The organism is Pseudomonas sp. IPO3749 (genome assembly GCF_013386605.1).
Classification (GTDB): Bacteria; Pseudomonadota; Gammaproteobacteria; order Pseudomonadales; family Pseudomonadaceae; genus Aquipseudomonas; species Aquipseudomonas azotoformans_A.
The window spans coordinates 55,386-113,056 of the sequence record NZ_JACARN010000043.1 but is presented as its reverse complement, the minus strand read 5'-3'; the positions used below and the strand labels follow the sequence as shown (position 1 = coordinate 113,056).

Genomic DNA, 57,671 nt, shown 5'->3' with positions numbered 1-57,671 from the left:
GGGCGTCGACGTCTACGAAGGCGACGTGCGCCCGCCCGAACGCTACATGATGGAGCGTTTCATCACTGCCCCAGTGTGGTTCGGCGGCACAGCCGACGCCAGCGACGTACTGTGCGACGCACAGATGAAACCCGCGCCCGACTACCGTCCGCCGCTGAAACTGGTGTCCCTCGACATCGAGACCACCGCCCAGGGCGATCTCTATTCCATCGCCCTCGAAGGCTGCGGCGAGCGCCAGGTGTACATGCTTGGCCCGCCGAACAAAACCGACGCCGTGGACTTCAAGCTCGACTATTGCGACACCCGTGCCCAACTACTCGAACGCCTCAACCAATGGCTGGCGCTGCACGACCCCGATGCGATCATCGGCTGGAACGTGGTGCAGTTCGACCTGCGCGTGCTGCACGAACATGCCCAGCGCCTCAATGTGCCGCTCATGCTCGGCCGGGGCGAAGAACCGATGGCCTGGCGCGAGCACGGTAGCCGCAATCATTACTTTGCCGCCGCAGCGGGGCGCTTGATCATCGATGGCATCGAAGCCCTGCGTTCGGCCACCTGGAGCTTTGAATCCTTCAGCCTGGAGAACGTCGCGCAAACGCTGCTGGGCGAAGGCAAGGACATCTCCACGCCGTACCAGCGCATGGACGAGATCAACCGCATGTTCGCCGAGGACAAGCCCGCCCTGGCGCGCTACAACCTCAAGGACTGCGAGCTGGTCACGCGGATTTTCGAGAAGACCGAACTGCTCAAGTTCCTGCTGGAGCGCGCCAGCGTCACCGGCTTGCCGGCCGACCGCAGCGGCGGCTCCGTCGCCGCGTTCACCCATTTGTACATGCCGTTGATGCATCGCCAGGGCTTCGTCGCGCCGAACCTGGGCGACAAACCGCCCCAGGCCAGCCCCGGCGGATTTGTCATGGACTCACGCCCTGGGCTTTACGAATCGGTGTTGGTGCTCGACTACAAAAGCCTCTACCCGTCGATCATCCGCAGTTTCCTGATCGACCCGGTGGGTCTCATCGAAGGCCTCAAGTACCCCGACGACAGTGACTCGGTAGAAGGCTTTCGCGGCGCACGGTTTTCCCGCACCCGGCATTGCTTGCCGTCCATCGTCGCGCGGGTTTCCGAAGGCCGCGAAGAGGCCAAGCGCGAACACAACGCGCCGCTGTCCCAGGCCTTGAAAATCATCATGAACGCCTTCTACGGCGTACTCGGCTCCAGCGGCTGCCGCTTCTTCGATACACGCCTGGCTTCGTCGATCACGATGCGTGGCCACCAGATCATGCGCCAGACCCGCGAACTGGTCGAAGCACAAGGCTATGAGGTGATCTACGGCGACACCGACTCCACCTTCGTGTGGCTCGGCAGCGCGCATTCCCAAAAGGATGCCAGCCGTATCGGCCAAGCCTTGGTACAGCACGTCAACGATTGGTGGCGCGAGCACCTGCTCACCGCGTTCGGCCTGCAAAGCGCTTTGGAGTTGCAGTACGAAACCCACTTCACGCGGTTCCTCATGCCGACCATCCGTGGTGCGGAGGAGGGCAGCAAGAAACGCTATGCCGGCCTGGTGGTGCGCAGCGATGGCAGCGAAGACATGGTCTATAAAGGCCTGGAAACCGTGCGCAGCGACTGGTCGCCCCTGGCCCGTCGCTTCCAGCAGGAACTCTACCAACGCATCTTCCATCGCCAGCCGCATCAGGACTACATCCGCGACTACGTGCGCCGTACCCTCAGCGGCGAATTCGATGAATTGCTGATCTACCGCAAACGCCTGCGCCGCCGGCTGGACGACTACGAGCGCAACGTGCCGCCCCATGTGCGCGCCGCGCGTCTGGCCGATGAGTACAACGACCGCCTGAACCGCCCGCGCCAGTACCAGCGCGGTGGCTGGATCAGCTACGTGATCAGCGTCAACGGCCCGGAACCGCTGGAAGTGCGGCAAGCGCCCATCGATTACGACCACTACGTCACCCGGCAATTACAACCGGTGGCGGATGCGATCCTGCCGTTCGTGAATGACGATTTCAGTACCCTGGTGGGCGGTCAGATGGGCCTGTTTTAAAACGCTTGATTCGTCAGGGTGGCAGCCTGCACTCTCTGTCTCTGATGACCACCCAGACGGCGCTGCCACCATGACCCTGATCACACTGACCGGCACCACGGTCGAACTCCTGCCCCTGCAAAGGGAACACAGGGCTGCCTTGCTCGACGCCGCCGCCGATGGCGAATTGTGGAACCTGAAGGTCACTAACGTACCGGGCCCGGACACGGTTGATAAATACATCGACACCGCCCTGGCGGGGCGTGACGCCGGTAGCGTGATCCCGTTCACCCTGGTGCGTCGTGAAGACGGCCAAGTGGTCGGCAGTACGCGGTTCTGGAAGGTCGACCGGGTCAATCGCAAGTTGGAAATCGGCCATACCTGGCTGGCGCTGTCCACGCAGAAAAGCGCGATCAACACCGAAGCCAAGCTGCTGTTGCTGACCTACGCGTTCGAAGTGCTCGACTGCGTGCGCGTGCAATTCACCACCGATGAGCTCAACGAAAAGTCCCGCGCCGCGATCCTGCGCCTCGGCGCTGTGCAGGAAGGTATCGTGCGCCACGAGCGCATCATGCCCGACGGGCGCAAGCGCAACTCGGTGCGCTTCAGCATCATCGATTCGGAATGGCCGCAGGTGAAGGCGAACTTGCAGGCCAAACTGCACCGTTAGGAGGAAAAGCCCATGTACACGCTGTATGGCATCGACGAATCCGGCTCTTGCATGATCGAAATCGCCCTGCAACGCTGTGCAGTGCCGTGGCGACGGGTGGACGCGGCCTCCTGGGCGGAGGGTGAGGGCAGTGATGAGCTGGCCCGGATCAACCCGCTCAAACAGGTGCCCACCCTGGTCACCGCCGATGGCCAAGTGTTGACCGAAAGTGCCGCGATCCTGATCCACCTGGGCCTGGAATATCCCGCCTCGGACTTGCTGGCCGGTAACCGTGCGCAGATCATCCGCGGTCTGGTGTACATCGCGGCCAATTGCTACTCGGCCATCGGCATCATCGACTACCCGCAACGCTGGCTCGGCAACGTCAACGAAACCGTGCAGGCGCAATTGGTGGCGGGCACCCGGCGTTACCTGCATCAGGCCTGGGTGATGTTCGCCGATCAGTTCGACGAGCAACTGTTTGCGCCCAACGGCGTGCCGAATGCGTTGGGCCTCATGGCGGCAGCGGTGTCGCGCTGGGATGAAGCGCGAGAGGCATTGAACGGCCTGGCGCCGGGCTTTGCCCAGAGCCTGGCGCAGGTGGATGCCGACCCCATCGTCGCCCCCGTATTTGCTCGGCATTGGCCCGAGTGGAAGGTCTCATGATGTTTCCGAAATCAGTGGAAACAATGACACTTGAGCCTACCAAACCCTTGCGTAGCGGGCGTCCTGTCCTACGCTTTCTTAAAGTGGTGTAGGAATCATCCTTGAATTTGACTGTCGCAGACATGAAACTCAAGAACCCTGCATGGAATACAAAGGAGGTGCGCATGCTCATCCGGTCGCTGACCCTGGCTACCTTGATGGCTTTTACGGGGCCGCTGTTGGCTGCTGATGATATCAACCCGCTCAAGCAAGACTTGGGCAAGGCCCGGCCGCTGGTGGTGGTAGAGCTTGATTCCGGCAACAACACCTTGGCGACCCTCAAGAAACAGTTGGACGAGCCTGCGACCAAGCAGTCTTTCGAAGAACGCAACATGGTGTTCTACACCGTGAAGTTCGGCAGCATCGGCGCCGAAGGCGAGAAGTTCGCCAAGGACCCCAAGGACAATAAAAAGCTCACGCCGCCGGAAACCAACGCACTGATCCGTGCCCTCAAACTGGGTGCCGGCAGTGGCACCAAAGTGATCCTGGTGGGCAAGGACGGCGAGAAGAAAGTCGAGAAGACCGTGCCACCGGATACCCTCGACCTGAAGGATTTCTTCAGCGCCATTGACCAGATGCCGATGGCCGAGAAAGAAACCGCCGCTCCCGCCGAGCCTGAACCGGCTGCCGCTGCTCCGGCGGCGAAACCCGGTGCCAAGGCCGGCAAACCCGCCAAGCACGCAGCCCCGCAACCACTGGACGATTGACCCCCGCCAGGAGCCGGCCAGCCGGCTCCTGCAGCAGAAACTTGCAGCATCGACGCAACGAAGAATATGATAACCGTTATCATTTACGCCTCATTCTTCGCGCGCGCCTTCCATGTCTTCGACTCCTGCGGTAAGCCCCACTGATCTGGCCACCCTGTACCGCCAACAACATCGCTGGTTGCAGCAATGGCTGTGGCGTCGCTTGAACTGCCCGCAGAGTGCCGCCGATCTGGCTCAGGACACCTTTCTGCGGCTGCTGGCAAAAAACCAGCCGGTTGAAATTCTGGCGCCGCGCAGTTTCCTGGCGAAGGTGGCGCAGAGTGTGCTGTCCAATCATTTCCGTCGGCAAAAGCTGGAAAAAGCCTACCTGCAAGCCCTGGCCCTGTTGCCGGAAGAGTCTGCGCCCAGCGCCGAAACCCAGTGGATTCTGCTGGAAACCCTGATGGCCCTCGATGAAGTGCTCAGCCGCCTGGCCTTGCCGGTGCGCCAGGCATTCCTGTGGTCGCAGCTTGATGGTCTCAGCCACGGCGAGATTGCCGAGCGCCTCGGCGCCAGCATTACCACGGTCAAGCGCTACATCGTCAAGGCGGGTGCGCAGTGCATCCTGCTGGACAGCCAACGTTGATGAATCCATCGCCGTTATCCCTCGAAGCCGCCGAGCAGGCGATGCACTGGCAACTGGAATTACAGGCGCCGGACGTCACTGAACAGACCCGCGCCGACTGGCAGCGCTGGCGCGAGCAGGACCCGGCCCATGAACTGGCCTGGCAGCATTCCCAGCGGTTTCTCCAACGCATGCAAGACGTGCGCGCGCCGGCTCATCAGGCCTTGGCTCGCGCAACGTTGCTGCCGGCAATGTCCCGTCGTCGAGTGATCAAACACCTTGCCGTGCTGCTGGCGGCGGGCACTACTGCCTGGAGCGTCAAGGACACGGCGTTGGTGCAGCACTGGACCAGCGACTACAGCACCACCGTCGGCGAGCAGTGGCGCATCGGCCTGGCGGATAACACCCAGGTGCAGCTCAACACCGACACCGCCATTGATGTGAAATACACTGCGCACGCACGGAAAATCCAGGTGCTGCGCGGTGAAATCCTGGTGGACCCCAACCTCACCGACGCCCGTCCGCTGTGGGTGCAGACCGCCGAGGGCCTGACCCGTGCCGTCAGCAGTCGCTTCAGCGTGCGCCAGCGTGATGGCTTTACCCAGTTGGGGGCCGACCAGGGCGCACTGTCGGTGCAGATCCCGTCACGCAGCCTGGTGCTGCAAGCGAATGAGCTGGTCAGCTTTGATGCCCACACCTTGCTCGCCCGTCGTCCGCAACGGGATGGCGAGCTGGCCTGGAGCCGGGGCATGATCGTTGCCGAAGGCATGCGGTTGGAGGACTTCCTCGACGAGTTGAGCCGCTACCGGCGCGGGCGCCTGACCTGTGACCCGGCAGTGCGAGACTTGCGTGTGTCCGGCACTTATCCGCTGTCCGACACCGACCGCATCCTTGCCGCGTTGGGGCAGACCTTGAAGCTGGAAGTGCAGCATTTCACACGTTTTTGGGTCACCCTCAACCCCCGCCAGAACCGGGTTTGAATTTAGTTCGCGCCAGGGTGGTCCGTTTGCGTTTCTCACGAGACTTATATCCCCAGACACTACCTTCACTGGGGAATTGGGCATGCAGCCACGCACACCACATCGCAGAACGTTGAACACCTCTCTGGCTCTGGCCGTCATGCAAGGCATCGCCAGCGTGACAGTCGCCACGCCATTGTTGCTGACGTCGGCCTGGGTTCAAGCGGCACCGGACCTGGATTTCGATATTGCGGCCGGCTCATTGGCCGGGGCGCTCAATCAGTTCGGTCAGGCCAGTCAGATCCTGTTGTCGTACCCGGCGACGCTCACGGATGGCAAGACCAGCCCCGGCCTGCACGGCCGGCATGACCTGGACACTGGCCTGGCGATCCTGCTCAGCACCAGCGATCTGCAAGCGGTGCATGGCAGCGGTAACACCTATTCACTGGAGCCACGCCCGGCGGGTGGCGCGCTGCAACTGGGCACCGTATCGATCTCGGGCAAGGCACCGGGCTCGACCACCGAAGGCACCGGTTCCTATACCACGCAGTCGTCCAGCAGCTCGACGCGCCTGAATCTGACGCCTCGGGAAACCCCGCAGTCGCTCACCGTAATGACCCGCCAGCGCCTGGATGATCAGCGCCTCACCAACCTCAGTGACACCCTCGATGCCACTCCCGGCATCATTGTGTTGCGCGATGGCCTGGGCTCGGAGAGTGACGGTTATTTCTCGCGTGGCTTCCAGATCCAGAACTTCGAAATCGATGGTGTGCCCACCGCCACGCGCATGGACAACTACACCCAAAGCATGGCCATGTACGACCGTGTCGAGATCGTGCGCGGCGCCACTGGCCTGATCAGCGGCATGGGCAATCCGGCGGCCACCATCAACCTGATCCGCAAACGCCCGACGGCCGAGGCTCGCGCCAGCGTCACGGCTGAAGGGGGCACCTGGGACCGTTATGGCACGGGCCTGGACGTCTCCGGCCCGCTGACCGAAACCGGCAATGTGCGCGGCCGGCTGGTCGCGGACTACAAGACTGAACACGCCTGGATCGACCGCTACAAGCAGGAAACCCAACTGCTCTATGGCATCACCGAATTCGACCTGAGCGAAGCCACGCTGCTGACCCTGGGCTTCAGCTATCTGCGCACCGACGTCGATTCGCCAGCGCGTTCCGGTTTACCCACACGGTTTACCGACGGTTCGCGCACTAACCTTAACCGTTCGCTGAACACCGCTCCGGCCTGGTCCTACAACGATCATGAACAGACCAGCTTCTTCACGGCGATCGAACATAAGTTCGACAGCGGCTGGAGCGCCAAGGCCGAATTCACCCACACCGAAAACCAGTTCGACGAAGTCTTCAACTACGTCAACGGATCCCTCAACACGGATGGCAGCGGCACCACCCAATTGCCGGTGCGTTTCTCCGGTACACCGCGCCAGGACAACCTCGATCTTTACGCCACCGGCCCCTTCGACCTGCTCGGCCGTGAGCACGAGCTGATCGCGGGTATCACCTTGTCAAAATATAAGGAAAGCGTACCGAGTTACGGCGGATGGCATTACGACTATTCCAGCTCGCCTGCCGGTGCCATCGACAACCTGCTCAACTGGGACGGCCAGTCAGCCAAGCCCGTGTTCAATGTCACCGGTAAATCCTCGGTGGATGAGAGCCAGTACGCCGCTTACCTGAGCACGCGGCTGCGGGTCACCGATGACCTGAGCGTGATCCTCGGCAGCCGCGTGATCGACTGGAAGCGCGAAACCGAAGACCGCCCTTACGGCGGCACGGCGACACGCTCCGATGAATCGGAAACCGGCGTCTATATTCCTTACGCTGGCGTGGTGTATGACCTCACCGACAATTGGTCGGCCTATGCCAGCTACACCAAAATCTTCAACCCTCAGGCCAGTTGGGTACGCGACATCAATAACAAGGCGCTGCCGCCCATGGAGGGCAAAGGGTATGAAGTCGGCCTCAAAGGCAGCTTCTTCGACGAGAAGCTGAACACCAGCCTGGCGTTGTTCAAGCTGGAGCAGGACAACCTGGCCATCTGGATCGACACTCCGGGCGGCAACACCTATCGCAACGAGCAGGGCACCACCACCGAAGGCGTGGAGCTGGAACTCAACGGCGAACTCGCTGACGGCTGGCAGGCCTCCGCTGGCTATGCCTATGCGGTCAGCACCGATGCCGACGACAAACGCATCGTTACCACTTTGCCGCGCCAGAGCCTGAAAACCTTTACCTCCTACCGTTTGCCTGGCGCGTTCAACAAACTGACCGTGGGCGGCGGGGTGAACTGGCAGAGCAAGGTCGGGGAAGACCTGCACACCTTCAGCCAGGGCAGCTACGCCATCACTCACCTGCTGGTGCGCTACGACGTGACACCCAAACTGAGCGCCTCGCTGAACCTCAACAACCTGTTCGACCGTGAATACCTGAGCTACGCCGGCAACCACGGCATGTACGGGCCGCCGCGTAACCTGATGACCAGCGTCAAATACGACTTCTGACGTAGCGATTGAACGGTGCCCTCAAGGCGCCGTTTTTGCGACAGGCGCCTTGCGCACCGGAAACGGAAAGTAGAAAAACCGCAAAAACGCCACCCGCTTGATCACTTCCCCGATCAACAAAGGCACCACCACAGCCACCACGAAACCCACGCAGGCCGCGACAAGCGCGTGCAGCCCCAGGCGCTCCAGCAGGTCCACGGTCTTGTGCTGGATCTCGCCGTGGAAGATCAGCAGGATCAAGGTGTTCTGGCCAATGTAGGTCATCGCCCGTGTGATGACGGTCGATACCATCAGCACCCGCGCCAGCGACCAGCACGCGTACACGCCGAGCACCGCGAGCAGGCTGGTCCACAGCCAGTGGTCGTAGCGGCGCTGCGCCAGGTCCATGGTGGCGTGGCTGTAGAGGAACACGGCGGCGAACAACGCCACCGACATCAGCAGCCCCAGCCACGATCCCTCATGTCGACGCAGCCAGTCGCGCAGCAGGTAACCGCAGATGAAGTACGTGCTGCTGATCAGGGTGATTTCCAGGCCGAAGGGCAGGCCGGGCAACGTCCAGGTCTGCCCGCCGACGCTCACCGGTATTTGCCAGAACCACGGCAGAACCCAGATGCCGATCAACAGTTGTACCGCCATCAGCAGGCAGCTCACCGGCAGTGACAGCTTAAGGCGCTGGATCAGGCGCAGCATCACCCAACTGAACAGGATCGCCACCCAGAAGTGCGGCAGAAACCACAGCGCCTGCCAGGGAATGGTATCCACCGAGGCATACAGCACGCCGCCGATGTCCGGCAGCAGGGGTTGGCCGCGCAGCACGTCGCGGACGATCACATACACCAGCATGGTGAAGAAAAACGGCTTGAGCAGGCCATCGGCCTTGCGCACGGCCATCTCCACAAACGGCTGCTCTGGCTTGAAAAAAACGCCGGAGAGGAAAAAGAACAACGGCAAGATGAACGAGGCGATGATCGGGTACTGCAGCTCCAGCGAGTTCGCCACGAACCAACTGTGACCGTACACGATCATCAGGATGCCGATGCCCTTGGCAATGTCCATTTGAATCCAACGATGTTTCATCCACCTATCCCCGATCGATCATTCATGCCTTGCGCCACGGCTTGAGCCACAGCCCCATGCCCAGCAACACCACGGCGCCGGCCAGGGTACTCAGCCCCAGTTGCAGCCACACGCCTTCAATCCGAAACAGCGCCAACGCCGCGACGCCCATCAGCACGGCACTGAGCAGCCAGCTCCGCGCCCAAGGCAGGGCGCCGAGCAAGGCCTGGCGTTGCATCAGCAGCAGCGCGGTGCAGATCACCCCGGCCAATGCCGCCAACGGAATCCCCGCCAAGCCGAACACAAACGGCAGTACACCGAGCAGCAGCACGTTGACCAGGCTGCCGAGCAATTCGCAGCGCAGTGGCTGGCGCGTGTCCCCGGCCGCGTAGGCATACCGCGCGAGCAAAGCGTTCCAGGCGCCGAATACCAACGGCACGGCAAACCAGGCCAGCAGCAGCGGCAACGGCGAGTCCAGCGATTGCTTGGGCAGCAGCAACGCCACCAGGCTCGGGGCCGCCGCCACCAGGCCGACACCGGCGGGCAGGGTCAGTACGCTGGCGGTTTCCAGGCCGCGCTTGAGCAGGGCCAGGCGTTCATCGCCCTGGCGGCGGCTCATCATGCCCAGCAGCACTTGGTTGAGGCTCATCAGTGCAATCAGCGGCAGGTTCATCAGCTTGCGCGCCAGGTTGACCCAGGTCACCGCGCCTTCACCCAGCAGCGACGCCACCAGCCGTTCAATCAGGGCCAAGCCTTGGCTGGCGCCGTTGCTCAGCAACAATGGACCGATGCGCTGGCCCAACTCCCGCAGCGGCGCCAGCGACCATTGGCAGCGCCACGGCCGCCAGCCCTGGCGCCACATCGATGGCAGCAGCGCCAACGGCATCAACAGGCTACCGGCCAGGCAGGCCAGGGCCAGCGAATGAGGTTGGGTGGCGGCGCCGGCCAGGGCGAGGTAGGTCACCGGCGGCAGGTTGAACAACAACGAACCCAGACCGGCCAGCACAAACCGTTCGCTGGCCTGCAACGGGATGCTGAACAGCGCGTGCAACATCAGCCCTGGCACGCACCAGGCCACGATCTGCAAGTTGCTGCTGGCGAGCGCCGTGGCACTCGCCGCCAAGCCCGGGCCGAGCAGTTGCACCAGCCACGGCGCCAACAGCGTCAGCAACAGGCTGGTGACCAGCGCGATCAGCAGCAGCGCCGGGAACAACACGGCCAGCCAGCCCAGGCGTTCGTCGTCCTTGCGCGCCAGGTACAGCGGCAGCGCCGCGGCACTCAGCACGCCGCCGGCCAGTGACATGCGCAGCGCTTCCGGTAAAAACAGCGCGATCAGGAATGCGTCACTGCGCTCGCCCGCGCCCCAGGCCGCCACCAGCAACCATTCGCGGGCAAAGCCCAGGCACAGGCCCAGCAGTGTCGCCAGCGTCAGCCAGACGGCGGAGCCCAGCATCAGGGCTTGGCGCCATCAAGCACGGGTTTGCGATAGACCACCGGTTTCACCTGCGGTAGGCGTGCCGGAAACAGCCGGCGTGCCTCCAACACGTTGATGCCGACCATCAGCCAGAACAGCGCGACCATCACCACCGCAAAGCTGAAATAGTGGTCGAACAGGCCGCTGACCAGCGCTGAGAGAATCCCCGCCGTGGTGCCCAGCCACAGCGCATTGTCTTTGGTCAGGCGGATCGGGCCGCGTTCCGGGCGCGCTTCACGCCACCAGCGCACGGTCACCGCGATGAAGAACAGCATGCCAACGATGCCGGTCTTGTAGATGTAGTTCAGCCACAGGTTGGAGATGCCCAGCAAGTGCGTGTCTGGCACCGGTGGATCGACCTTGAAGCCGATGCCGAACGGGTACGACGCCACTGCCTGCGGGAACATGCGGTACTCGTCGAAACGCACTTCGGTACTGGCGTTGCTCGAAGAAAAGATCGTCGCCAGGCGTTCCTGCAATGGCGGATACGCCATCACCAGTACGACAGTCAGCACCGCGCCGATCATCAGCAGACGCCCGGTGTAGGGCACCCGGCGCGTGGCCATCCACAGCAGCACCAACGCCAGGCTGACCATCGCGCCACGGCTACTCGCCAGCAGCAAGGCCGCCGCGCCCAGGCACGCCACGCCCAGGCCCAATGCACGTTTCCAGCCTTGTTCGGTCATGCCGAAACAGAAGGCCAGGGGCAGCAGCAGCGCCATGATCCCGCCGATGGCATTCGGGTGCATCCACGGCGAGCCCATGCGCGAAGCCATGGCTTCCAGGCCGAATTTCAGCATGTCGAAGTTGCCGTAGTTGAACAGCGCCAGCACTGGCGCGATGCCGGCCCCGGAGCGCGTGCGCACGAACACCGCAATCGACAGCACCAGCATGGCCAGGCTGCCCAGCAACAGGGCGATCACCAGGGACTCGCGGTGCTTGTGGTCCACCAGCAACTTGGCGCAGAGGAACACCCCCGACAAGTTCAGCAACCAACGCAACCAGTTGGCCACGCCGCTGCTGTCGGCGTGGATGGTGACCTGGCCGACAATAAAGGGAAACACACTGAACAGCATCAGCCACAACAGCATCTGGTCGGTCGGGCGCCGGGTGAGGCTCGGCGTATCCGGCAGGCGTACCAGGAAGCTGTTCCACAGCACGGCGCCCCAGGTCATCGCCAAAATGGCTTCGCTGACGGTACTGCGAATGCCCAGGTTGATCGTGGAATACGGCATGAACGTCGCCACCAGGGCAAAGAGCAGGAGGCCCCAGAATGGAAAGCGCAGGATGGTCACCGCCCCGGCCAGGCCGATCACGGCGAGGAACGCCTTGGCCGGCGACAACAACAGGGCAACGGCGCCAAACAACAGGCCGAAGAGGATGGCGACGAGGCTGGGCAGGGTCATTCTCACTTCAGTTCCTCGATCAATTCGGCCAGGCGTCGGCGATAGGCGTGATGGTTGAAGCGTTGCGCCCATTGCCGGTGTTGCTCGGGGGATTCTTCTTCAGTGCGTTCGCCGAGGCTGAGCATCAGTTGCGTCAACGCCGGGCCGTCGGTGGGCGAAAAACGCGGCGCCGAGGGCGGGGTGATTTCATCCAGCGAGGTACCGCTGGCCACCGCTACCGGGGTGCCGACGCTCAAGGCTTCGATCACCGGCAGGCCGAAACCTTCGGCATAGGAAGGCTGCCACAGGCGCGAGGCCTGGCGGTACAGCGCATGCAATTCGGCGTCCGACACGCCACTGAGTGCGCGTATCCCCGGCAGGGTACGCTGGGCCTCGGGCAAATGCTCAAGACTGCCCACCAGCACCAACTCCGGCACGGCGGGGGATTGCTGCCGCGCCCTCTGCCAGGCGTCGACCAGGAACGGCACGTTCTTGCGCAGCTCACGCGTTCCCACCAGCAACCAAAAGTGCTCGGGCAATTGGCGTGCGCTGAGGTCCGCCGCCAGGTCGGCAAAGCCATCGACCTGGTTGGGCAATACGCGAATCTTACCGGCCGCCTTGGGAAACAACCGCGCGGTTTCATCGGCGCTGTATTGCGACGGCGTCCACACCCGGTCGGCGCTGTGCACCGCGTAGGCAATCGACAGGCGATCGCAGGTCTTGTAGATCAGCGCCTTCAGGCGGTTGGCGTGGTAGTTGTTCAGCGTGATCTGAAACAGGTCATGCAACAGCACCACCGTGCGCAGCCCCTTCGGCTTGGGCGGCAAAGGCAGGCCCATGTTGAAGGTGCTGATGTACAAATCGATCTGCTGTTCACGCAACGCACGCGGCAGAAAACCAGCCTCGAACCGCAGGCGATTCTGCGGCTGGTGCATCGCGGTCTTGGCGCAGCCCCAGGCCGGGCAATGAGCCTGCAAACGGGTTTCATCGCCCAGGGGCGCCACGGTAAACCGCTCAAGCTCGATGCCTGGCAGACCGTGCAGGGCGCTTTCCAGCGCGTACACCTGGCGGCTGATGCCCGATTGCGGCGAGGTGCCGACGGTGCGGTAATCCAGGCCTACACGCATGCGGGCTCCTTGTGAGTCAGGGGCGAAAGGCTGGCGTACACCTTTTCCAACTGGCTGGCGGCGACGCTCCAGTCATGGGCGCGGCGCACATAGGCACGGCCGGCTTCGCCCATGGGCGCGGCGGCGTCGGGAAATTGCAGCAGGCGCACCACGGCGTCGGCCAGGCTTGCGGCGGTCTGCCCGCCGAGGTAGTCCAGGCCTTCGACCAGGTCCAACCCCGACACGCCTTGTTCGGTACTCGCCAACGGCAAGCCAGCGGCCAGGGCTTCCAGCACCTTGAGCTTGGAACCGCCGCCATGGCGCAGCGGTGCCAGAAACACCGAACAGCTCGACTGCAATTTCAGCAGGTTGGGCACAAAACCCTGCCATTCAATGCGCGGATCCGGCCAGCGTTCACGCCAACTGTCCGGCATGCCGAAGCCGCACACACTCATGCGCGCATCCGGGCAACGCGCCCAGACCTTGGGCAGGATTTCATCCAGGGCCCACTCGATGGCGTCCACGTTGGGCGCGTATTCGTAGTTGCCAAGGAACAGCACGCGGCGGGTCGACGGGTCGGGACGCGCGGCTGCGAAGTGATCGCAATCCACGCCATTGACCACCACGGACACCGGTTTGCCGGCGATTTTTTCCAGGGTCTGGGCGTCGCTGTCGGTCACCGCCACCACCTGCGTGGCCTGACGCATCACCCGGCGTTCCCAGCGGGTGTAGCGCCATTGATCGTAGCGAATGAACGGCAGCGACCAGCCTGGCAGGCGGTCATACGTGGCCGCGCCGAGCGCGGATTCGACATTGTGTTCGGTCAGCACGAACGGCTGGGATTTACGCGCCAGCGCATCTTCATACGGTTGAAAGGTGTACGTGTGCTCGATCTGCACCACATCCCAGTGTTCGTTGAGCAATTGGTTGAAGCGGTCCTGCAACGCGCCCGACAAGCCATTCACGCTGGCCAGCAGCGGGTAGGGCGCGAACAGCCCGGCGATCAGCGTCTTCACGCTGCGCAACGGGCGACGTGGCAGGATGATCAGTTGCTCGAGAAACGCCTCCAGCACCTGGCGGTCGGTGAGCGATACCGGGTGTTTGTCATGCAGCAGCAAGGTGATCCGATGCCCACGCGCGGCCAGGCTGCGCAGCAGGTGGAACTGGCGCGTCTTGCCACCGCTGGTGGCGGGCCAGGGCGAGTAGGGCAGGATCCATAAAATGCGCATGGCAGGCCTCACTCCCATAACAGAATTTGCAGGTTCGACTTGACCGGAACGGTCAGGCCGTTGGTGCCGCTCACCGGGGTTTGTGTGCCGCGCAGCGGGTCGTACAGGGTGGCGCTGGCCAAGCCCGGCAGGTGCGCGTTGCCGCCCTGGGCCGACCAGAAGAACCACAGCTTGCGGCCGTCGGTGCGGGTCCAGCCGATGCTGAACAGGCCGTCGGGCAATGCGTCGGCAGCCGGCGGATCGCCCGGCGTGAGCTTCGGCCCGCTGACATCGAGGAAGTTCTTCAGCGCGGTGTAGACCGGCTTGGGGTTGGTGTCGATGTCCAGCAAGCCATAGGAGCGGTCACGCACACTGGCGCGCTGGTCGAGGTCGCTCAAGGTGAACAGGAAAATCTTGTCGTAATCCATCGCGCTCATCAGCGCCAGGCGGCGCACCACGTAGTCGGCCTGTGCCTGAGGCGTGATGATGTCCTGAGCGTCTTTGGGCCCCTTATAGGTCGACCAGCCCCACTCGGTGCTCCACAAGGTTTGCACACCGCCGTTGCGCAGGGCCTGGTTCAGCTGGGTGGTCTTGGCGATGAAGTCCAGGTTGGCCGAGTCGTTGCCTTCGGGCAATTGGGTGTAGGGGTGGTAGGAGATGATCGTGTTCAGACTGACCACGCCCAGCGCGCCCAAGGTATCGAACATGGTCTGGCCGTTGGGCATTTCACTGAAGAACGCCATGCCGGCGGCGACCACCGGTTTGGTCGGGTTCACCGCGCGCAACGCGTGGGTGGTGACGGTCAACAGGTTCGCGTAGCCGGCAGGATCCGCCACCGGGCGCCAGAAGCCGATCAGGTTCGGCTCGTTCCAGACTTGCCAGGCCTCGACGCTGGGGTAGCGCTGGGAAAGCAACGCCATGCGGTTGGCGAACACATTGGGGTCTTTTGGCGGGTACTGGTCCGGGTACAGCGACAGCGGTGGCGCACTGGTGATAAAGCGTGCCGAACCCACCAGGTAAAACACCGACTTGATCTGGTTCTGTTGCAGCTTGCCCACCAGTTCATCGAGGGTGGCGAGCTTGTATTGGTTCTGCGCGGTTTCCAGTTGATCCCAGTGCAAATCCAGGCGCACCCATTCCAGGCCCAGGGCCTTGAGGCGGTCGATCTGCTTCTGGTAACGCTCGGGGCTGAACCACAGGAACTGCGCATTCACCCCCAGGAAATCCTTCCACACCACCTCCTTGCTGCCCTTGAGCACATGGCTTTCGGCGTCCGCTTGGCGTCCCCATAAAAATGCGGTCAGGCCCAGGGCGGCAACCAGCGCAAAGGTGGCGAGGTAGGTGCGTTTACGCGCCATAAGGGGCTCCGCTGATGGCCTGCTCGAAGAGTTGTTTGAATTTCTGCGCGGTCAACGGCCACAGGCGTTCGCGACCGATTTCCCCGGCACGCTCGGCCCAATCCCGCGCCAGCAATGGCGTGCGCGCCAGGCGCAAAAGCTGTTCGCCCAGTGCGGCCACATCGCCTTCGGGGTAGATCGCGCCGTTGCCGCTGGCGACTTCCTCGGCAAACGCGCGCGCGTCGGAGGTGATCGCGCCGCGCCCGCAAGCGGTGGCCCAGGACAACGCGCCACTGGTGCCGCGCTGGCGCCCGAGCAGGCCGAGTTTTTTCGATTCGCGGTAGGGCAGCACCATTACATGGTGGGCCTGGATGGTCTGGGCGATTTCATCGGCGGGCAGATTCAGGCGCCAGTCGATGGCGTCGGTCAGGCCCTGTGCCGCGATCTGTGCGTTCAACTGTTCCAGGTAGTTGCCGCCCGTGCCAAACGCCATTTCGGCGGCCGTGCCGCCGGCCAGGGTCAGGCGCACGCGGTCGCGCAATTCGGGGGCTTGCTTGAACACATCCGCCAAGGCTTGCACCAGGTCCTCGATGCCTTTGCCACGGTAGATAAAGCCGAAATACAGCAGCCGCAGGGTGTCCAGTGACGGTAGCGGCGCCGGTGCAATCGCCAGGTTGGCATGGTTGATCACCGCGACTTTGCCGGCCGGCAGTTGCATGCGCTGGGTCAAGCAGTCGGCACCCAGGCGGGTGAGGGTCACCAGCCGGGTCAGCCCCTTGGCGACCTGGCGTTCTTCGCGCAGGGTCAACGGGTCGGCCAGCACCACTGCTGCCTGGGGCAACGGGCTCGGCAAACGTTCCATCAGGTTCAAGGGGAAGGGCAGGTGTTCACGTCGCCACACGATTCGCTCCGGGTCATGCACGGTGGCGGTCAACGCCAGCTGCGGGTAGGCCTTGCGCAGTTCACGCAAGGCCAGGAATTCCCCCAGCCGCCCGCCGCCCAACTCGGCGTGCACCAGGTCGACGGACTGCCAGTCGAACGCCGCGATGGCGTGCCGGATCGCCTCGGAATTGCCCGCCACCCCGGCCAACGGTGTCAGCACCGTCACGCCGAGTTGTTCCAGTGCCGTGCGGAAATGGTTCGCGTAGTCGGCGATCCCGTTCTTTTCCGGCGGCAAGGGCGCGAGCAGGGCGATACGCATCAGAACGCTCCCCGGTATTTGCCGATGGTGTGCAGCACTTTGCCCGGCACTTCGAACTTGCGACGGTTGATGATGATGCCGTCCACCTTGCCAAACGCGGTGTTGAGGATCGACAGCGCATGTTCCACCACTGGTACGGTACTTTTGCGCGCTTCCACCACCAGGCCGATCAGGTCGGCGCGGCGCAGGTTGACGAACGCCTCGCGGTTGTCCAGCAGGGCCGAGGCGTCGAGCAGCACCACTTCACCCGGCGCTGCGGCTTCCAGCCCGCCGACCCGCACATTGACAACGTTTTCATGCAGCAACTGGCGCAGTTGCTCCACCACAAAGGTCACCCCTTCGCCGTGGCGCGCCGAGGTCAGGCCCAGGGTCAGGCCTTGCTCGGCAATGCGGTCGGGCTGCAGCAGGCTGTACAAGCGGTAGATGCTCGCATTGAACGCGTTGGTACTTTGCGCGGTGGAGGTGTCCAGCTCCGGCAGGGTGGTCCACAGGGGCAGGCCGAATTTGCGTTCCACCAGGCCACCGTCGTGAATGCGCTGGTCGAGCAGGTAGCACAGGTAGATCACCAGCAGGCCGACCACGATGGCAAACGGGATCGCCAACACCAGCATCACCAAGGTTTTCGGGAAGATGCGACCCGGGTTCAGGGTGGCTTCTTCGATCACCGCGATGTTGCTGATCTGGCTGTTGTCCAGCTCGCGGTCGATGCGCGATTTTTCCAGGTTATCCACGTACAGCGCGTAGTTGCGCTCGGTGGTGTTCAGCTCGCGGGAGAGGCGGGCCAGCTCCGGTTCAATCTCCAGGGCCTCTTTGCGTTGCGCTTCCAGGTTCACCAGTTGTTTCTGCTGTTGAACCAGTTGGGTGCGCAGCGCCAGGTTGTTGCTGGTTTCATCCAGCAACACGCGCTGCAAGTGGATTTCCAGGGTGTTCGGCGCACGGTTCTCCGAGGCTTGCACGGTGCTGGCCTCGCTGTTGACCTGCACCTGCATCGCCCGAATCGACGCGTCCAGGGCTTTGACCGGCGGCGCGTTGTCGGTGTAGGTGCGCATCATGTCGGCCTTTTCCAGCAGCTTCTGGTTGAGCAGGCGACGCAAATCCTGCTGCTGCGGGTTCAGGGCGATCTGGCGCACCGTGGTGACTTCCTTGGGCTGGCCCTTGAGCTGGGTGCGCGTGCTCGCAATGGCGCTATCGGAGGACGCGATCAGCCGCGTGGTGTTGAAGGTCTCGCCGCGCAGCACGTTGATGCGCTCGGACAAGTCTTCCAGGCGGTCGGTGATGCTCGCCGCGCCGATCTCGTTCAAGTGGGTGAGGATCTGTTCCTTGTAGCTCTTGATCTCGGTCGCGCTGTTGGCCACCTGGCCTTCATAAAAGGCATACAGGCTCTTGCGGCCCAAGGCCTCGGTGCGCTCGTTGATGTAGGTCTCGACCCAATCCTTGACCACCGCCTGGGCGATTTCCGGGTCGCTCCACTTGAACGTGATGTCCATCACCGTGGAACCGGCGGCGTGGCTCACTTCGAAGTTCTTCTCCAGGCCGGCGGCCAGGCGTTCGACCGGGGTGGTTTTCTCAACGATACCCACGGTTTCCATGACCACGCGCACGCCGTCGAACACTGCCCCCACGCCGCTCTTGACGTAGTACTTGGTGCGCTTCCAGAAGCCCTCCGGCGGCGGCGCGTTTTCGATCACTTCCAGGTAATGCTCGGCCACCGCACGCACGATGGGCCGGCCGGTGAGCAGGCGCTCCTCGTCGACAATCGGGTCGCGCTGGGTGCTGGGCATCACCAGCGCCTGGCGGTTGCTGATCTCGATGGGCAAGGTCGAATCACGCCCCGGTTTCACCAACAGCCGCGCGGTGGATTCATACTTGGCCGGTAGCAGGAACGCCCCCAGCAGGATGATCACCAGCGCGGCAATCGCCGCGAGTTTGAACTCGTGCCGGAAGATGAAGAACAAGCGCAGAAGATCACGAAAAGAACGGATCTCGATCATGGGATGTCGCTCCTTTAGTTATTGCCGCCGCTGGTTCGGGTGTAGTTGTAGCCCACCCCAATGGACTTGGTGAACGGGATCAGTTGGTTCATGTAGGTATCCACCCCTTGGATGCGCTCGCCCACGTTGGATTTGGGCACGAACACCACATCGCCGCGTTGCAGGCGCACGGGTTTGCGGCCGTTGGGGCCGGTCTTGAGCAGTTGGCTGAAGTCCAGGAAGTACGCGCGATACGCGCCCTGGGCGTCTTCGCGCAGCAGGGCGACCATGCTCGCGTTGCCCGCCGCGCTGACCCCGCCGGCACCGAGGATGGCCTGCTCCAGGGTGTTGGCCGTGCCGATCTGCACCGCCGTCGGGTTGTTCACCGCGCCGCCGACGATGATCGAGCTGCCCGGCGCCTGGTTGATGTTCACCGTCACGCGTGGTTCGCGGTAGATGGGTGCGAGTTTGCCGGTCAACTCCGTGGCCAGTTCCGAAGGCTGGCGACCGGCGACCTGCACCGGCCCCAGGAACGGATAGTTGATCTTGCCGTCGGTCTGCACCGTGTACAGCGTCAGCTCATAAATGGTGCTGACGTTGAACGCCGACAGCGTCGGCATTTCGCCGGCATCGCGCACGATGCGCAACTGGTCGCCGATGCGGATGCGTTCCACCGCCGGTGGCAGTTGGGCAAGCTGCTCGAGGGCGCGTTTGCCTTCCTCGACGGTCTTGCCATCGGGCGGGACGATGCGTGCCGGCGTATTGCAGGCGGCCAGGGCCATCATGGCCACGACGAGCAGGGTTCGTTTCATCAAGGGGGACTTCCTGTAGGTCATGATGCTCACCTCCAATAACCGGGAAACATGCTGATGCGCCGCTTGAGGGCGAGGGGGAGGCGACGCTCCAGATGGCCCAGCCGGTAGCCGAGCAGTTTGAATGCACTGCGCACCAGCACTTCGGGGACGCGGTGCAAGGCCCCGGCTTTGCGCAAGGCCGCGAGTTCGGCCAGCACATAGCGCTTGCCTTCGCCCCCCGCGTCGCCAAAGGCCTGTTTGATCCACGGTTCGCGGCCGTAGAACACGCCGATATCGAAGTAACGGTGAAACTCATCCATGAGTTTGTAATCGTGGGAGTGATGCACCAGCGCCGTGGCGGCGTAGCGCACCTTGTAGCCTTCAAGCAGCATGCGCGCAGCGACAAAGGCGTCTTCGCTACCGATCACATCCGCTGGAAAACCGCCCACTGCTTCCAGCACGCTGCGCCGGTACACGGAAAACGAGTCGGAACTGAAGCAGGTCTTGATGCCCAACTCCGGCGCATCGGCCAGGCTTTTGCTGCGGCTCTGCTCGGGGTAATTGAAGTGCCGCGATTGCGCACCCAGCACACCGGCATCGGGGTGGGGCAGCTGGCGACCGTAGGCCACGCCGTTGAGCGGGTCCTGCTGCAATTCGGCGAGCAGGTTGGCGAAGGTCTCGGGGGTGGCGGGAATCGCGTCCTGGGTCATGACGATCAGCGCATCGCCGCCCACCTGCTGGCTGGCCCAGCGCCGGGTGCCGCCATGGTTGAAATCACGCGCGTCGATCACCTCGACCCGTGCGCCGAACTCGCGAAAGCGCGCCACGGTGTCATCGCTGGAGGCGCTGTCCACCACCAGCATCTCGTCAGGTTGCAGGGTTTGCATGCGCAGCGCCGGCAGCAGGCGTGCCAGGTGGCTGGAGGCGTTACGGGTCGGGATGATCAGAGACGTACGCATATCATTTTTTCACTTCAGCCGGGGCGCGCCCGTAGATGTCGTCGAAGCGCACGATGTCGTCCTCGCCCAGGTATTCGCCGCTCTGCACCTCGATCATCACCAGGTCGATGATGCCGGGGTTGGTCAGGCGGTGTTTGTGCCCGGCGGGGATGTAGGTGGACTCGTTGGCGTTGATCAGGAATTCGCGCTCGCCGTTGGTGATCTGCGCCGCACCGCTGACCACCACCCAGTGCTCGCTGCGGTGATGGTGCATCTGCAACGACAGCGACGCCTGGGGCTTGACCACGATGCGCTTGATCTTGAAGCGGCTGCTTTCTTCCAGCACGGTGTAGGTGCCCCAAGGCCGGGTGACCGTGCGGTGCAGGCTGTACGCCGGATGGTTCTGGCGCTTGAGCTCGGCGACGATGTAGCGCACATCCTGGCTGCGGTGGGCGTCGGCGATCAGCAGGGCGTCCGGGGTGTCGACGATGATCAGGTCGCGCACGCCCACGGCACCGAGTACGCGCTTGGGCGAGTCGATGTAGCAGTTGTGCACGTCATGCAGAATCGCTTCGCCATTGACCTGGTTGCCATGGGCGTCGCTGGGGGTGAGCTGGCGCAGGGCTTCCCAGGAACCGATGTCGCTCCAGCCGATGTCGCAGGGCACCACGGCGACTTGCTTGGACTTCTCCATCAGTGCCACGTCGATGGAAATATCCGGTGCGCTGCCAAAGGCCTCCGAGTCCAGTTCGCGCTGGCGGGAGGTCTTGTTCTGCAGGCTCTGGCTGTGGTCCAGCGCGGCGCGGGCGGCCTCCAGCACGTCGGGCGCATGGGCGGCGAGTTCGTCCACCAGAGTGCTGGCCTTGAAGCAGAACATGCCGGCGTTCCACAGGTGTTTGCCACCGTCGAGGTAGGCCTGGGCGGTGGCCAGATCGGGTTTTTCGACAAAGCGTTTGACCCGATTGCCCGTGCTCAACGGCTCGCCTTGCTCGATGTAGCCAAAGCCGGTTTCCGGATGATCCGGCTGGATGCCGAAGGTCACCAGGTAGCCGGCTTCGGCCAGGTCGCGGGCCTGGGTCACGGCTTCGGCGAACGCCACCTCGTTGAGGATCAAATGATCGGCGGGCATCACCAGCAACTGCGCGTCACCGCCGAAGTGTTCCTGCACGTGCAACGCAGCCACGGCGATCGCCGCCGCCGTGTTGCGGCCGAACGGCTCCAGCAGCAGATCCAGGGGCAGGTGGGCCTTGTTGACCAGGCGGTAGTCATCCAGGGTGCGGAACAGCAGGTCGCGGTTGGTCACCGTCAACACGCTTTCCACGCCGGGCAATTTGGCCGCGCGCTGGAAGGTTTTTTGCAGCAGGCTCTGGCCGTCGCGCATGCGCATGAACGGCTTGGGCATGTTCTGCCGGGACACCGGCCACAGCCGCGTGCCCGAACCACCGGAAATGATGCAGGGAATTAATCCGTTGAGGGTATTCATCAATAGACTTCCTTGGTGGAAAGGACGGCCGGGACCGTCATGAAGACGATGTACAAGTCAAACCACACCGACCATTTGGAGATGTACTCCAGGTCGTACTCGACACGTTTCTGGATCTTGAACAGGGTGTCGGTCTCGCCCCGGTAACCATTGATCTGTGCCCAGCCGGTGATCCCTGGCTTGACCCGGTGCCGTGAGCTGTACTCGCTGACCGCCACTTCAAAGGGAACGCCTGCCGCCTTGGTCGCCGTGGCATGTGGGCGCGGGCCGACCATGGACATGTTGCCCAGCAGCACGTTGAACAGTTGCGGCAGCTCGTCGATGCTGGTCTTGCGGATGATGCGGCCCACGCGGGTGATGCGCGGGTCTGCGCGGGTGGTCTGGCGTTCGGCGGTGAAGTCGCTCTGGTCGGTGTACATCGAGCGGAACTTGAACACGCGGATTTCATTGTCGTTGTAGCCATAGCGATTCTGGCGAAACAGCACCGGGCCCTTGGAGTCGAGCTTGATCGCAATCGCTGTCGCCAGCATCACCGGCGACAGAGCGACCAAGGCCAGGCTGGCGAGCAGCAAGTCCTCACAGCGTTTGATCACCGGCGACCAGCCGCGCAACGGCAGTTGAGAGGTGTTGAACATGAGGATGCCACCCACGTCGGTGATTTTGCTGTGCCCGTAGCGCAGGGCGGCCATGTCCGGCACCAGCATCACATTCACCGACAACTGCCGCAGGCGATTGACCAAACCGTGGATGCGCTGCTCGGCGGCCCAGGGCAGGCAGATCATCACTTGGTTGACTTGCTCGGCGCGGATCAGTTTTTCCAGGTCGCGGGTGTTGCCCAACAGGGGCAGGTTGCTCAGCTCCTTGGGAATGCGCTCGGTGCGGTCGTCGATGAAGCCGATCAGGCCGGAACGGATATCGCCGTTGCGCTGCAAGTGATCGGCGACGTGCACAGCGGTGTCGGTAAAACCCAGGATCACCGTGCGTTGCAGGTATTTGCCAGACCGCATCAGCCGACGATACAGGCGCAACATCACCAGGCGTTCAAGGCAGAACAGCGCCAGGCTGGCCACGTACCACGTCACCAGGTTGCGCGGGGTCAATTGCGGGAAGAACTGCAGGATCTGGTACATGAACAGCAGGATGCAAAAGGCCGCCGTCCAGGCCTTGATCTTGGTTTTCAGGCGCAGCCGGTTGCTGAACAATTCTTCGGAATAGATGCCCAGGGCCTGGAACAGAATAATGGTCAGGACCGCAAAGAACACCAGCAGGCCCAGGAAATGGGCGCGCAGCTCAGGGTCCATCGGGTCCAGGAAGAGCACCAGGACCAGTGGGGGCAAAATGGCCGTCAGGCCATGGATCAACTTGACGAAAACAACAAAGAACTCAACAAAACCGGCGCGTGTTAGAAACAAACTGTCGACGGACGACTTCTCTCGCATAAAAACATCCCTCATTGCACTCCAGGCGTTGCTGTTCGACGGTTTTTTCACTAAAGCAGCGAGTTGCTTTAGAGCGCTGGTCAAACGGCTACTCTGGGTAATACGCAACTTTCCATTCCAAATGCAGCTATCCATTTGAAGGGATTTTGCGGGGGTAGTGACTAAAGGAGTGTTCCCTTACTGTATTCAGTCAATGAATTGACTATGGTGCGGAGGTAGCATGCTAGACAGGTTAATGAGTCTTTTCTTCGGCATTTTATTGACGTTCCTTGTCTGAACACTCGGTCATCAGGTGTGTTTTTGAGTGTAGGAACAAATGTGAGATTTTTCCTGCTTAATGGAAAAACCTTTTTCGAAACGAGGTGGGAAAGGGGGACAGAAACGGGATGGCAGGGCCCACTTAGTGCCCTGCCAGCGGGGGCTTGGCCTGGTGGGAAGTTGTTTGAAAAAGCAACTATGAAATGATGCGGTTTACCGTAAAAGTTGCTCCGCCATGCAGTGCCGACAGTGTTGTAGTCGCCTGGCCATTCACAGTTACCGCAGAGCATTGTATCCAGCACAATTTTTTGTCCGCTCCAGGGGCACCGACTAATCTGCAGGCTTTTCACGGTGGAGGGCTTGAGCATGATCGACCTTGCGACCCTGGCGGTATTTTCCGGTGCTGTGCTGTTGTTGCTGCTATCGCCGGGGCCGAACATGGCCTTTGTGATCAGCCATGGCGTGACCCATGGTTGGCGGGGTGGGATGGCGTCGGCCTTGGGTATCGGCGTGGCGGACCTGCTACTGACCGCCTTGACCGCTACTGGGGTGACGGCGTTGGTTGCCAGTTGGCCGCCATCCTTTGACCTGATCCGGTATGCCGGGGTGGTCTACTTGCTGTGGTTGGTGTTCAAGACGTTGCAGAAAAATGCTGGAGGCGACGCTGTGAATGTCAGCCGTGTGCCCTTGGGGCGGGTGTTTCTGCAAGCCATGCTCAACAGTTTGCTCAATCCCAAGGCTTTGCTGTTTTTTCTGGTGTTCTTGCCGCAGTTTGTACGGCCGGAGGCGGGGTCTATTGCGGTGCAGTTGATGGTGCTGGGGGGCGTGCTGACCTTGATTGCAGCGGTGTTTCATGTGCTGTTGGGGGTGTTTGGTGGAGCGCTCAGCCGGTTTTTTGCCAGGCGCTCGAAAGGTGCCTGGCTGCAGAAGTGGGGGTTGGCGACAGTGCTGACGGTGCTGGCGGTGCGTTTGGCGGTGATGTCTCGGCCATCCTGAGTACATATCCGTTGTTTGGGTCACGGCTGGTATTGGTTCCGCCCTTACGGCGGAACCTATATCAGCCGTTACCCAAATAACGGATATGTCCCCCGCCCCGACCCAAACATCGCTTTTGCAGTATCCACAGGTGCTATGCAGAATCACCCCAACCGAGCCGCAGCCCGCGCAACGATCTCCCCACGCACCCTGCGCGATTCCGCCGTGCGCTTGTTGGCTTCCTCCAACACATGCTTGGGCGCCGTGTCCGGACGCCCGGAATCGAACGGCGGTGCCGGCGCATATTCAATCTGCAACTGCACCAGTTGCGCCGCCGCTTCGCTGTACAACTCGCCCGCCAACGTCAGGGCGAAGTCGATGCCAGCCGTAATGCCGCCACCGGTCAACAGGTTGCCGTCACGCACCACGCGTTCTTGTACCGGGATCGCACCGAGCGGGGCGAGCAGGTCGTGATAGGCCCAGTGCGTCGTCGCCTTGCGCCCGCGCAACAAACCGGCGGCGCCGAGTACCAGCGAGCCGGTGCACACCGACGTCACATAGCGCGCGGTCTGGGCTTGTACCTTGAGGAAGTCCAACGTCAGCGGATCTTCCATCAGCGCCCCAACACCTGAGCCTCCGGGCACGCAAATCACATCCAGGCGCGGGCAATCGGCATAGGTCATGGTCGGTGTGAACACCAGGCCGGTGCTGGAAGTGACCGGTTCCAGGTCTTTCCACACCAGGTGCAACTTCACATCCGGCAACGAACCCAGTACGTCATAAGGGCCGGTGAGATCCAGTTGCTGGATGCCGGGAAACAACACAAAGCCAATCTGCAAGGTCATGAAAAGCGCTCCGTCAAAGGGGTGGACGGCTTCACTCTAGAGGCCTAGGCTTTGGCGAATACGCCATTGAGCCCACGAATCACGCCAATCATGCCCAGAATCGTCCACGTACTCGCTTTCGATAACGCCCAGGTGCTGGATGTCACCGGGCCGTTGCAGGTGTTTGCCTCCACCAATGACCTGGCGCGTCAACGCGGCCTGCCGTTGCCCTACGCCGTGTCGGTGATCGCCGCGCAAGCGGAGCCGGTGATGACGTCGGCTGGCTTGGCACTGCTGGCCGAACCGCTGCCCGCCCTCGATGCGCCGTGCGATACGTTGGTGATTGCCGGTGGCTGGGGCGTTTACGGCGCCGCCGAAGACCCGGCGCTGGTGGAGTGGGTGCGCGAGAAAGCCAGGCATACCCGGCGCATGACCTCGGTGTGTACCGGCGCGTTTTTGCTGGCCGCCAGCGGTATGCTCGATGGCTGTCGGGTGGCCACCCACTGGACGCGTTGCGAAGAACTGGCGCGCAAATTCCCGGCGTTGACGGTGGAGTCCAACCCGATCTTCATACAGCAAGGCGCCGTCTGGACATCTGCCGGCGTCACTGCTGGCATCGACCTGTGCCTGGCGCTGGTGGAAGAAGACCTGGGCCGCGCCGTGGCCCTGGAAGTGGCGCGGCACCTGGTGGTGTTCCTCAAGCGTCCCGGCGGCCAGTCCCAATTCAGCGTGACCCTGTCCCTGCAAAAAGACGACAGCCGCTTCGCCGAACTCCACGCCTGGATCGCCGAACACCTCACCCTGGATTTGAGCATCTCGACCCTGGCCGCCCAAGCCGGCATGAGCGAACGCAGCTTTGTACGCCACTACCGCGCCGAAACCGGCCAGACCCCGGCACGCGCCGTCGAATTGATCCGAGTCGAAACCGCGCGCCGGCAGTTGGCTGACAGCGCAGTCTCGATCAAACGCATCGCCGTGCAGTGTGGCTTTGGCAGCGAAGAGACCCTGCGTCGCAGCTTCCTGCGCGCCTTGTCGGTCACACCCCAGGCTTACCGCGAACGCTTTTCGCCCAGCAATTCCAGCAGTGCGTCGAGCGTGGCCTGCGGCGCTTCCTGAGGAATGTTGTGGCCCACGCCGGGGAGCACCTGGCGTCGGTAAAACCCGCTGAAATGCTCGACATCATCATCCACTTCAGGCGGCGGGCCCACGCCATCATCGGCACCGCACAGCGAAATGCTCGGCACCGAGATCGGCGGCTGCAACGCCAACGCCTGCTCGATGGCTTCCAGCGCCGGGTCACCGGGGGCATACATGAAACGGTGGCGATAGGAGTGAATCACCACCTCGACAAAATCCGGGTTATCGAACGACGGCGCCGTCTGGTCATACAGGCTCGGCCCCTCGGCCCAGGAGGGCGACCAAAGCGCCCACAGCAACTTGCACAGTTCGCCACGGTTGGCGGTCAAACCGTCTACGCCGCGTTGGGTATGGAAGTAGAACTGGTACCACAAGCGATGTTCCGTCACAGGCGCCCGTGGCTTGAGGGATTTGGCAATGTCCTGGATGTTGTAGCCATCCCCGGTCACCAACCCGCGCACCCGCTCGGGCCATAGCGCCGCGACGATGCACGCGGCTCGCCCACCCCAGTCGTAGCCGGTGAGGGTGGCTTGCGGGATCGCCAATGCATCCATGAAATCCAGCAGATCCTTGCCCAACGCCGCCTGCTGCCCGGAGCGCATGACTTGCTCATTGATAAAGCGCGTCGGGCCGTAACCGCGCAGGTACGGCACCAGTACCCGGTAGCCACGCTCGGCCAGTACCGGCGCAATCGCGTCATAGCCGCGCGGGTCGTAGGGGAAGCCATGCAGCAGGATCACCGGCTCACCGTCGAGGGGGCCGTGGGCTTCGTAAGCGATATCGAGCATGGACGTACGTACGTAGAGCAGCGGGGCGGTAATGGTCATGGTGAGCGTTCATCGGCTGGCCAGAGAGACTGGAACTCTAGCCGAAAGCCGTGACGGGTTGGGGGGGGATTTGCGGCAGTGGGCTTACTTGTCTAGACCGAGCTGGCGCAACCCGATGCAATTGCCCCACGGATCGCGCACCTGGCAAATCCAATCCCCTCGTTCAATCGCCATTGGTCCGCGATACAGGATTGCCCCCAGTTTCTCCAGCCGTTGCACTGTTTGTGGCAAGTCTTCTACCCGCCAATACACAACCGACCCGGCGGCTCCGCAGGCGACCTTGCTATCGGCGTTGACGATTTCGATAGCCACGCCTTCCACATCCAGATGGCCAAAATCATTCGGCTGGTGGTAGATGCGTGTCGCCAGTGGAAAGGCTGCGCAGTACCACTGCGTGGCTGCGCGCCAGTCCGGGACATGTATGAGCACGGAGACAATGGGTTTCAACCGAACAATACCTGCTGCCAGTGGGTTTCGCTGATGATTGCGATGGGCACACCGCTGTTTCGCAATTCCACGGCTTTTTTGATTTTGGTCCCGTAGGAGCTGTGCAGCCATTGCTCATTACCGATGCTGCCCACCACCAGAAAGTGCACCTTTTTACTGACTGAATTACCGATCACTCCGCCGCGTTCGGTGACGAGCGATTCGCAGTCTTTCCGAGGCCCGTAAGCCATGACCCCTGTAAACAGAAACACCCTATCGAGCCAGTCGAGTTCGGGAATCGGATCATTCAGCGGTAGGCTGCTGACGTTTGCGGTGCGTTGAGGCGCTCCGACGGGAAGCCCCGCAAACTGATGCAGTATTTCCAACAATTCGATTGACTCATCTTCATCCAACACTCCATCGCTCAACATGTCAGCGAGGCGTTGGTACAGAATATTCACCACTGGATCTTCCAGATGTACCAGGTGGGTTTCAATCCAGCTCTTGAGAAACTCGGCCTCCAACTGATTAATTTTTCCATCGGCGGTCAAACCGGCGGTAATACCAATCAGAGCATCGGCAGAGCGCCGATCAATACGTGCCTGATGGAAGAACACGCTTTTTTCGAATTCCTGATGAAGATCGACCATGCGTCCTTGCTCCTTAATTCTTCAGTTTCTATCGTCTGATTGATGTACTTGGCTTTGTCGGGAGTGAATGTGAGGTTCAATAGCACGGCGGATGCGTGAGGTCATATTCTTTCCTTGAATACCGAATGGAATGTGCGTGTCAGATATCGCTATATACCTTGCTTCTTCATTTCCGGCCATTCCCGCGCCAGTAGCCCAAGCACCTCAAGATCATGCCGCTGGCCGTTCCAGAATCCGGCCTCTCGCAGCGTTCCTTCGACTTTGAAGCCAAGACGCTCCAGCAACGCGCGGGACGCGTGGTTGTGTGGATGAACCAGCGCTTCGACACGGTGCAAGTGCATCTGCATGAAACCCCATTCCAGTGTGGCGCGCAGGGCTTCGCTCATCAGGCCTTGCCCTCGGAAGTCGGGTGCAAGCTCGCAGGCCAGCGCGCAACTGTTCCATCCACGGTTCCACTTGAATAAGCCACAACTGCCGATCAGCCTGCCCTCGAACTCAAGCCCCCAGCGAGTGCCCGGATTAGGCTGGGTACGCCATTGGGCAAAGGTCTCGATCAGGGCTTGTGCCTGGCTGATTTCGGTCATCGGGTCAGCGCCGAACCAGCGCATGCTGTCGGTATCGCGGTAGAGGGAAAACAGCGCCAAGGCGTCGTGCTCGACCAGTTCCCGCAACTGCAGGCGACGAGTATGCAGGGTAGGGAAGGCGCTCATAAGGTGGCAGCGACCTGGTCCCGATCAACCACCTGCCCGAAATGATGCCGCCAAAGATCCACGCCCAACTGCCCCGACCGATCCAGCGACGAACCCACCGTCAGATCGCTGATCAAGGTCGGCTGCAATCCCGCGTCAAACAGCGCAAACCCGGCCGCCAGCACGCAGGTGTCGGTCTGGATACCACACACCAGCACGCGTTGCGGCGCGAGGCTTTTGAGGTAGGCGACGGTCTCGGGTGTTGGCGCATAGCCGTGTTTGATAAAGATGCGATCGGCGGCCACCAGGCTCTGGTCGTTCGGCGCCGGTTGCCAGCCGAGTTGCCGGGCGAAGGGCGTGACGCTCTCATCGTGGCGCTCCACGGTGGCGACTGACGGCATACGCCCCAGCAGGGCGTTGATGCCGTCCACCAGCCACGCGGGCGGGTTGAAGGAGGGTTGCACATCGATGATCAGCAGTACCTGGCGCATGGCGTTCCTGTCCGTGGTCGAGGGGCTGCCCATTGTGCACAGGCCACTTCAGGGTTGCCAGGTGGTTTTCTCCCCGCTGAGTTTACGGTCCAGGAACGTCGCCGCGCTGATCAACGCCAGGTGACTCAAGGCCTGGGGCGTGTTACCCAGGTGGCGGGCCTGGCTGTCGAACTCTTCGGCGTACAAGCCCAGGGGGTTGGAGTAGCGCAACAGTTGCTCGAATTCCAGGTGGGCCTTTTCCACTTGTCCGGCGCGGGCCAGGCATTCGACATACCAGAACGAGCAGGCCGCAAACGCGCCTTCGGTGCCTTGCAGGCCGTCGATCTGGCTGTCGTCGTTGCGATAGCGGTAGACCATGCCGTCGCGCACCAGGCTTTTCTGGATGGCTTCCAGGGTCGAGAGCCAGCGTGGGTCGGTGGCGGCGACAAACCTCACCAGCGGCATCAATAGCATCGAACCGTCGAGCGCGGTGCTGCCGATATGCTGCACGAAATGCCCGCGCTCTTCGTTCCAGAAGTTGCTCCAGATGTCGGCGTAGATCGCTTGGCGCGTCTGGTCCCAGCGTGCGAACGGCGCCGGCAGCGAACGCTTGGAAGCCAAGCGGATGGCCCGGTCCAGTGCTACCCAGCACATGAGTCGTGAGTGCAGGAAGTGATGCTGCTCGCCGCGCATCTCCCAGATGCCCACGTCTTTGGTGTTCCAGATTTCACAGACTTGATCAGCCACCTCCACGGTGTGTTTCCAGCCTTCATGGGAGATCGCCTCGCCGTACTTGTTGACCAGGTACACCGCATCCATCAGCTCGCCATAGATGTCCAGCTGGATCTGGTCGAAGGCTTCGTTGCCGATACGTACCGGCTTGGCGCCGCCATGGCCGCTGAAGTGTTCCAACTCGGCTTCCGGCAGTTCCTGGCGCCCGTCAATGCCGTAGAGAATATTGATCTTGGTCGGCTGGCCACAGCAGTCACTCACGCGGCCTTTGAGCCAGCGCATATAGGCGTTGGCTTCCTCGACAAACCCCAGGCGCATGAAGGCATAGACGGTGAAGGATGCGTCGCGGATCCAGGTGTAGCGGTAGTCCCAGTTGCGTTCGCCGCCGGGGGTTTCCGGCAGGCCGAAGGTGGCGGCGGCGATGATCGCGCCGTGTTTGCGCGACGTCAGGAGCTTAAGTGCCAGCGCTGAGCGGTTGACCATTTCGCGCCAGCGCCCACGGTAGTTCGATTGCGCGATCCAGCCGCGCCAGAACTTCAAGGTGTGGGCCAACGCCAGGTCCGTGCAGCTGCTGTCCACCCGTTCATCCTCCTGACCGCCGAGGACGAATTCGGCACCTTCTTCCTGCTCCAGGGTGAAGCTGGCCACGGCAGCACCGTCTTTGATCTGCAGTGGATGGCTGCTGGACAAACGCAGGCCGGGTTGGCCTTCGGCGCTGAAACACACCGTGCCATTGTCACGGGTGGCCTGGGTGGGCGTGCGCGCGTAGTCATGGCGCACCGCGCAGCGCAGATGGATATCGGCCTTGCCGCTGACCACCCGCACGCGGCGAATCAACAGCGGCAAGTCATCGATTTCTTCGCTGATGGCCAACAGGTCGGTGATCTCTACCACGGCCTCGTCGCTGAGCCAGCGGGTTTGCAGGACGTTGGTGTCGGGCAGGTAGATCTGTTCGCGGCGCGCGTTGGGCAGGTCCGGGGTGAGTTGGAAAATGCCGGCGTCGGGGCTGTCCAGCAGCGAGCAGAAGATCGAGGGGCTGTCGAATTCCGGCCAGCAGAAGAAGTCGATACTGCCTTTGTCGTTCACCAATGCCGCACTGCGCATATCGCCAATGATGCCGTGGGCATCGATGGCGCTTTGTGGTTCGTTCAGATCAACCATTGCCACGGAACTCCGGATACAGGCTCATGCCGCCGTCAATAAAGAGTGTGCTGCCGACCACATAATCGGATGCATCGCTGGCCAGCCACACCACCGCGTTGGCGACGTCTTCCACGTCGCCGATCCGCCCGTAGGGAATCAACTTGAGCAGCTCTTGTGCTGCCGCGCCTTCGGTGGCGGCTCGGTTGATCGCGGTGCGGATCGCCCCCGGCGCAATCCCGTTGATGCGGATGCGTTGCTCACTGACTTCCTGGGCGAGGGTGCGCATCAGCATCTCCACACCGCCTTTGGAAGCCGCGTAGTTCACATGCCCAGCCCACGGGATCAGTTGGTGCACCGAACTCATGTGGATGATTTTGCCCGCCGCCCGCGACACGCCTTCGCGCACGCCCTGGCGATTGAAGATGCGCACCGCCGCGCGGGCACACAGGAACTGGCCGGTGAGGTTGACGCCGATCACCGCATCCCAGTCATCCAGGCTCATGTCCACCAGATTGGCGTCCTTCTGCATCCCGGAGTTGGCCACCAGGATGTCCAAGTGGCCGAAGGCATCGAGGGTCTGGGCAAAAAGCCGTTCTACCTCTTCTTCTTTAGCCACGTTGGCACCGATGGCAATCGCCCGGCCACCCTCGGCGTTGATCTGTTCTGCCAGGGCCTCGGCCGGCGCGGCCTGGCTGTTGTAATTCAGCACCACCGCCGCTCCGGCTTGCGCCAGGGCCTTTGCCGCGCCGGCACCGATTCCGGAACTGGCACCGGTCACCAGCGCCACTTGTTGCTCCAACGAGATACGCATTGCTCACCGACCTTGAATTCGTGAGTTCAAGTAGCTGACTGATCGTGCGCAAGGGAAGTTCACCCGTGTGAATTTAGCGACTACAACCATGGTGAAAAATGGAATAACAGAACTATAAAAAATAACCATAAGATACTAAAAAACCGCTCAAAAGCGTTTGACAGGCTTTTTCGCCGCGTGTCTTATAGGCACACATCAACCCGCTCCGTTGGTAGTTCGGAAGTCATCGCGGGGCCACCTATAAGAGATTTCTATGTGCCTTTCGGCCGATATAGGGGAACTACCAGTTCAGGTAAAAGCAGCGGCCTTAGTTGGCGTGCCTAAGTTAGTTATCTTCGATTGCGACGGTGTTCTGGTCCAAAGTGAAGAAATAACCCTGTCTGTATTGATCTCCATGCTTAATGCCCTGGCTCAGGGCGATACGCTGCTTGATGTCACACGTTTTATCGAACACTTTCGTGGGCGCAAGATTGCTGAGTGTTTACGCGAGGCTGAGCAATTATTAAATGTCAGTGTGGACAACGCATTTGAACAGCGTTTTCGTGAGCGGGCGCTGCACGCACTGACACTCAGTTTAAAAGCCACGGATGGAATGCTGGAAGTCCTGGAAAAGTTGGACGTGCCTTATTGCGTTGCTTCGAGTGCGCCACGCAACAAGATAGAGCATTGCTTGCGCCTGGCGGGACTGTTTTCTTATTTCGAAGGGCGAATATTCAGCTGTTATGAATTGGGTCATTGGAAACCTGATCCCTTGGTGTTCCTGACGGCCTGCCGGACTTACAGCATTGATGTGAGTGATGCGCTGGTGGTGGAAGACAGTGTGACGGGTATCCAGGCTGCGATAGCGGCCAATATAAAAGTGTTGGGCTTTGGTCCCGCGCATCGGCATTCGCAGTTGGCCGCAGCGGGAGCATTACCGATTGCCGACATACGTGAAGTATTGACCATATTTAATTGACTCAGGGAGGAGGCGTCGTGAACACACTTGGTTACCTGGAACGGCTCAAACGCAACGATCAATCTTCGCAAGTGTGGTGGGATTCATCGCCTGCCGTATACCTGCCGTATAAACAACATCTGCTGGAAAAGTACCCGGCGGCCGCGACATACATACAAGCGTTGATGCCGGATGAGTTCTCCCAGCCCTGGGGCTTGTGCAGCGCGACCACCAACCCGCGGTTGGTAACGGCCGTCATCCTTGAAAAGCGCGAGTATTGGTCTTCACGTTTCAACCTGGCCAAGCTGTCTCCCAATGAGTTGCGCAAGCAGCTGTACAACGAAGTCATCGTCGAAGGGGCTGCCACGCTCAAGTCGCGGTGGGTTCAATCGGCACAGGCCGAAGGTTGGATTTCCGCCCAGGTTGACCCGGTAGATGTGCGCAGCACCGAACGCATGACCGCCCGCGGCCTGGAGTTGCATCGCCTGGCGCCGAACGTGATGGTCAAGGTGCCGGGTAGCCTGGAAGGGCTGGCGACGGTCGAGCAACTGGTGGCCCAGGGCGCCTCGATCAACATCACCTTTTGCTTCACGGTTGCCCAGTTCCAGGCCGGTATCCAGGCCATCGAGCGTGGCAGGGCGACGGCGCGCAGCAACGGTATCGACACCAGCCGCTGCAAGTACGTGATCACTTTCATGATTGGGCGTTTCGCCTGCCAGCCTGAGTTCACCCTGCAGGCTGCCGAGCGTGGCCTGACCTTGAGCGCCGAGGAACTGCGCTGGGCCGAGTTGATGATTTACGAGCAGATCCAGACGCTGGTGGCGGCCTCGACCGTGCCGATCAAAACCCTGCTTTCCAGCATAAAGATCGATGTGGACGAACGTGGCAACAAGCATTGCTGGCACTTGGAAAAGACCGGGCACACCGCGACCTGCTACACACTGACGCCGGACGTAGTTGAGTTCCTGGTCGAGCGCGAAAGCCACGGCAAACCGGTCGTACCCGCGCAGGAACCCCAGAAACCCCCGGCCTCGACCTTCGCGAAGCTGATCCGTATCCCGTATTTCTACGAAGCCTATTTTGTCGACAGTATCGAACCGTACGACTTCGGCAACCATGAAGCCTTTATCAACGCCTGCAATGAAGCCAATAGCGCGCATCGGCGCCTGGCGGATTACTGCGTTCGGCTTTGCCCCGTGACGACACCGTTCAAGCGCGCATTCAACGCATTGCTCGCTGCTGAATTTGGGGTGATCGCATGAACCGGATGATCGGGTTGTGGGCCCACCCACGTTCGCGCTCCACGGTGCTCGAACGCGTATTTATCGAGCGTGGCGATTTTGAGGTCTTCCATGAACCTTTTGCGCATATGGCGTTTTCCGAGGACTCGGCGATTCCTTCGGATGAGTGGGATCACAGTTTGCCCACGACTTATCCAGGTATAAAAGAACATCTACTGAATGCCCGTGAGCGTGCGAACGTCTTCCATAAAGACATGTGTTATCACTGTTTGGATGACTTGAAAGTTGATGTTGGCTTTCTCGCGCAACAGGACAACATCTTTCTGATTCGTGAGCCTGCCAGCAGTATTGTTTCCCATCATCGGGTGCATCCCGACATGCCCTTGCAGGCCATTGGGCATAAAGCACTGTATGACATATTTTGTGTGGTCACCAAACTGACCGGCAAAGTGCCCTATGTGATCAATGCGGATGATCTGGCCGCAGAGCCAGAACGAGTGATCCGTAAACTCTGTGATCATTTGAATATAGAGTTTCTGCCACACGCCATGACATGGAAGCGTGAGTGTCCCCAACAATGGAAAACGTGGCGTAGTTGGCATGCCGACGCGGAAAACAGTGAACGGATTGTTTCTCCAAGTAATCCGAGCGTTGATATCACGCTATTTGATCAATATCCGAATTTAAAGGCGATGTACGAATATCACCGTACGTATTACGCGCGCATGAATGAATTTTGCCAATAGGGATTGTTGTATGAAAAAGTTGATTGTGACCGGAGCGGCCAACGGAATTGGCCGGGCTACTGTGGAACTGGCGATTCAACAGGGTTATTTCGTTATCGGTGCGGACAAGGATGCCGAGGGTTTGAAAGTGCTGCAAGGTGTCTATGGCGCTGACGTGTTTGAAGCGCATATCGCTGATTTTTCGGACATGGCAGTCATCAAGGGTTTTATTCCAAAACTGTATGAGCGGCATCCAAGTATTTACGGCCTGGTCAATAACGCCGGGATTTATCACGGTAAAAGTGTCTACGCCTACTCCGATGAGCAGATCGACGAGATCCTCACCGTCAACCTCAAGGCGCTGGTCTACCTCTCCAAAGACTTTGCCGAACGGGAGATGAAGCACGAAGCCCCGCGCAGCATCGTCAACATCGCTTCGGTGGCTGGAGAAGTGGGCAGCTGCGACGCGCTCTATGGCGCCACCAAGGCGGCGGTGATCGGCCTGACCAAGGCCAACGCCTGGAACTTCGCGCCGTTCGTGCGGGTGAACGTGGTGTCCCCGGCGCTGATCCATGACACCGCGATCTACGGCACCATCCCCGAATACCGACGCGCCGAGTACGCCCGCCAGGAAGTCCTCAAGGACCCGATCCTGCCCAGTGGGGTGGCTGAGGTCATCCTTCTGCTGGCCGGCGATGCCATGCGTCACATCACGGGCAGGGTGATTCCGGTCGACAACGGGGCCTACCCACGATGAGCCTTCCGGTGCGCAAGAAAAAACTGCTGCTGGTAGGCGCCGGCAACCTATGCCTGCAGATCCTGAAGATTCTGGGGCCGAGAAACGCGTTCGACTTTGTGGTGTTGGGGCGCAATGAAGAAGCCACGATCCGCTTGTGCAACCTGGTGACGTTGTCGTGTGTGCAGTTGGGCCAATTTATCGACATCAAACCCGTGGTTGCCGACCTGACGGATATCGGCAGGGTCACGCAGCTGCTACGTGAAGAAGCCCCGGATATGCTGGTGAACTGCGCATCGCTGCAGTCATGGCGGGTCATCACCGGGCTGCCCAAGCTGTCGTTCGAGAAGCTCGATCAGGCCCAGTTCGGCCCCTGGCTGCCCATGCACCTGACGTTGATGCATTGCCTGATGCGGGCGGTGAAAGCCTCCGGAATCACCACTAAAACCTTGAATGCGGCGTTCCCGGATGCGGTCAACCCGATCTTGGCGCGCATCGGCCTGGCGCCGGATATTGGCGTGGGTAATGTGGCCAACCTGATTCCAGCGGTGCGTTTCTCCATCGCACGGTTGCTCGAATGTGCGCCTGCGGATGTGCAAGTGCAGCTGTATGCCCAGCATTACTTCAGCCACTACGTGCCGCGCGCTGGGTTACCTGCGCGGGCCAGCTACCGTCTGTTGTATGAAGTGCGTGACCGGCCAGAGGTGGTGCGCCTGCCGGCCGAGGCGATTTTCTCGACGGTGAAATCCGAGTTCCGTCGCCTGGGCGGAGTGGACGGGCAGTTCCTCACCGCATGCTCTGCCGTCACGGTCATCGAAGGGCTGTTCTCGCCCGTGCCGGTCCTGGTCCATGCGCCGGGGCCTCTCGGGCTTCCGGGCGGGTATCCGGTGCGGCTGCATGATGGGCAGATCCAGGTGCAGTTCTCCGACGCCTGTCCACAGGACGAGGCGGTGCGCATCAACAGCATCTGCCAGAGCCAGGATGGCATCGACGAAATCCACTGTGATGGTTCGGTGACTTACAACCCGCAGTGCATGGCCGTCATGCAATCGATGCTGGGGTACTCCAAGAACACCATGTCCATCGAGCAGTCCGCCGAGTTTGCCCGCGAGCTGGCGAGCAAGTACCTGTCCTTCAAGAATTCAACCTGGTAGGTGTGTGATGAATCAGATATCGGGGCGCAAGCACAACGAAGTCGCCAGTTATGCCAAGCAGTACTCGGAGGATTTCGTCGAGCGTTGGGATGAATTGATCGATTGGGAAAAACGCAAAGCGGGGGAGGACGGGTTCTTCGAAAACCTGCTGCGCAGTCATGGCGTGCAGTCGGTGATAGATGTTTCGACCGGCAGTGGCTTTCATGCCGTCCAGCTCAAGCAAGCGGGGTTCGATGTGGTCGCCACGGATGGCAGCAGCACCATGTTGACCAAGGCGCGGGCGAACTTTCGCAAGCATGGCTTGGACATCCAGTCCCACTACCGCGACTGGCACTCGCTGGACTCCCAGGAACTTGGCCAATTCGATGCGGTGGTGTGCCTGGGCAGTTCGTTGTGCCATGTCTTCGCCGCCCACGATCGGTTGCGGGTGCTGGCCAAATTCAGGGCCTTGCTCAAGCCGGGTGGTTTGCTGATCGTAGACCAACGCAATTTTTTCGCTATCCGTGCCGGTAACTACAAGGCCAGCGGTCATTACTATTACTGCGGTACGAATGCTTCGGTCAGCCTGGGACAGGTCGATGAGCACCTGTGTGAGTTCATCTATTCCTTTGATGACGCAGAACAATACCGGCTGCAGGTGTATCCGCTGTTGCCGGGCGAATTGAAGGGCGAGGTGCTCAAATCCGGGTTCATCCAGCATGAGAGTTACGGCGACTTCGAACGTGACTACGACATGATGGATTGTGATTTCGTCATTCACACCGCGCGTGCCGAATAAGGAGGGCTTGATGAGCACACTCGTACAGAGCAATGCCCGGCCACTGGACAGCGTCGTGCTGGCGGTGGTCCTCACCGGGTTTGTGGCCAGTACCTATGGCTTTGGCGTCTACCTGTTCGCCAACCTGGTGGTCGACATGCGCCGCGACATCGGTTTTGACTACACCACGGTGGGGCTGATCACTGGCGGCGCGCAGATCGGCTTCCTGCTGTTTTCATCGGTGACAAGCTATATCAGCCGGTTTTTCGAGGGGTGGAAAATCAGCCTGGTATCGACGGTGATGACGTCCCTGGCGCTGCTGGGGCTGAGTGTCAGCAACAGCATCTGGTTGTCGGGCGCGCTGTTGATCCTGCTCGGTGGCTGTTCCGCCTCGGTGTACATCCCGTTGGCAGAGATCGTCACCAAGGGCTTCAGCCCCGGTAACCGCTCGCGGGTCATGGGGCTGATTTCCAGTGGCACCAGCTACGGCGTATTCATCAACGGTTTGCTGGTGTCGTTCCTGACATTGAATGGTGGCTGGCGCTCGATCTGGCTCACTGCCGGGCTGATCTCGGTGGCCCTGTGCGTGGTGGCCTGGTTTCTGTTGCGTAACTTCGCTGCGAGCCAGGACACCGGGTTTTCCGGGGAACGCGCCACCGCGTTTGACAGCCACCAGCCCTGGCTCAGCCGCTCGTTGTACCTGACCTGGGCCATCGCCTTTCTCAATGGCATGGCGTTGCTGCCGTTCCAGACGTACCTGGCGCCGTTCCTGCGTGATGAGTTGGGTGTGTCGGTACAGGACGCCGGGTTTATCTGGACCACCATCGGCGCGGTGGGCATGGCGTCGGGCTTCCTGGTGGGGTGGATTGCCGACAAGGTCGGGGTGCGCGCGTCGCTGGCGATGTGTTTCCTGAGTGCGGGGCTGGCTGCCAGCCTGGTGTTCAGTTTCAACAGCCTGCCGTTGTTCTACCTGGCGGCGTTTCTGTTTGCGCTGGCGTTTTATCCTATCTTCGGGCTGGTGCCCAGTTACATCGGGCAAATCGTCCCGGTCAGTCGGCTGACCCAGGCCTTTGGCATTGCCAACGTGTTGATCGGCCTGGGGGGCGTGTGCGGCAATTTCCTGGGCGGATTTTCCAAGGACCTGACCGGGTCGTTCTCGACTGTCTACTGGGTGGTGGCGCTGTTGTTGTTTGTGCAATGCGTGATGGTGTTCCTGTTGGGCAAACGGCCTGTTTCGGTCAAGGAGGGTGAACAGTCATGAGTTATTTTCCAGACACGCCGCACCGGAACCTGCACGCGTTTGCGTTCAGTCACCGCTCTGGCATGAAACATAACCCCGTGGTCATCTGGATGACCGGCCTCTCCGCGTCCGGCAAGTCGACCATTGCCGATGCGTTGGACAATGCCCTGCAGGAACAGGGCCGGATCACTGCCATTATCGACGGCGACTCGGTGCGTGGCGGGCTGTGCCGAGACCTGGGTTTTACCGACAGCGACCGTGACGAGAATATCCGCCGGGTCGCCGAAGTGGCGCGGTTGATGCTGGAGGCAGGGCTGATCGTGATCGTGGCGCTGATTTCTCCCTCGTCGGCCAGCCGGCACTACGCGCGCTCGATCATCGGCAATGAGTTTTTTGTTGAGGTGCATGTGGACGCGCTGTTGGAAACCGCCGAACAACGTGACCCCAAGGGCCTGTATAAAAAAGCCCGTGCGGGGTTGATCAAGCACTTCACTGGCATCGACTCCCAGTACGATGTGCCGGTGTTTCCGGAAGTGCACCTGGATACCCAGGCGCTTTCAGTGGAACAGTCAGTCGCGACGATTCTTGACTGGATCGCGCATAACGACGATCGCGCTTAGCCGTCTGTCTTTGCGCGGGGATGACAATGTCTGCAACTTGAAAAAACAGGGTAATCTGCGCCATCGCAGGGAGAACGCGTTTTTTCAGGAGCAGGCATGACACATTTTACGGGCACTGCAAAATCGATCCGTCTGATTGGTGGGGCCCGGGTATTGGACTTTATCAATACCACCAATGGCCGTCGTCCCGGCACTTCGCTCAAGGTCATGGAAGAGCGGCTCACCAGCTTTCAGTTCTTCTTCGAATGGGCATTGCATGCGTCGTTGATCTCGGCCCGAGAGTTCGACGACTACAAACCGATGGTGTTTGCCTCCTCCATGGCTTACCAGCCGGACCTGGACGCGATCATTGCGTTCAGGGAATGCCTGTACGCGGTGTTCTATCCGTTGTCGTTACAGGGTGCCGCGCCCGATGAGGCGTTGCAGCAAATCAACCAGGTGTTCCAGCAAGGTGTTGCCTGGCGGGTGCTGCGGTCCGTGGAGGGCAAACCTGCCTGGGCGTGGAAGCCCTGCGCGACGGCTCAGGAGCTGACAGCTATGGTGCTTGGGCGCCTGGCCATCGAGGCCACGCAGTTACTGATGTCCGGTGATCTGCACGCGTTGCGCATTTGCGGTGCCGCTGACTGCGACTGGGTGTTCTTCGACATCTCCAAGAACAAGCAGCGCAAATGGTGCCAGATGAGTGTGTGTGGTAGCCGCGAAAAACTCAGCCGTCTCAAGCAGGTGGGCAGCACGCATTAGTTTCCAGGTGTACGACGGGTAGCAATTGCTCCACTTAATAGGAAGCATTACTATTCACGCCCCGCCTCCCCAGTGCACCCGCGATGATCCCTCAGCCGCCCCGCAGAACAGGCTTTTTCGAACATTACGAAGAGTTGATCGGAACCTGGACGCGTCGCCTGAGAAACCGTCAGCAGGCCGAAGACCTGGCGCATGACACCTTTGTGCGGGTGCTGGAGTCGAAATCCGATCAGGTGGAGCAACCGCGCGCCTACCTGCATCAGACCGCGCGCAATATCGCAGTGGATGCCTATCGACGCGAAGACCGGCGTGAGGCCATCACGCTGGAAGCCTTTGATCAGCGCTCGCCCCACAGCGGCGACCCGGAGCATTTCATGCACGCGATCCAGTTGGCGGACTCCATCGAGCGGGCCTTGGCCGAGCTGCCGCTCAACTGCCGCAAGATTTTCATCTGGCAGAAGATCGAAGGCCTGACCCAGCAGGAAATCGCCGAACGCCTGGGGCTGTCTAAAAACATGGTGGAAAAGTATATGATCCGCACCCTGCGGCATCTGCGCGACCGCCTGGACGCGATGGCGCCATGACTGCCCGCTTTGAAACAGGATCTTCCATGATGGATAACCGTGCCCGAGACGAAGCCGCGCAATGGTTTGTGCGCCTTCAAGACACCGAGTTGAGCGCTGCCGAGCGCCAGCGCTTTGATGCGTGGCGCAACGAGCATCCCGATCATCAATACGAATTTGATGTGCTACAAGGCCTGTGGAGTGCCACCGACTTGCTGCCCAAGGCCCGCTTGCAGGCGTTATGCGAGGCCCCGGTGGAGCGGCCCAAGCGCCGCGCCGTATTGCGTTATGCGGTCGCCGCCAGTGTTGTCGCGGTAGCGTTGGGTTTGGGCCTGTTCAGCGGACTTGATCATCCAAAACCCTACAGTGCCGAGTTCAGCACGCGCCTGGGTGAACATCGCCAGGTGGCCTTGCCCGACGGATCGGTGATGGACCTCAACAGCCGCAGCGTGGTCGCGGTGCATTTTGAAAAAGGTCGGCGCGGCGTGGAGCTCAAGCAGGGCGAGGCGATGTTCAGCGTCGAGCATGACACCAGTCGACCCTTTGTAGTGGCCGCCGGGGCAGGGCAGGTGACGGTGACCGGCACGCGCTTTGATGTGCGTCGTGATGACGACCAGACTCGCGTGATGGTCGAGGCCGGCACTGTGAAAGTGCAAGGTCATTCACCGGACAAGGTGGTCACGTTGACGGCAGGCCTGGGGACCCACGTCGACAACACAGGATCGGTGGCTGGTGCCTACGCGGTGAACACTGAGGAATTGACCGCCTGGCGCACGGGCAAGCTGGTCTTCAACAACGCTTCGCTGGGTGAAGTGGCGCGGGAAGTTTCGCGTTATCGCGAGCAACCGCTGCGGGTCAGCACGCCCGCCGTGGGCAACCTGCGCCTGACCAGCGTGTTCAAGGCCAATGACACCGACGCCTTGCTCAAGGCTTTGCCGCACATCCTGCCGGTAGCCTTGCGCACCTTGCCGGACGGCAGCCAGGAAATAATTTCACGCTGACATTCAGGTTTTTTTCGAGTTCTTCGTCTTCTCCTGCAACTGCAACTGGTTTGCATTAACAGCCGCATACTCTTGCGATCACAGGACTAGGTTCGACGTGAAAAAACTTGCCGTTAACAACAATAAAATCTCCCGCTGGGCGCCGCTGGCCCTGGCGCTTGCGGTCAGTGCCGCGCTGCCTTCGGCCTACGCCGCCGACGCCATTCACATCCAGGCCCAGCCCTTGGGCGCGGCGCTGAGCCAATTGGGCCAGCAGACTTCCCTGCAAGTGTTCTTCAGCCCCGAGTTGGTCGCGGGCAAGCAGGCACCGGCGGTAGACGGCAATCTTTCCCCAGAACAAGCCCTGCGCCAATTGCTGCAAGGCAGCGGCCTGGACTACCAGATCGACGCAGGTTCCGTGACCCTGCGCCCGCTGAACAGCGGCACCGGTGACGCCGGCTCGCCCCTGGAACTGGGCGCCACCGATATCAAGGTGGTCGGCGACTGGCTCGGCGACGCCAACGCTGAAGTGGTGCAGAACCATCCCGGCGCACGCACGGTGATCCGTCGCGAAGCCATGGTGGAGCAAGGCGCAATGAACGTTGGCGACGTACTGCGTCGCGTGCCTGGCGTGCAGGTGCAGGAATCCAACGGCACTGGCGGCAGTGATATTTCCCTCAACGTCGGCGTACGTGGCCTGACATCTCGCCTGTCGCCACGCTCCACCGTACTGATCGACGGTGTACCGGCTGCGTTCGCCCCCTATGGCCAGCCGCAACTGTCGATGGCGCCGATTTCCGCCGGCAACCTGGAGAGTATCGACGTGGTGCGCGGTGCCGGTTCCGTGCGTTATGGGCCACAAAACGTCGGCGGCGTGATCAACTTCGTGACCCGTGCCATCCCCGAGAAATTCTCCGGCGAAGTCGGCACCACCCTGCAAACCTCTGCCCACGGCGGTTGGAAGCACGTGGACAACGCCTTCATCGGCGGCACCGCCGACAATGGCATCGGCGCCGCTTTGCTGTACTCCGGGGTCAATGGCAACGGTTACCGCAACAGCAACAATTCCAACGACATCGACGACGTCATCTTCAAGACCCACTGGGCGCCGACCGATCAAGACGACTTCTCGCTGAACTTCCACTACTACGACGCCAGCGCCGATATGCCCGGCGGCCTGACCCAGAAGCAGTTCGATGCCAACCCGTACCAATCGGTGCGTGACTGGGACAATTTCAGCGGACGCCGCAAGGACGTGTCCTTCAAGTACATCCGCCAGATCGACGACCGCACCCAGGCCGAAGTGCTGACTTACTATTCCGACAGCTTCCGCGGCAGCAACATCGCCAACCGCGACCTCAAGACGATCGGCTCCTATCCGCGTACCTACTACACCTTTGGCATCGAGCCACGGGTGTCCCATGTGTTCGACGTAGGCCCGAGCACCCAGGAAGTCAGCCTGGGCTATCGCTACCTCAAGGAAGGCATGCATGAGCAGGCCACCAGCCTGAACCTGGTCAACAATGTGCCGACGCCGGGTGGGCAGAGCGATGGTCACGTCTACCAGGACCGCACCGGGGGCACCGAGGCCAACGCGTTCTATATCGATAACAAAGTCGATATCGGCAAGTGGACCATTACGCCGGGTATCCGCTTCGAAGACATCCGTACTGAATGGCACGATCGCCCGGTGGTTGCCTTGAACGGCACGCGCACCCAGGAAAAACGCCGCGAAGTCCACAACAATGAACCGCTGCCAGCCCTGAGCGTGATGTACCACGTCTCCGACGCCTGGAAGTTGTTCGCCAACTACGAGACGTCGTTTGGCAGCCTGCAATATTTCCAATTGGGCCAGGGTGGCACCGGCGACCAGACCGCGAATGGTCTGAACCCCGAAAAGGCCAAGACCTACGAGGTGGGTACGCGCTACAACGACAATGTGTGGGGCGGCGAGCTAACGTTCTTCTACATCGACTTCTCGGATGAGCTGCAATACGTCAGCAACGATGTGGGCTGGACCAACCTCGGTGCGACCAAGCACACTGGCATCGAGGCCTCGGCCCACTATGACCTGTCGAACCTGGACCCGCGCCTGGACGGCCTGACCGCCAATGCCGGCTTCACCTACACCAAGGCCACCTCGGAAGGCGACGTACCGTTCAAGGGCCGTGACCTGCCGCTGTACTCCCGTGAAGTGGCCACCTTGGGCCTGCGCTATGACGTCAACCGTTGGACCCACAACCTGGATGTGTACGCCCAGTCGGGCCAGCGTGCGCCAGGCACGACCAGCACCTACGTCACCCAGGGCACGGCTGACGGTCAGTACGGTGATATCCCCGGTTACGTCTCGGTCAACGTGCGCAGCGGTTATGACTTTGGCGAGCAGTTGTCCAACCTGAAATTGGGTGTGGGCGTGAAAAACGTCTTCGACCAGCAGCACTACACCCGTTCCAGTGACAACAATGCCGGGCTGTACCTGGGCGAGCCTCGTACGTTCTTCGTACAGGCCAGCGTAGGGTTCTGATTGAAATATTGCCGCTCTTCCTGCTTAGGGAGAGCGGCACTGCCTGCCGACAGAGTGGCTTGTCTCTCACTCGATCAGATGTTCTTCCTACTTCGATTCTGGATACTTTCAGCGGTCTCAGGAACCGGTTCCCACAGTTCTGCCACACAGGATATGCCTGCCTTCGCTGGTTTCCTTGACGACTCAAGGCCAGGCACCTGAATAGACCGAACTGGAGAACTGGAATGTCGGTATCAGCATACAATCAGAGCGTTGCTCCTTCCCTCGATAACGCCTCCCTTGGAGATGCAAAACCCGCTGCCGAGCGGTCTGTCACCGGGTCAAATGTCCAGGTCACGGTAGGCGTCAATTTCACTGCGCAGTCCAATCAAACCGGACCGATATTCGGTGGCCCGCCGCCGCGGCCGTTGCCCGGAAACCTGCGTCCGAATCCTGGCCCGCCGCCGCGTCCGACGCCGACGTTGCCGGACCCTTATTACTCGAAACAGAGCAACGAACAACTGGCGCAAGGCCTCTTGAATAATTATGGCGCGTTCAAGGGACGCTGGCCTTCGCGCGACATCACGCAACAGAGCCTGCAGAAAGTCGCTAATCAACCGTTGACCGGCAATCCTTACAAAGACCCGAACATACGACTGGCGAACGAACTGCTGCGGCGTCCCGGACTGCTGCAATCCCTCGATAGAAATGGCAGCACCGGTGCTCTGGATGGTCGTTTGTCCAAAGACGATATCAGGAGCTTTGTTCGCTCGGACAATCCGCTGAAACTGAGTGACGACAAGCAAATCATCCAAGACGTACTGAACAATTTCAATGCGTTGAAAGGAGGGTACTTCAGCAGCACGATAAAACTCAGGGATCTTAATGCACGTGCGATGCAACCGTTGACCGGCAATCCGTACAACGACCATCTCACCCAGCTTTCGCGGGAAGTCATGGCGCGCTCTGATCTGAGGTCAGCGATGGATAACATCTACAGTTGGCAGCGCGATGGCAGGATTTCTCGCCAGGAACTCTACACATTGCTTCGTTAGACCCGGGCCCCTGCTGTGCACTACACGGCTGGGGGCTACAAGTGCTGGCGCAGCCAATACACCCCAATCATGTGGAACTGTTCGCGAAGACGTACCACAAAGACAATATCCACCGGCCATTGAATGCCGATGGGGGCCTTCATCTACCGGATTAGGTCTGGACCATGAACTCGACATCATTTGATTCCCGTCACTCTCCGTATACCGCATCGACCGTGACTGCACTGGCGCATGAGGCGCAAAACTCAAGAAAACCTCAAGAGCTGAACCTCACATCCTCACCCAGGTTCAGCTTCAAGGCGCCCACCGCCGAGGATTTTGACAAAGGTTCTCGTTTGTTTACGGAGCAGTCGGCGCCCAACCCTGTGTTTTCAATGTTAGCGAGCCTTTGGAGCAAGGTGTCCCGGCGCTAGGTTTCACCGTGTCACACACCAGGATTTTCCAGAGCATGGATGCGCAGCAGGGCAACTGGTTACAAGCGCTTAAGATTCCGAGGGGCATATCCAGTGTTTTGGACGACCTTCTTCGGAACCGTTGTTTTCTCAGGACCACTCAATCGCTGCTTGTGCCATCTTGATTTCGAGGCCTTTTCGAAGTTCAGGCAATCAAGGCCCAGGCTACGAAATCTAGATAGGGTGGAGGTGAGTCATGATTGGTAGTGTCAATAATCTGAGCTATACGCAAGCAGGTGAGTCCAACACGCCTGCGCCAACGGGGACTGGTCAGTCTCGCTTTGAGGTCGATGCCCGTGCACTGGGTAAGCCGCTACCGGCAACGCAGTCAATCAACACCCGTTTCGCGAACGGAGCCGACCGGCACTTCGACGGTCAGAACCTGTACGGAGGCATGACGAAAGTTGGCAACCCCTTCGTCAGCTCGGACGACCATCTGCTGGCGACCGACTTGAAAAACAACCTGTCATTGCTGGACGCTTTCAAGAAGGATGGCCGACTGACCCAAGGTTCATTACAGGAGATAGCCAAAGAAGAACCCAGCAGTAGCAAAGTCTCGGAGCGCACCATCATGTTGGCGCGAGAGATACTCAACCGTCCTCGATTGAACGATGCGATCACCGCGAAGGGCGGTGAAATCACGCATGACAGCTTGACCAAGGCTGGCGACTCGCAGATCGGCAATACCAACCCCAATACGCAGAGCGCGGACCCATTTCATGCGAAAACCGATGCTCAGGTTGTCCAGGCGTTCAAGGGCATGTTTGATGACTGGCGGGACAAATCGGAAGACCGCACGTTCTTTTTCGGTACACAAAGGCATCGGTACGTGAATAAAGACACGATTATTGAAATCGCCAAGGACCCCAATCAAACAGGCAACAACGGTGAACCTCTGCGGGATGTGCGCACCGGGTTTCCTTTGAAAAAGTACAGCGAGCAACAGGTGTACCTGGCCAAGAACCTGATGGAGAGGCCGGGTTTGATGGCCTCTCTGGACAGTTACAAAGCCAATGGTTACAGCCCTTTCGGAAGCCTGAATGACGATGGCTGGCTGAAGAACTACAGCATTGATCGCTGGCTTGAAAACGACAAGGAAGAGAAGGGGAAGTAACCTACGCAAACCCGCATGAGCCGCTTGAAAGACTCAATCTGCTCATGCCGCTTTATGTTCATACGCGCAGTATCTTCCCGCTGATCGCCACCGCCGCCAGCAGTACGCCAATCAATAGAAAGGCGGTCGCCAGGCTGCTGCCATGGGCGATGAACCCGATCACGGCCGGCCCAGCCAATATCCCCGCGTAGCCCAGGGTGGTAATGGCCGGCACGGCAATATGTTCTGGCATGACCGTCTGCTTGCCGACAGCGGTATAGAGCACTGGCACGATGTTGGAGCAACCGGCGCCTATCAATGCATAACCCAGCAGGGCCATTTCCCAGGCCGGTGACAAGGTGGCGAGGAATGTGCCGGCGGCCGCCAGCGCGCCGCCGGCCACGATCACCCGGGTAGCGCCCAGCCGACGCACGATGGCATCACCGGTCAATCGACCCGCAGTCATGGTCAAGGCAAAGGCCGCGTAACCCAGTCCCGCATAGGCTTCGTCCAAGCCGCGTTCGGCGCTGAGGAACACCGCGCTCCAGTCGAGTACCGCACCTTCGGCCAGGAACACGATAAAACACAGGCATCCAATGAACAGCACCACACCGTGGGGCACGGCAAACGCCGGGCCCGAACTCTCGCTGCCGTAGGGCAGCAGGTGCGGCGCCGCCTTGAACAGTGCCGCCAGCGTGATGACGATCACCACCAGGGTCGCCTGCAGCGGTGACAGTCCAAGCCCCAGCAACGCCGAAACGCCCGCCGCACCGACAATCCCACCCAAGCTGAACAGCCCGTGAAAGCCTGACATCATGGTCTTGCCACTGGCCCGCTCGACGATCACCGCTTGCAGGTTGACTGTGGAATCCACCGTTCCCAGGCCGGCGCCAAACAGAAACAACCCGGCCATCAATAACGGAATCGAACTGACCGTCGCCAGCATCGGCAATGCCAGGCAGATCATGATCGTCCCGGCGCTGAGCACGCGCCGGCAGCCAAAACGTGAGGCCAACGCACCGGCGGCAGGCATGGCGATGATCGAACCGACGCCCAGGCACAACAGCAGCAGGCCAAGAGTGCCTTCGCTCAAATCGGCACGGGCCTTGGCATAGGGCACCAGCGGCGCCCAGGCTGCGATGCCGAAGCCGGCAATGAAGAAAGCGATACGGGTCGACATTTGCTCCAGCCGCCCGGGAACCACGGGCGCTGAGGTGGGGATGGCAGTCATGAAAAATCCTTGGTTTTGCGTTCTACGAACGATGTCCGGCGTGACATCCTTGCACATCAGGCCATGAGGCGCGAGCCGCGCTCCGTTGAGATGGCGATGGTCGTGAATTTTATTTTTACACATCTGGAACGCCAGGACGGTTCGTCGCCACACAAGCAGTATCGAGTGTGTAGGAGGCGGTCTGGAAGGTGCGTAATCCCTGTGGGGGCTTTTGAACCCCTGGGTTCTTGCGGTGGATTACCACCTTCCAGGCCGCCTCCCGCTGTAGGTCGCTTCTGTAATACGCTGTTGTCTCAATATTCAGGCAACGACAAGGACCCACCGATGAAGAACTTCAGGTGCACAGCGGCATGACCCTTTTCTACGACGCCCGCGGCAATATCTACGGTGTAGTCAGCCCGATCTCATTGAGAAACATGGGCATTGATGTGCCCGAGAACGCTGCACAGGCCGCGTACACTCGCAACGACTGGACCTCGTCGGCCATCGCGTCCGAATGCGAGTGGGGCTCAATGCCACGTCCGGCCGGTGCCAAGGCCCATCGCTGTGATGGCTTGCTGGTCGGGCCGTTCCAGGCCGAGCCGCCGTTTGATCTGCTGATCGTCAACACCGACGGTTCCCTGGCTGAGCGCAGTGGCAACGGCCTGACGATTTTCGCCCAGGCACTCACTGACCAGGCCCTGATGAGCGAGGCCTGTGAGTTGCGGGTGCACCACGACAAATCGGACGCGGTCTCACCTGTGTCGACTTGGGTTGAACCGGCAGTCCGTGAGCAGATTTCAGGGTTCTGGCTTGAGTTGGGAGCCCCCGCTTTCGGGGCTGCGGCAGTGGGGGCGCAGGCGGGTGTGAATGACACTGAACGGAGCCATGTGAGCGAGTTGGCGGCGATCAACCCTCAGTGGGCAACCAGCCAATTCGTGCGGGTGGGCAACCCCCATTGCGTGACGCTGGTCGAGCGGGTATCTGCATTGCCAGATAACGCACAGATGCAGCAGCCAGCCCTGTTCGAGCCCTTGAAGAACATTGCGTTTGCGCCCCCGGCGGGTGGTGGTCGGCCTTGTGCGGCAGGCGTCAACTTGCAATGGGCGGCACGCCAGCCCGGCAATCGAGTCATCGCGCGGGTCTTCGAGCGAGGAGAGGGACCCACCGCGTCTTCCGGAACCAGCGCCAGTGCGGTGGCTTGTGCGGCGTGGCGGGCGGGCTGGGTCGAGAGTGGCGAGGTAGCAGTGGTGATGCCTGGTGGCATTGCGCCGGTTCGCTTGCACACCGAGGGCGAGACGGTACTGAACGTCAGTCTGTTCGGGGCCGCAGAGCCGCAACCGTGAAGTTGTTTAACGGCTGATGCTGTGATTCGGTGTCGGCTGTTTCTATATCGGTTAGTCATGTTGATGAATTGCGGTGTAGGGCGTTTCTTGTTCATAAACAGTGTTTCATGGGCTCGTTTTATTATCTTGTAAAAGATACTTCTAACTTCGTCGTACGAAACTTCTGTTTTATTTTGGAGCGGCCGATTTTCGCCCGGAATGGCTAAGCTTTGAGATATTCAAGCGCTTGCTCTTGCTGACTGATTCGATGTCCAGCAAGGGGAAGTATCTCAGGGTTTTCATTCATTAACGGCGGGTGCCCACGGATGGTTAACGCGTTTGTTTCGTCACGTTTCAATTTGGTTCTTCCACAGATAAACACTGCCTTGCAAGTCCTGGCATTCAAAGGTAATGAAGTCCTCGATCAACCCTTTTTCATCCATATACAGGTGGTCAGCGAAAACCCTTCCCTTGATCTGGAGGCGCTGCTCCACCAACCCGCTTACCTGGATCTTGGTGAAGCGAACGAAGGCTTGCATGGGCAGGTTTACGCCATCGGACGGGACGACCCAGGTCGGCGCATCACGCGTTATCACCTGACCCTGGCGCCCCGGCTGGCCTGTCTTGCACATCGGCATGACCAGAGGATTTTCCAGCAACGCAGTGTGCCGCAGATCATCGCGCAGGTCCTTGAGCAGCATGGCATCCTGGCGGATGCCTACGTGTTTGAACTTGGCCCGGTGGTTTATCCGGCGCGTACGTTCTGCGTGCAGTACGCAGAAAGCGACCTGCACTTCATCCAGCGGCTCTGTGAAGAGGAAGGCATTCACTACCATTTTCGTCACAGCCTAGACAATCATCTGCTGGTATTTGGTGATGACCAGACGGTGTTTGGGCGTTTACCCGGGCAACGCTATAGCGCTCCCGGCGGACCCCAAGTCGAGACAAGGGTTATCCAGCGATTCGACGTGCGCCTGGCCACCCGCAGCCAAAGGACGGTGCGCCGTGATTACGACTTCGAACATCCTTCCTTGCACCTGCACGACAGCGCGGGTGTCGCGTCGACACTCCCCCTTGAGGACTATCAGTACCCGGCAGGGTTCACCGTTCATACCCGTGGCAAGCAATTGGCGCATCGGAGCCTGGAGCGTCACCAGCGCGACCGGCATCGGGCATTGGGCAAGAGTGATCAGCCAGTGCTGCGCAGTGGGCACTTCCTTGAGATACGAGATCATCCCGATCCATCCTGCAACGACCTGTGGCTGATCACGTCGGTGCGTCATGAGGGTTATCAACCCCAGGTGCTGGAGGAAGCAACACCGGCAACCGACGCGTTCCACGGCTATCGCAATCGCTTTACCGCAACACCTTGGCAGGCCGTGCATCGGCCGTCTCTCAGGCATCCCAAGCCGACCATCAATGGTAGCCAGACCGCAACCGTGACCGGGCCCGCCGGTGAGGATGTGCATTGCGACGCCTATGGTCGGGTAAAGGTGCGCTTTCATTGGGACCGCCTGGACACTGCGGATGATAAAAGCAGTTGCTGGGTGCGAGTGGCATCTGGCTGGGCCGGTGACGGGTTTGGCGCAACGATGATCCCGCGTGTGGGCATGGAGGTGTTGGTGACCTTCCTGGACGGGGATCCCGACCGCCCGTTGATCAACGGCTGCCTGCCGAATGCGTTGCACCGGCCGGCCTATCCCTTGCCGCAGCACAAGACCCGTAGCGTTTTGCGCAGCCGCAGTTCCGTTGGGGGCGAAGGCGCCAACGAGGTGTACCTGGAAGATCGCCGTGGCGAGGAGCTTGTCTACCTGCGTGCACAGCGGGACCTGGAGCAAAGGGTCGGCCATGACAGTCGGTTGGAGGTCATGGGGGAGCGGCGAGAAGTCGTCCATGGCTTAAGCACGGCTCACTTGGAAGGCGAAGAACATCGCCACATCACCGGCGACCGCAAAGTGGTGCTCAAGGCCAATGACTACCTTGATGTACAAGGCGATAGCCGGACCCAGGTGGCGCAGACCCTGGTCATCGAGGCTGGGCAGCAACTTCACCTCAAGTCCGGTGCCAGCCTGGTAATCGATGCCGGTGCGCAGCTGAGTCTCAAGGCGGGTGGAGAGCATCTGGTCATCCAGGCTGGTGGCATTTTCAGCAGTCGTCCCATTGCCGTTGGCGGCTCACCGTCTGCGACCCCGTTGGCGAGCGCCTTGAGAATGGCCGGTGCGCCAGAGGTCTCCAAGGTACAAGTCTCGACCATGAGCCTGGCCCGACAACTGGGGGCGGACTACTGCCCAGTGTGCGAACGCTGCCGTGAAGGCCTCTGTGATCTGCCGGGGAGGGCTGCCTGATGCAGGACATGCCAGGCCAATGGATGGCCCAACAACAGCAGGCAGGGCGGCATCTGTGTTTGATCCTTGAGGGACAGAACGCCGCACGCGAACGACTGCTGGCAGTGCGCAGCTTGTCGGACTACCGCAGCTTCTATGGTGAGACTGTGCTGGCGGAACTCATGAAGGAAGGGCCCGTCATCCTGCAGCTGAAGCAGATGAGCGAGCCTGCATTACGAGACCTCTTGCAACAGCCCGAGGGTCACTGGGGCTGGCTGGGCAGCTTGCCAGGCGAGGACCTGACAAGCGTGACCCGGCACTGGCGCGACCGTTTGCTGACGGGGCCGGAGGGCGAGCAATCGCTGTACCGCTTTCACGACAACCGTACCCTCGCGCGTGCGCTGGACTATCTATGCCCTGAGCACTGGCCGGCATTCCTCGGCCCCTTGATCAGCCTGTGTTACTGGCACGAAGGCCGCTGGCGAATGGCTGATAACCCGGCTCCCGGCGAGTATCCGCTACCTGATCCGGTCCCTTGGCTGAACACACCCAACCCGAACGCCGAAGCCATCCTGCACGCCAATATCCTGCGTTATCTGTTGGCCGAACACAGCGAAGACCTGGTCGCACTGGTGGAATTCCAGGACCCGAGAATTTGGCTGAGCCAAGTGTTGGAGCAGGCGCGTACCTGGCGATGGCGGGGCCCGGAGCGATTGGCGTTTCTGGTGGTACGAAGGTTGGAGGAGGCCACCCGCAGCAGCGTCATTCGGTGGCAACCGCTGGTTGGGGAAGCCCCAGAGGATCACTTTGAGCGGGTGGTGGAGCAGTGGCGATCAATGGAGGGAAAGGATGAATAAAAGAAGGTTAGGTGTATGGGGTGTGGTGGGGATGCTGGGGCTGACAGGGTGTGCGGGCAAGCCGGTTGATCGCTTTACGCTGGAGGTTGATCTGCCGGCGGAGTTCCGCTTCATCGGTGGTGCTAACTACGGGCCTGCGACAGGAGAAACCTGCATGTTGCCTAGGCGTCGGGGCAAGCGACCGGAGCGGAAGATTTTTATTGCGAGCTACAAGCCTGTGGCCGAGCGCGTGAGTTTTGAGTTGCCGTTGAGTGAGGTGATTGAAGGTTGCCCTACGGTTTTACGAAGTGTGGATTTTGATCTGTATGCGAAGTGGGGGAAGCGAGATACGGATGTTGGGGGAGACCTCACAGGTTTCCCAATTCTAGATGATTCGGACGTTAATGAATTTGGGATGCCAGCGACGGGGATTCAGGAGTTGCATCGGCGTTGTCAGTGGTCGTTTCGGACAGTGGGGCCCCAGCACGCGATCATCAAGACTCTAAAATGCAGTTATGCGAGCAAAGTGAGTTCGTTGTCAGGTCTTGTGCAAAGAGATCGGCTACCAGGGAAAACGCTCAGGATGGTAGTGACTGTCGTTGGTGAGGAAGAACCGGCTGTTGGTGACAACTGGGTAGCAGTACCAGGCGGCTGGAAACGTTGTAAAGGTAAAAGCTTTGAGGATATTTATGCGTTTTGTAACGGCAACACCTCCGACTTTAAACCAGTAAAAATGCCGGATGGTCGCGTCTGTGATGTCTATCCGTCATGTGAATAACAAGGAGCAAGGCCATGAAGCTGGATGCAAGGAAGCAAGCTTTTTTCAGTGATAGCAAACCAGCCTGTTCGTTGCGCGGGCATTGGGTGAGCTTTAGCCTGGTCGATGAACTGGGCGTGGGAACGTTATACGGTGGCCTGCCTTACACCGTCTACGATAGTGCAGGGCAGGAGTACAAAGGCAGGCTCAATGGAGAAGGGTTTGCCAAGGTGCAAGATATTTACTGTGGGCCCGTGGTACTTATTTTTGATGACCTGTATTCAGGCGAAGAGCAGCCATATCATTGGCTGATGTTGCGTTCTACCTACAAGCTCCCTATCACCGAGCTTCAAGTTCGGGCTGAGCAGGCTCGCTTTGCTGCCGCTGATGGTCAGCGCCCCAAAGGTAATCCTGCTCAGCAAAAGGCCAACCGGTTCTATCAGGTGGAAGTGCGTGATTTAGTCCGCCATGTCGCCCACTTGCCACCGATTGCACCTCGGAGTCATGAACCCCAGCGGCACGCATTGAAAATGATGGGCGACCTGGGGTTCGGACCACCCCAATCAAACTTGGCGGGAATCGTATTGTTTCCCAACAACCACACCGCTCTGGAGGTTCGACCACTACGGGCCTTCCGTCCGATACTTTCAACCGACGACAGCTTTTGCGCCTTGAATCTCTATCAACTAGCATTGATGGCGACTTTGAGTTACTGCAATTTCGGTCAGGAGCCATCTAAAAGTCCCCAAGACCAAGTTGGCTTCCCTCACGATCCCAGTGTTGGGCATCTATTCGCTGAAAGTCTTTCGGGTTATCAACAGGCTTGGCGGTTTGATGCGGAACAAGTGAAGCGTTTCTACCCCATTTACGAAGAGGTCTCTTACTCTCAGCGCTTCGAGATTCTGCCCTTCGATCCCTCGATGTACCCACAAAACCGACCGGAGCTTAGGGAAAAGCAAGAACATCCAGCGCGGTTGCACTTTTTCGATGATGAGCATTTTGGTACAGATACCCAAGCGTTTATTACCCACCACGATGAAGCAATCCTGATTGCAGTGCGTGGAACTGCCAGCGCCGCAGACGGGATGCGAGATGCAAACGCCCATCAGGTCCCTTTCACAGAAGGTGTCGGCAAGGCCCACCAAGGTTTTTATCAGGCTTACCGGGCGATGCGTGATTTCGTGCTGCGGTATCTCGATCAATTCCATACCGACCAACGAATAATCATCTGCGGCCACAGCCTTGGCGGTGCAATTGCCTTGTTATTGGCAGAAGGGCTACGTCGTACCCAGGACCGTAACTACAACATCCTCCTCTACACCTACGGTGCCCCCCGTGCCGCCGACTCCGAATTTACCGAGGGCGCCTCAACCCTGGTCCACCATCGCATCGTCAATCACAACGACCCCGTCCCCAGCGTGCCAGCCCCGTGGATGAACACCACCGCCAAACTCTGGATCCCCGGCGCCGTCACACTGTTCGCCGCTCCTGCACCGGGCAGCCTGCTGTTCGCCGCCGGGTTGGTTCGCCTTGGTGGAAACCCTTACCAACACCACGGCGAACAACACCATTTCATGCCGATCATGTTGCCGGACGGCACACAGTCTTCGGTGTTGTGGAAGCCCGGTTGTGAATCCATCCAAGAGGCCGGTTGCAATCGAGCCTTGCAACTCCATGGTGATATGCCCGAGCGGGATAACCTGCTGAAACAGCTGTTCCAGGCCAACCAGCACTTCATGACCGCCAGCTACATCCCGGCGGCCTGGGCGACACTACGTCGCTGGCAACAAACCCAGGAAAGCAACGGCCCGCTGGTCACATCAAGAGAATTCGAGCTACTCGACCTGGCACTTGAAACCATGCGCGAGCAACTGCGCAACAAGCGTCGGGAACTGGCCCGTCTCAGGCCCGCCAACGATCGGGGCTATGAATATCATGATGCCTTGAACAGCGAGATCGACCGCTTGCACACCAGCCGTGAGCGCCTTGCGACCCTACGTTGGCGACGCCTGGAAGCCCGAGATGTCTACGGCAGCCAGGCCCATAGCGCCCACTTGCAACCCAGCCTCAAGCGCTGGTTCAGCCACCGTGAAAACCGTGAACTGTCGCAAGTCGCCCGCATTCCTCCCGCGTTGCATCACGAATGGGGGAGGGCGCAAACGCTGGATATCGACTCTATCGTCTGAGCCTGGCGTTTACACAAACTCCACCTGCGCCGGCTGACGCTTCATCAACACCTTGCCGTTGCGGATCGAGTACAGCGGCAAGCCCTGGCTGCGAATGACCTCATAGTCGCTGTCCGCCGAGAGTATCAACAGGTTGGCGGGCCGTCCGGGCTCCAGGCCGTAACGCTCACCCAGGGCCATGGCCTTGGCGCTGTTGTCGGTCACCAGGTCCAAGGCGCTTTGCAGGTTGCGGTAGCCGAGCATGTGGCAGATGTGCAAACCGGCTTCCAATACCCGCAGGATGTTGCCGTTGCCCAGGGGGTACCAGGGATCGACGATGGAGTCCTGGCCGAAACACACGTTCATGCCGGCTTCCAGCAGTTCATTGACCCGGGTGACGCCACGGCGTTTCGGGAAGCTGTCGAAGCGGCCTTGCAGGTGAATGCTCTCGGTGGGGCAAGAGACGAAGCTGATCCCCGAGTGCCCCAGTAGACGGAAGAGTTTGGCGCAGTAGGCGTTGTCGTAGGAGCCCATGGCGGTGGTGTGGCTGGCGGTGACGCGGGCCCCCATGTCGCGGCTGCGGGCTTCTTCGGCCAACACTTCGAGAAAGCGCGAGTGCGGGTCGTCGGTTTCGTCGCAATGCACGTCCACCAGGCAGCCGGTACGTTCGGCCAGGTCCATCAGGAACTTCACCGAACTCACGCCCTGGTCGCGGGTGTATTCAAAGTGGGGGATGCCACCGATCACGTCGGCGCCCAGGCGGATGGCTTCTTCCATCAGTTCGCGGCCGTTGCGATAGGACTCGATGCCTTCCTGGGGGAATGCGACGATCTGTAGGTCGATCAGGTGCGTGCTTTCTTCACGCACTTCCAGCATGGCCTTGAGCGCAGTGAGGTCCGGGTCGGTGACGTCGACGTGGGTGCGCACATGCTGGATCCCGTGGGCAGCAAGGGCCTGGATCGTCTTCTTCGCGCGGGTCTTGGTGTCTTCCTGGGTGATGGTGGCTTTGCGTTCGCCCCAGCACTCGATGCCTTCGAACAGGGTGCCGCTCATGTTCCAGCGCGGTTCGCCAGCGGTCAGGGTGGCGTCGAGATGGATATGCGGCTCGACAAAGGGTGGAATCACCAGGTTGCCAGCAGCGTCCAGGTCGTCGACCGCCGCAATCGGTGATCCTGATTGCAGCGTGATACTGGCGATCCGGCCATGTTCCAGGTGCAGATCATGCAGGCCTTCACGGTTGCGCAGGCGGGCGTTGATGATGTGCATGGGCAAGTTCCTCTTGGCTAAAAACAATCAGGCGGACAGTCGCCAGATCATCAGCGCTATACCGATGTCCAGGCGATCATAAGCATTATCCAGCGTCAGCCCGCACAGGGCTTCGATGCGCTGGACGCGGTGCGTCAGGGTGTTGCGGTGCACAGCCAGCCGCTGGGCGGCGGCCACAAGGTTACCATTCTCATGGAACCAGGCTTCCAGGGTGGGCATCAGGCTGGGGCCGTGGTGCAGGTCGTGGCGCAGCAATGGGCCCAGGCGTTCGTTGAGAAACTGGTCGAGCAGGGCGCGATCACGCACGCCGCTGAGTAATTTGAGCACGCCCAGTTCGTCGTACACGCATAACCCGGCGCGTTCGCTGAAACGTCGTGCAGCGGCAAGCGCCTGGCGGGCCTCATCCTGTCCCTGGGCCAGGCGTGCCGGTGGGTGAGCGGCGGCGCTCAGGCCGATAAACAGTTTGAGCGGT

51 protein-coding genes (2 of these 51 cut by a window edge) are annotated in these 57,671 nt (G+C 60.6%); 28 read left to right on the top strand and 23 right to left on the bottom strand.

The window, feature by feature from the left end:
- The 7 genes from HX812_RS18350 to HX812_RS18320 form a co-directional block, all read left to right on the top strand.
- Nucleotides 1-2,059 carry the 3' portion of a DNA polymerase II gene (locus tag HX812_RS18350; RefSeq protein WP_038845039.1) on the top strand. The gene continues 299 nt to the left of window position 1, outside the view, so only the last 2,059 of its 2,358 coding nucleotides appear in the window; its start codon lies off the left edge, out of view; the stop codon is at nucleotides 2,057-2,059.
- Between the two features lie 70 nt (nucleotides 2,060-2,129).
- Complete coding sequence (locus HX812_RS18345) at nucleotides 2,130-2,708, top strand: GNAT family N-acetyltransferase (protein WP_038845037.1); 579 nt, start codon at nucleotides 2,130-2,132, stop codon at nucleotides 2,706-2,708.
- Between the two features lie 12 nt (nucleotides 2,709-2,720).
- A complete protein-coding gene (locus HX812_RS18340) occupies nucleotides 2,721-3,353 on the top strand; it encodes a glutathione S-transferase (RefSeq protein WP_038845036.1) in 633 nt (210 codons plus the stop codon).
- A 164-nt stretch (nucleotides 3,354-3,517) separates the two neighbouring features.
- Complete coding sequence (locus HX812_RS18335) at nucleotides 3,518-4,099, top strand: DUF4174 domain-containing protein (protein WP_038845034.1); 582 nt, start codon at nucleotides 3,518-3,520, stop codon at nucleotides 4,097-4,099.
- Nucleotides 4,100-4,211: 112 nt separating this feature from the next.
- Nucleotides 4,212-4,724 carry a sigma-70 family RNA polymerase sigma factor gene (locus HX812_RS18330; RefSeq protein WP_033899664.1) on the top strand — a complete coding sequence of 171 codons (513 nt, stop codon included), beginning with the start codon at nucleotides 4,212-4,214 and terminating at the stop codon, nucleotides 4,722-4,724.
- Nucleotides 4,724-5,683, top strand: a complete 960-nt coding sequence (locus HX812_RS18325) for a FecR domain-containing protein (RefSeq protein WP_038845033.1) — start codon at nucleotides 4,724-4,726, stop codon at nucleotides 5,681-5,683. Before HX812_RS18330 ends, HX812_RS18325 begins: the two co-directional genes overlap by 1 nt.
- A gap of 139 nt (nucleotides 5,684-5,822) precedes the next feature.
- Complete coding sequence (locus HX812_RS18320; protein ID WP_038845032.1) at nucleotides 5,823-8,186, top strand: TonB-dependent receptor; 2,364 nt, start codon at nucleotides 5,823-5,825, stop codon at nucleotides 8,184-8,186.
- Nucleotides 8,187-8,207: 21 nt separating this feature from the next.
- Here HX812_RS18320 and HX812_RS18315 read toward each other — a convergent pair whose 3' ends face one another.
- From HX812_RS18315 to HX812_RS18260, 12 genes are read right to left on the bottom strand one after another with little or no spacing between them, the layout of a single operon-like run.
- Nucleotides 8,208-9,263 carry an acyltransferase family protein gene (locus HX812_RS18315; RefSeq protein ID WP_038845031.1) on the bottom strand — a complete coding sequence of 352 codons (1,056 nt, stop codon included), beginning with the start codon at nucleotides 9,261-9,263 and terminating at the stop codon, nucleotides 8,208-8,210.
- A gap of 22 nt (nucleotides 9,264-9,285) precedes the next feature.
- Nucleotides 9,286-10,695, bottom strand: a complete 1,410-nt coding sequence (locus HX812_RS18310; protein ID WP_038845029.1) for a lipid II flippase MurJ — start codon at nucleotides 10,693-10,695, stop codon at nucleotides 9,286-9,288.
- A complete protein-coding gene (locus HX812_RS18305; RefSeq protein ID WP_038845027.1) occupies nucleotides 10,695-12,122 on the bottom strand; it encodes an O-antigen ligase in 1,428 nt (475 codons plus the stop codon). Before HX812_RS18305 ends, HX812_RS18310 begins: the two co-directional genes overlap by 1 nt.
- Nucleotides 12,123-12,124: 2 nt before the next feature.
- A complete protein-coding gene (locus HX812_RS18300; RefSeq protein ID WP_038845025.1) occupies nucleotides 12,125-13,228 on the bottom strand; it encodes a glycosyltransferase family 1 protein in 1,104 nt (367 codons plus the stop codon).
- A complete protein-coding gene (locus HX812_RS18295; protein ID WP_038845024.1) occupies nucleotides 13,219-14,436 on the bottom strand; it encodes a glycosyltransferase family 4 protein in 1,218 nt (405 codons plus the stop codon). The genes HX812_RS18300 and HX812_RS18295 overlap by 10 nt, the downstream gene beginning before the upstream one ends.
- 8 nt (nucleotides 14,437-14,444) lie before the next feature.
- The gene (locus HX812_RS18290; protein ID WP_038845022.1) at nucleotides 14,445-15,773 is read right to left on the bottom strand and encodes a cellulase family glycosylhydrolase; all 1,329 of its coding nucleotides are present in this window, start codon (nucleotides 15,771-15,773) and stop codon (nucleotides 14,445-14,447) included.
- Nucleotides 15,763-16,953, bottom strand: a complete 1,191-nt coding sequence (locus tag HX812_RS18285) for a glycosyltransferase (protein WP_038845020.1) — start codon at nucleotides 16,951-16,953, stop codon at nucleotides 15,763-15,765. Before HX812_RS18285 ends, HX812_RS18290 begins: the two co-directional genes overlap by 11 nt.
- Nucleotides 16,953-18,944 carry an exopolysaccharide transport family protein gene (locus HX812_RS18280; RefSeq protein WP_038845018.1) on the bottom strand — a complete coding sequence of 664 codons (1,992 nt, stop codon included), beginning with the start codon at nucleotides 18,942-18,944 and terminating at the stop codon, nucleotides 16,953-16,955. The genes HX812_RS18285 and HX812_RS18280 overlap by 1 nt, the downstream gene beginning before the upstream one ends.
- A gap of 14 nt (nucleotides 18,945-18,958) precedes the next feature.
- Complete coding sequence (locus HX812_RS18275) at nucleotides 18,959-19,735, bottom strand: polysaccharide biosynthesis/export family protein (RefSeq protein ID WP_038845016.1); 777 nt, start codon at nucleotides 19,733-19,735, stop codon at nucleotides 18,959-18,961.
- 29 nt (nucleotides 19,736-19,764) lie between these two features.
- Complete coding sequence (locus tag HX812_RS18270) at nucleotides 19,765-20,676, bottom strand: glycosyltransferase family 2 protein (protein WP_038845015.1); 912 nt, start codon at nucleotides 20,674-20,676, stop codon at nucleotides 19,765-19,767.
- A 1-nt stretch (nucleotide 20,677) separates the two neighbouring features.
- Nucleotides 20,678-22,138 (bottom strand): mannose-1-phosphate guanylyltransferase/mannose-6-phosphate isomerase, encoded by a 1,461-nt coding sequence (locus HX812_RS18265; RefSeq protein WP_033899682.1) that lies wholly within the window; start codon nucleotides 22,136-22,138, stop codon nucleotides 20,678-20,680.
- Nucleotides 22,138-23,577 carry an undecaprenyl-phosphate glucose phosphotransferase gene (locus HX812_RS18260; RefSeq protein WP_038845014.1) on the bottom strand — a complete coding sequence of 480 codons (1,440 nt, stop codon included), beginning with the start codon at nucleotides 23,575-23,577 and terminating at the stop codon, nucleotides 22,138-22,140. Before HX812_RS18260 ends, HX812_RS18265 begins: the two co-directional genes overlap by 1 nt.
- 624 nt (nucleotides 23,578-24,201) lie before the next feature.
- Here HX812_RS18260 and HX812_RS18255 point away from each other — a divergent pair.
- The gene (locus HX812_RS18255; RefSeq protein ID WP_038845011.1) at nucleotides 24,202-24,831 is read left to right on the top strand and encodes a LysE family translocator; all 630 of its coding nucleotides are present in this window, start codon (nucleotides 24,202-24,204) and stop codon (nucleotides 24,829-24,831) included.
- Between the two features lie 143 nt (nucleotides 24,832-24,974).
- Here HX812_RS18255 and inhA read toward each other — a convergent pair whose 3' ends face one another.
- Entirely contained in the window at nucleotides 24,975-25,655 is a 681-nt protein-coding gene (inhA, locus tag HX812_RS18250) for an isonitrile hydratase (protein ID WP_038845009.1), read from the bottom strand.
- A gap of 90 nt (nucleotides 25,656-25,745) precedes the next feature.
- On the opposite strand from inhA, the gene HX812_RS18245 reads away from it, so the two are divergent.
- Nucleotides 25,746-26,750, top strand: a complete 1,005-nt coding sequence (locus HX812_RS18245) for a GlxA family transcriptional regulator (protein ID WP_038845007.1) — start codon at nucleotides 25,746-25,748, stop codon at nucleotides 26,748-26,750.
- Here HX812_RS18245 and HX812_RS18240 read toward each other — a convergent pair.
- The 7 genes from HX812_RS18240 to HX812_RS18210 form a co-directional block, all read right to left on the bottom strand.
- The gene (locus HX812_RS18240; protein ID WP_038845005.1) at nucleotides 26,684-27,598 is read right to left on the bottom strand and encodes an alpha/beta fold hydrolase; all 915 of its coding nucleotides are present in this window, start codon (nucleotides 27,596-27,598) and stop codon (nucleotides 26,684-26,686) included. The two genes, HX812_RS18245 and HX812_RS18240, sit on opposite strands and share 67 nt — an antisense overlap.
- Before the next feature lie 84 nt (nucleotides 27,599-27,682).
- Nucleotides 27,683-28,045: a VOC family protein gene (locus HX812_RS18235; protein ID WP_038845002.1), complete on the bottom strand. Its 363-nt coding sequence runs from the start codon at nucleotides 28,043-28,045 to the stop codon at nucleotides 27,683-27,685.
- Nucleotides 28,042-28,674: a BRCT domain-containing protein gene (locus HX812_RS18230; RefSeq protein ID WP_038844999.1), complete on the bottom strand. Its 633-nt coding sequence runs from the start codon at nucleotides 28,672-28,674 to the stop codon at nucleotides 28,042-28,044. Before HX812_RS18230 ends, HX812_RS18235 begins: the two co-directional genes overlap by 4 nt.
- Before the next feature lie 149 nt (nucleotides 28,675-28,823).
- Nucleotides 28,824-29,384 carry a GNAT family N-acetyltransferase gene (locus HX812_RS18225; RefSeq protein WP_038844997.1) on the bottom strand — a complete coding sequence of 187 codons (561 nt, stop codon included), beginning with the start codon at nucleotides 29,382-29,384 and terminating at the stop codon, nucleotides 28,824-28,826.
- A complete protein-coding gene (locus tag HX812_RS18220) occupies nucleotides 29,381-29,854 on the bottom strand; it encodes an isochorismatase family protein (RefSeq protein ID WP_038844996.1) in 474 nt (157 codons plus the stop codon). The genes HX812_RS18225 and HX812_RS18220 overlap by 4 nt, the downstream gene beginning before the upstream one ends.
- 48 nt (nucleotides 29,855-29,902) lie before the next feature.
- A complete protein-coding gene (locus HX812_RS18215; RefSeq protein WP_038844995.1) occupies nucleotides 29,903-31,726 on the bottom strand; it encodes a glycoside hydrolase family 15 protein in 1,824 nt (607 codons plus the stop codon).
- Nucleotides 31,719-32,519 (bottom strand): glucose 1-dehydrogenase, encoded by an 801-nt coding sequence (locus HX812_RS18210; protein WP_038844994.1) that lies wholly within the window; start codon nucleotides 32,517-32,519, stop codon nucleotides 31,719-31,721. Before HX812_RS18210 ends, HX812_RS18215 begins: the two co-directional genes overlap by 8 nt.
- 253 nt (nucleotides 32,520-32,772) lie before the next feature.
- Here HX812_RS18210 and HX812_RS18205 point away from each other — a divergent pair, with 253 nt between their 5' ends.
- The 14 genes from HX812_RS18205 to HX812_RS18140 all read left to right on the top strand — a co-directional run bounded on the left by HX812_RS18205 (nucleotide 32,773) and on the right by HX812_RS18140 (nucleotide 47,337).
- Entirely contained in the window at nucleotides 32,773-33,477 is a 705-nt protein-coding gene (locus HX812_RS18205; RefSeq protein WP_038844992.1) for an HAD family phosphatase, read from the top strand.
- Nucleotides 33,478-33,494: 17 nt separating this feature from the next.
- A complete protein-coding gene (locus HX812_RS18200) occupies nucleotides 33,495-34,718 on the top strand; it encodes a transaldolase family protein (protein WP_038844990.1) in 1,224 nt (407 codons plus the stop codon).
- Nucleotides 34,715-35,443: a sulfotransferase family protein gene (locus tag HX812_RS18195; RefSeq protein ID WP_080642376.1), complete on the top strand. Its 729-nt coding sequence runs from the start codon at nucleotides 34,715-34,717 to the stop codon at nucleotides 35,441-35,443. The genes HX812_RS18200 and HX812_RS18195 overlap by 4 nt, the downstream gene beginning before the upstream one ends.
- A gap of 10 nt (nucleotides 35,444-35,453) precedes the next feature.
- Nucleotides 35,454-36,179: an SDR family NAD(P)-dependent oxidoreductase gene (locus HX812_RS18190; RefSeq protein ID WP_038844986.1), complete on the top strand. Its 726-nt coding sequence runs from the start codon at nucleotides 35,454-35,456 to the stop codon at nucleotides 36,177-36,179.
- The gene (locus HX812_RS18185) at nucleotides 36,176-37,312 is read left to right on the top strand and encodes a hypothetical protein (RefSeq protein ID WP_038844984.1); all 1,137 of its coding nucleotides are present in this window, start codon (nucleotides 36,176-36,178) and stop codon (nucleotides 37,310-37,312) included. The genes HX812_RS18190 and HX812_RS18185 overlap by 4 nt, the downstream gene beginning before the upstream one ends.
- A gap of 7 nt (nucleotides 37,313-37,319) precedes the next feature.
- On the top strand, nucleotides 37,320-38,090 hold the full coding sequence (locus HX812_RS18180) for a bifunctional 2-polyprenyl-6-hydroxyphenol methylase/3-demethylubiquinol 3-O-methyltransferase UbiG (protein WP_038844982.1): 771 nt from the start codon (nucleotides 37,320-37,322) through the stop codon (nucleotides 38,088-38,090).
- A 10-nt stretch (nucleotides 38,091-38,100) separates the two neighbouring features.
- Nucleotides 38,101-39,330: a nitrate/nitrite transporter gene (locus HX812_RS18175; RefSeq protein ID WP_038844980.1), complete on the top strand. Its 1,230-nt coding sequence runs from the start codon at nucleotides 38,101-38,103 to the stop codon at nucleotides 39,328-39,330.
- Nucleotides 39,327-39,929: an adenylyl-sulfate kinase gene (cysC, locus tag HX812_RS18170; protein ID WP_038844978.1), complete on the top strand. Its 603-nt coding sequence runs from the start codon at nucleotides 39,327-39,329 to the stop codon at nucleotides 39,927-39,929. Before HX812_RS18175 ends, cysC begins: the two co-directional genes overlap by 4 nt.
- A gap of 96 nt (nucleotides 39,930-40,025) precedes the next feature.
- A complete protein-coding gene (locus tag HX812_RS18165; protein ID WP_038844976.1) occupies nucleotides 40,026-40,670 on the top strand; it encodes a CGNR zinc finger domain-containing protein in 645 nt (214 codons plus the stop codon).
- An 83-nt stretch (nucleotides 40,671-40,753) separates the two neighbouring features.
- On the top strand, nucleotides 40,754-41,254 hold the full coding sequence (locus tag HX812_RS18160) for a sigma-70 family RNA polymerase sigma factor (RefSeq protein WP_033899716.1): 501 nt from the start codon (nucleotides 40,754-40,756) through the stop codon (nucleotides 41,252-41,254).
- 26 nt (nucleotides 41,255-41,280) lie between these two features.
- On the top strand, nucleotides 41,281-42,234 hold the full coding sequence (locus HX812_RS18155) for a FecR family protein (protein ID WP_038844973.1): 954 nt from the start codon (nucleotides 41,281-41,283) through the stop codon (nucleotides 42,232-42,234).
- A gap of 97 nt (nucleotides 42,235-42,331) precedes the next feature.
- Nucleotides 42,332-44,737, top strand: coding sequence for a TonB-dependent receptor (locus HX812_RS18150; protein ID WP_038844972.1), 2,406 nt, complete (start codon nucleotides 42,332-42,334; stop codon nucleotides 44,735-44,737).
- Nucleotides 44,738-44,961: 224 nt separating this feature from the next.
- A complete protein-coding gene (locus HX812_RS18145; RefSeq protein ID WP_235165419.1) occupies nucleotides 44,962-45,771 on the top strand; it encodes a hypothetical protein in 810 nt (269 codons plus the stop codon).
- A gap of 648 nt (nucleotides 45,772-46,419) precedes the next feature.
- Nucleotides 46,420-47,337: a hypothetical protein gene (locus HX812_RS18140; protein ID WP_235165418.1), complete on the top strand. Its 918-nt coding sequence runs from the start codon at nucleotides 46,420-46,422 to the stop codon at nucleotides 47,335-47,337.
- A gap of 58 nt (nucleotides 47,338-47,395) precedes the next feature.
- On the opposite strand, the gene HX812_RS18135 is transcribed toward HX812_RS18140, so the two are convergent.
- Nucleotides 47,396-48,547: an MFS transporter gene (locus HX812_RS18135; RefSeq protein WP_038844968.1), complete on the bottom strand. Its 1,152-nt coding sequence runs from the start codon at nucleotides 48,545-48,547 to the stop codon at nucleotides 47,396-47,398.
- 350 nt (nucleotides 48,548-48,897) lie between these two features.
- Between HX812_RS18135 and HX812_RS18130 the strand changes: the two genes are divergently transcribed.
- From HX812_RS18130 to HX812_RS18110, 5 genes are all read left to right on the top strand, one after another.
- Nucleotides 48,898-49,872 (top strand): DeoR family transcriptional regulator, encoded by a 975-nt coding sequence (locus HX812_RS18130; protein WP_038844966.1) that lies wholly within the window; start codon nucleotides 48,898-48,900, stop codon nucleotides 49,870-49,872.
- A gap of 305 nt (nucleotides 49,873-50,177) precedes the next feature.
- The gene (gene tssI, locus HX812_RS18125) at nucleotides 50,178-52,196 is read left to right on the top strand and encodes a type VI secretion system tip protein TssI/VgrG (protein WP_038844964.1); all 2,019 of its coding nucleotides are present in this window, start codon (nucleotides 50,178-50,180) and stop codon (nucleotides 52,194-52,196) included.
- On the top strand, nucleotides 52,196-53,032 hold the full coding sequence (locus HX812_RS18120; RefSeq protein WP_038844963.1) for a DUF4123 domain-containing protein: 837 nt from the start codon (nucleotides 52,196-52,198) through the stop codon (nucleotides 53,030-53,032). The genes tssI and HX812_RS18120 overlap by 1 nt, the downstream gene beginning before the upstream one ends.
- Entirely contained in the window at nucleotides 53,025-53,789 is a 765-nt protein-coding gene (locus HX812_RS18115) for a hypothetical protein (protein ID WP_038844961.1), read from the top strand. Before HX812_RS18120 ends, HX812_RS18115 begins: the two co-directional genes overlap by 8 nt.
- Nucleotides 53,790-53,803: 14 nt before the next feature.
- Nucleotides 53,804-55,954 carry a lipase family protein gene (locus HX812_RS18110; protein ID WP_038844959.1) on the top strand — a complete coding sequence of 717 codons (2,151 nt, stop codon included), beginning with the start codon at nucleotides 53,804-53,806 and terminating at the stop codon, nucleotides 55,952-55,954.
- A 9-nt stretch (nucleotides 55,955-55,963) separates the two neighbouring features.
- Here HX812_RS18110 and codA read toward each other — a convergent pair whose 3' ends face one another.
- Nucleotides 55,964-57,199 (bottom strand): cytosine deaminase, encoded by a 1,236-nt coding sequence (codA, locus tag HX812_RS18105; protein WP_038844957.1) that lies wholly within the window; start codon nucleotides 57,197-57,199, stop codon nucleotides 55,964-55,966.
- A 27-nt stretch (nucleotides 57,200-57,226) separates the two neighbouring features.
- On the bottom strand, nucleotides 57,227-57,671 hold the end of the coding sequence (locus HX812_RS18100) for a PucR family transcriptional regulator ligand-binding domain-containing protein (protein WP_038844955.1). Its footprint extends 761 nt past the window's final position; the window shows 445 of its 1,206 coding nt (coding positions 762-1,206); the start codon falls outside the window, past its right edge; the stop codon is at nucleotides 57,227-57,229.

Coding starts and splice junctions, on each gene's coding strand:
- HX812_RS18345 (WP_038845037.1), top strand. CDS start 2,130: ATGACCCTGATCACACTGACCGGCACCACGGTCGAACTCCTGCCCCTG.
- HX812_RS18340 (WP_038845036.1), top strand. CDS start 2,721: ATGTACACGCTGTATGGCATCGACGAATCCGGCTCTTGCATGATCGAA.
- HX812_RS18335 (WP_038845034.1), top strand. CDS start 3,518: ATGCTCATCCGGTCGCTGACCCTGGCTACCTTGATGGCTTTTACGGGG.
- HX812_RS18330 (WP_033899664.1), top strand. CDS start 4,212: ATGTCTTCGACTCCTGCGGTAAGCCCCACTGATCTGGCCACCCTGTAC.
- HX812_RS18325 (WP_038845033.1), top strand. CDS start 4,724: ATGAATCCATCGCCGTTATCCCTCGAAGCCGCCGAGCAGGCGATGCAC.
- HX812_RS18320 (WP_038845032.1), top strand. CDS start 5,823: ATGCAAGGCATCGCCAGCGTGACAGTCGCCACGCCATTGTTGCTGACG.
- HX812_RS18315 (WP_038845031.1), bottom strand. CDS start 9,263: ATGAAACATCGTTGGATTCAAATGGACATTGCCAAGGGCATCGGCATC.
- HX812_RS18310 (WP_038845029.1), bottom strand. CDS start 10,695: ATGCTGGGCTCCGCCGTCTGGCTGACGCTGGCGACACTGCTGGGCCTG.
- HX812_RS18305 (WP_038845027.1), bottom strand. CDS start 12,122: ATGACCCTGCCCAGCCTCGTCGCCATCCTCTTCGGCCTGTTGTTTGGC.
- HX812_RS18300 (WP_038845025.1), bottom strand. CDS start 13,228: ATGCGTGTAGGCCTGGATTACCGCACCGTCGGCACCTCGCCGCAATCG.
- HX812_RS18295 (WP_038845024.1), bottom strand. CDS start 14,436: ATGCGCATTTTATGGATCCTGCCCTACTCGCCCTGGCCCGCCACCAGC.
- HX812_RS18290 (WP_038845022.1), bottom strand. CDS start 15,773: ATGGCGCGTAAACGCACCTACCTCGCCACCTTTGCGCTGGTTGCCGCC.
- HX812_RS18285 (WP_038845020.1), bottom strand. CDS start 16,953: ATGCGTATCGCCCTGCTCGCGCCCTTGCCGCCGGAAAAGAACGGGATC.
- HX812_RS18280 (WP_038845018.1), bottom strand. CDS start 18,944: ATGATCGAGATCCGTTCTTTTCGTGATCTTCTGCGCTTGTTCTTCATC.
- HX812_RS18275 (WP_038845016.1), bottom strand. CDS start 19,735: ATGAAACGAACCCTGCTCGTCGTGGCCATGATGGCCCTGGCCGCCTGC.
- HX812_RS18270 (WP_038845015.1), bottom strand. CDS start 20,676: ATGCGTACGTCTCTGATCATCCCGACCCGTAACGCCTCCAGCCACCTG.
- HX812_RS18265 (WP_033899682.1), bottom strand. CDS start 22,138: ATGAATACCCTCAACGGATTAATTCCCTGCATCATTTCCGGTGGTTCG.
- HX812_RS18260 (WP_038845014.1), bottom strand. CDS start 23,577: ATGCGAGAGAAGTCGTCCGTCGACAGTTTGTTTCTAACACGCGCCGGT.
- HX812_RS18255 (WP_038845011.1), top strand. CDS start 24,202: ATGATCGACCTTGCGACCCTGGCGGTATTTTCCGGTGCTGTGCTGTTG.
- inhA (WP_038845009.1), bottom strand. CDS start 25,655: ATGACCTTGCAGATTGGCTTTGTGTTGTTTCCCGGCATCCAGCAACTG.
- HX812_RS18245 (WP_038845007.1), top strand. CDS start 25,746: ATGCCCAGAATCGTCCACGTACTCGCTTTCGATAACGCCCAGGTGCTG.
- HX812_RS18240 (WP_038845005.1), bottom strand. CDS start 27,598: ATGACCATTACCGCCCCGCTGCTCTACGTACGTACGTCCATGCTCGAT.
- HX812_RS18230 (WP_038844999.1), bottom strand. CDS start 28,674: ATGGTCGATCTTCATCAGGAATTCGAAAAAAGCGTGTTCTTCCATCAG.
- HX812_RS18225 (WP_038844997.1), bottom strand. CDS start 29,384: ATGAGCGCCTTCCCTACCCTGCATACTCGTCGCCTGCAGTTGCGGGAA.
- HX812_RS18220 (WP_038844996.1), bottom strand. CDS start 29,854: ATGCGCCAGGTACTGCTGATCATCGATGTGCAACCCTCCTTCAACCCG.
- HX812_RS18215 (WP_038844995.1), bottom strand. CDS start 31,726: ATGGTTGATCTGAACGAACCACAAAGCGCCATCGATGCCCACGGCATC.
- HX812_RS18210 (WP_038844994.1), bottom strand. CDS start 32,519: ATGCGTATCTCGTTGGAGCAACAAGTGGCGCTGGTGACCGGTGCCAGT.
- HX812_RS18205 (WP_038844992.1), top strand. CDS start 32,773: ATGTGCCTTTCGGCCGATATAGGGGAACTACCAGTTCAGGTAAAAGCA.
- HX812_RS18195 (WP_080642376.1), top strand. CDS start 34,715: ATGAACCGGATGATCGGGTTGTGGGCCCACCCACGTTCGCGCTCCACG.
- HX812_RS18190 (WP_038844986.1), top strand. CDS start 35,454: ATGAAAAAGTTGATTGTGACCGGAGCGGCCAACGGAATTGGCCGGGCT.
- HX812_RS18185 (WP_038844984.1), top strand. CDS start 36,176: ATGAGCCTTCCGGTGCGCAAGAAAAAACTGCTGCTGGTAGGCGCCGGC.
- HX812_RS18180 (WP_038844982.1), top strand. CDS start 37,320: ATGAATCAGATATCGGGGCGCAAGCACAACGAAGTCGCCAGTTATGCC.
- HX812_RS18175 (WP_038844980.1), top strand. CDS start 38,101: ATGAGCACACTCGTACAGAGCAATGCCCGGCCACTGGACAGCGTCGTG.
- cysC (WP_038844978.1), top strand. CDS start 39,327: ATGAGTTATTTTCCAGACACGCCGCACCGGAACCTGCACGCGTTTGCG.
- HX812_RS18165 (WP_038844976.1), top strand. CDS start 40,026: ATGACACATTTTACGGGCACTGCAAAATCGATCCGTCTGATTGGTGGG.
- HX812_RS18160 (WP_033899716.1), top strand. CDS start 40,754: ATGATCCCTCAGCCGCCCCGCAGAACAGGCTTTTTCGAACATTACGAA.
- HX812_RS18155 (WP_038844973.1), top strand. CDS start 41,281: ATGATGGATAACCGTGCCCGAGACGAAGCCGCGCAATGGTTTGTGCGC.
- HX812_RS18145 (WP_235165419.1), top strand. CDS start 44,962: ATGTCGGTATCAGCATACAATCAGAGCGTTGCTCCTTCCCTCGATAAC.
- HX812_RS18140 (WP_235165418.1), top strand. CDS start 46,420: ATGATTGGTAGTGTCAATAATCTGAGCTATACGCAAGCAGGTGAGTCC.
- HX812_RS18135 (WP_038844968.1), bottom strand. CDS start 48,547: ATGACTGCCATCCCCACCTCAGCGCCCGTGGTTCCCGGGCGGCTGGAG.
- HX812_RS18130 (WP_038844966.1), top strand. CDS start 48,898: ATGACCCTTTTCTACGACGCCCGCGGCAATATCTACGGTGTAGTCAGC.
- tssI (WP_038844964.1), top strand. CDS start 50,178: ATGGTTAACGCGTTTGTTTCGTCACGTTTCAATTTGGTTCTTCCACAG.
- HX812_RS18120 (WP_038844963.1), top strand. CDS start 52,196: ATGCAGGACATGCCAGGCCAATGGATGGCCCAACAACAGCAGGCAGGG.
- HX812_RS18115 (WP_038844961.1), top strand. CDS start 53,025: ATGAATAAAAGAAGGTTAGGTGTATGGGGTGTGGTGGGGATGCTGGGG.
- HX812_RS18110 (WP_038844959.1), top strand. CDS start 53,804: ATGAAGCTGGATGCAAGGAAGCAAGCTTTTTTCAGTGATAGCAAACCA.
- codA (WP_038844957.1), bottom strand. CDS start 57,199: ATGCACATCATCAACGCCCGCCTGCGCAACCGTGAAGGCCTGCATGAT.